The sequence below is a fragment of the Caballeronia telluris genome, assembly GCF_001544495.1.
In the GTDB taxonomy this organism is placed as follows: domain Bacteria; phylum Pseudomonadota; class Gammaproteobacteria; order Burkholderiales; family Burkholderiaceae; genus Caballeronia; species Caballeronia telluris.
The window spans coordinates 57,672-114,762 of sequence record NZ_FCNZ02000018.1 but is presented as its reverse complement, the minus strand read 5'-3'; the positions used below and the strand labels follow the sequence as shown (position 1 = coordinate 114,762).

The following is a 57,091-nucleotide window of genomic DNA, read 5'->3' as shown; positions in this document are numbered from 1 at the left end:
TGCTGTTCCCGCACATTCCCGGCGCGGGCGAACTGCTGATCTTCTGCTCGGCGATGGGCGGCGCGGGACTCGCGTTCCTCTGGTACAACACGCACCCCGCGCAGGTCTTCATGGGCGACGTCGGCGCGCTCGCGTTGGGCGGCGCGCTCGGCACGATCGCCGTGATCGTGCGGCAGGAAATCGTGCTCTTCATCATGGGCGGCATTTTCGTCGCGGAAACGCTCTCCGTGATGCTCCAGGTGTTCTGGTTCAAGTACACCAAGCGCCGATACGGCGAAGGGCGGCGCGTCTTCAAGATGGCGCCGCTGCATCACCACTATGAATTGTCCGGCTGGACCGAGACGCAGGTCGTCGTGCGTTTCTGGATCATCACGCTGATGTTGTGTCTCTTCGGGCTGTCGACGCTCAAGTTGCGTTAAATCGTTGTCAGAGAAAGGTTAAAGCGATGTTTGGCGAGAAGTTTCTCGATCGGCAAAGTCCGATGGTGCTCGTGCTGGGGCTCGGTGAATCCGGCCTCGCGATGGCGCGTTGGTGCGCCAGGCACGGTTGCCGCCTGCGGATCGCCGATACGCGCGAGGCGCCGGCCAATCTGTCGCAACTCGAAGCGCTCAAGATCGACGCGGAGTTCGCCGGCGGCGCGTTCACGCCCGCGCTGCTCGACGGCGGAATCGACATCGTCGCGATCAGTCCGGGCTTGTCGCCGCTCGCCGAAGACCTGAAGCCGCTGATCGAGGCCGCGAACGAACGCGGCATCCCGGTCTGGGGCGAACTCGAACTGTTCGCGCAGGCGCTGCGCGCGCTCTATGTGAACGGCTACGCGCCGAAGGTGCTCGCGATCACCGGCACGAACGGCAAGACCACGACGACCGCGCTCACCGGCCTATTGTGCGAACGCGCGGGCAAGTCGGTGGCGGTCGCGGGCAACATCAGCCCGGCCATGCTCGACAAACTGATCGACGCCATCGACCACACCGCGCTGCCCGACGTCTGGGTGCTCGAACTGTCGAGCTTCCAGCTGGAGACGGCGCACTCGTTCGCGCCGGACGCCGCCGCGGTGCTGAACATCACGCAGGATCATCTCGACTGGCACGGCGGGCTCGATGCCTACGCCGCCGCGAAGGGCCGCATCTTCGGTGCGAAGACCGTGCGCGTGCTGAACCGCGACGACGCCCGCACGATGGCGCTCGCTCAAGGGTCGTCGAGCGTGGTGACGTTCGGCCTCGACGAGCCGATCCGTCTGGGCGACTACGGCCTTCTGCGCGATAACGGCATCGCGTGGCTCGCGCAAGCCCACGACCGCGACGCAGCCGACGAACCCGCGCCGACGCGCCGTCGCAAGCAGGAAGCCGCCGCGCCCAATCTGTATTCGAAGCGCCTGATGCCCGCCGACGCGCTGCGCATCCGTGGTCTGCACAACGCGGCGAATGCGCTGGCGGCGCTCGCGCTCGCCCGCGCGATCGACCTGCCGCTCGCGGCGCTCCTGCACGGCTTGCGCGAATACCGCGGCGAGCCGCATCGCGTGGAAGTGATCGCGCAGATCGAAAGCATCGATTACGTCGACGACAGCAAGGGCACGAATGTCGGCGCGACGGTCGCCGCGCTCGACGGACTCGCGCAACGCGTCGTGCTGATCGCCGGCGGCGACGGCAAGGGCCAGGACTTTTCGCCGCTCGTGGCACCCGTCGCGCGCTGGTGCCGCGCGGTGATGCTGATCGGCCGCGATGCGCCGCGCATCCGCGAAGTGCTCGCCGAGACCGGCATCGAACTGCAGGATCACGCGACGCTCGAAGCCGCGACGCAGGCCGCGTCGCAACTGGCGCAGGCCGGCGACGCCGTGTTGCTCTCGCCCGCGTGCGCGAGCCTCGACATGTTCAGGAACTACGCACATCGCGCGGACGTGTTTCGCCGCGAGGTCGAAGAAATCGCCGCCGTGCGGGGAGTGATGCTATGAGCTGGTCCGAACGCTTTGGATCGAAACTCACGGGCCAACGCAGCGCGGTCGCGAACGACAGCGCCGCGCTCGGCGGTCGCACGAGTCGCACGGCCGAGCGGGCGGTGGAGCGCCTGGGCGGCATTTCGAGCGCGGTGAACGGCGTGCGTCCGATCCGCTCGCGCATGCTCGACTACGATCATTCGCTGCTGTGGGTGACGATCGCGCTGCTCGGACTCGGCATCGTGATGGTGTATTCGGCGTCCATCGCCATGCCGGATTCGCCGAAGTACGCGCAATACCGCGACTATCACTTCCTCGTGCGCCACCTGATTTCGGTGACGACGGCGCTCGTCGGCGCGATCATCGCGTTCAAGATTCCGGTGTCGGCGTGGGACAAGTACGCGCCGAAGCTCTTCCTGATCGCGCTCATGATGCTGATCGTCGTGCTGATCCCGCACCTCGGCAAGGGCGTGAACGGCGCGCGCCGCTGGATTCCGCTCGGCATCACGAACATGCAGCCGTCGGAAATCATGAAGCTCGCGGTGACCATCTACGCCGCCAACTACACGGTGCGAAAGCAGGAGTTCATGCAGAGCTTCGGCCGCGGCTTTTTGCCGATGGCGGTGGCGGTCGGCGCGGTCGGCGCGCTGTTGCTGCTCGAACCCGACATGGGCGCGTTCATGGTGATCGCCGCGATCGCGATGGGCGTGCTGTTTCTCGGCGGCGTGAACGGCAAGCTGTTCGGCGGCCTCGTGCTCACCGCCGTGGGCACGTTCACGATGCTCGTGTGGTTGTCGCCGTGGCGTCGCGAGCGGATCTTCGCGTATCTCGATCCGTGGGACGACCGCTACGCGCAGGGCAAGGCGTATCAGTTGACGCACTCGCTGATCGCGTTCGGTCGCGGCGAATGGTTCGGCGTCGGACTCGGCGGCAGTGTCGAGAAACTCAATTACCTGCCCGAAGCGCATACCGACTTCATCCTCGCGGTGATCGGCGAGGAGCTCGGGTTCGTCGGCGTGATCGTCGTGATTCTGCTGTTCTACTGGATCGTGCGTCGCGCGTTCGAGATCGGCCGTCAGGCGCTCGCGCTCGACCGCACGTTCGCGGGACTGATGGCGAAGGGCGTCGGCATCTGGTTCGGCGCGCAGACCTTCATCAACATGGGCGTGAACCTCGGCCTCCTGCCGACCAAAGGTCTCACGCTGCCGCTCGTGAGCTACGGCGGTTCGGGCATCTTGCTGAACTGCGTCGCACTCGCGGTGCTGATGCGCGTGGACTACGAGAATCGTGTGCTGATGCGCGGAGGGAAGGTATGACCGCATCGAGCGCACGCGGCTCGCGCACGCTGATGGTGATGGCGGGCGGCACCGGCGGACACGTGTTCCCGGGGCTCGCGGTCGCACACTGGATGCAGGCGCGCGGCTGGCGCGTGGTGTGGCTCGGCAACGCGGCGGGCATGGAAGCGACGCTCGTCCCGAAGCACGGCATTCCGATGGAATACGTGCGCTTCGGCGGCGTGCGCGGCAAGGGCATCAAGACGAAGCTGATGCTGCCGATGAACCTGCTGCGCGCGTGTTCGCAAAGCCTTGGCGCGCTGCGTCGCGTGAAGCCGGACGTCGTGCTCGGCATGGGCGGCTACATCACGTTTCCGGCGGGTCTCATGACGAAGCTCGGCGGCTATCCGCTCGTGCTGCATGAACAGAATTCGATCGCCGGGCTCGCGAACAAGGTCCTCGCGCATCTCGCGAAGCGCGTGCTGGTCGCGTTCCCGAACGCGTTGCCGAACGCCGAATGGACCGGCAATCCGATTCGTGCGGAACTTGCGCGCGCATTGCCACCCAAAGAACGCTACGCCGCTCGCACGGGGCGGCTGAACGTGCTCGTCGTCGGCGGCAGTCTCGGCGCGGCGGCGCTCAACGAAACGGTGCCGAAGGCGATGGCGCTCATCGACGCCGCATCGCGTCCGCGCATCGTGCATCAGGCGGGCGCGAAGCACATCGAGGCGCTGGAGGCGAACTACGCGGCAGCCGGCCTGCAACGCGGCGACGACCTGCAACTCGTGCCGTTCATCGAGGACATGGCGAGCGCCTACGCGGCCGCCGATCTCGTGATCTGCCGTTCGGGCGCGATGACCGTGTCGGAGATCGCGGCGGTCGGCGTGGCGGCGCTTTTCGTGCCGTTCCCGTTCGCCGTCGACGACCACCAGACGACCAACGCCGCGTTCCTCGAAAAGAACGGCGCGGCGCAATTGATACAGCAGCGCGACCTGTCGGCGGAAAAACTTGCCGGCTGGTTGCGCGGCCAGACACGCGAGTCGCTAGCGGAAATGGCGATGCACTCGTACGAATTCGCCAAGCCCCACGCCACCGAGCGCGTCGCCCGCGTGTGCGCCGACGTGGCCGGCCTGGGGCTCGGCGAGGACGAAGGCGAACGCGAGCCCGAACGCGAAAGCGCGCAAGCGCTGAAGGATTCGAAATGAAACACATCGTCAAACATATTCACTTCGTCGGGATCGGCGGCGCGGGCATGAGCGGCATCGCCGAAGTGCTGCTCAATCTCGGCTATCAGGTAAGCGGCTCGGACCTGTCGAAGAACGCCGTCACCGAACGGTTGATGAAGCTCGGCGCGCGCGTCGCGATCGGGCATCACGCCGAGAACATCGAAGGGGCGAATGCCGTGGTCGTGTCGACCGCCGTGCGCTCCGATAACCCCGAAGTGCTCGCCGCGCGCCATCGTCGCATTCCGATCGTGCCGCGCGCCGTGATGCTCGCCGAACTCATGCGTCTGAAGCAGGGCATCGCGATCGCGGGCACGCACGGCAAGACCACGACCACGTCGCTCGTCGCGAGCGTGCTCGCCGCGGGCGGGCTCGATCCGACTTTCGTGATCGGCGGCCGCCTCATCAGCGCGGGCGCGAACGCGCGGCTCGGCACGGGCGACTTCATCGTCGCGGAAGCGGACGAGTCGGACGCGTCGTTCCTGAATCTTTTCCCGGTGATCGAAGTCATCACGAACATCGACGCCGATCACATGGACACCTACGGCCACGACTTCGCGCGGCTCAAGCAGGCGTTCATCGAGTTCACGCACCGGCTGCCGTTCTACGGTATCGCGGTGCTGTGCGTCGACGATCCGAACGTGCGCGAGATCCTGCCGTTCGTGTCGAAGCCGATCATTCGCTACGGCCTCGGCGCCGAGGCGCAGGTGCGCGCGGTGAACGTCGAAGCGCGCGACGGCCGCATGCACTTCACGACGCTGCGCGAAGACGCGCCGCCGCTCGACATCGTGCTGAACCTGCCGGGCACGCACAACGTGCAGAACGCCTTGGCCGCCATCGCGATTGCGACTGAACTTGAAGTCGCCGATGCCGATATCCAGAGGGCGCTTGCCGAATTCAACGGCGTGGGCCGGCGCTTTCAGCGTTACGGCGAAGTGAAGGTGAACGACGGCGCGTACACGCTGATCGACGACTACGGTCATCACCCGGTCGAAATGGCCGCGACGATCGCGGCGGCGCGCGGCGCGTTTCCGGATCGCCGGCTCGTGCTGGCGTTCCAGCCGCATCGCTTCACGCGCACGCGCGACTGCTTCGAAGACTTCGTGAAGGTGCTTTCCACAGTCGATGCGCTCGTGTTGACCGAAGTCTATTCGGCGGGCGAAGCACCGATCGTCGCCGCCGACGGCCGTGCGCTCGCGCGGGCGATCCGCGTCGCGGGCAAGGTCGAGCCGGTGTTTGTCGAGACGGTCGATGAAATGCCGGACGCGCTCGCGACCGTCGCGAAGAACGGCGACGTGGTGATCACGATGGGCGCCGGTTCGATCGGCGGCGTGTGCGGGCGCATCACGCAAGACCAGCCATCGCAAGAACAGAAATGAACGACGTAACAGGCAAAACCGTGAACGAGATCGATCCGAAAGCATTCGGCAAAGTGGCAGTGCTCCTCGGCGGCAATTCGGCCGAGCGCGAGGTATCGCTCAATTCCGGGCGCCTCGTGCTGCAAGGACTGCGCGATGCGGGCATCGACGCCCATCCGTTCGATCCGGCCGAGCGTCCGCTGTCGGAACTGAAGGACGAAGGCTTCGTGCGCGCGTTCATCGCGCTGCATGGCGGCTACGGCGAGAACGGGCAGTTGCAGGGCGCGCTCGATTTCTACGGCATCCGCTACACGGGCAGCGGCGTGCTCGGCTCGGCGCTCGGCATGGACAAGCTGCGCACCAAGCTCGTGTGGCAGCAGACCGGCGTGCCGACGCCGCCGTTCGAAACCGTCCTGCGCGGCGACGACTTCGACGCGCGTGCGCACGAGATCGTCGCGAAGCTCGGCCTGCCGCTCTTCGTGAAGCCGGCGAGCGAAGGATCGAGCGTCGCGGTCATCAAGGTGAAGAGCGCAGAGACGCTGGTGCCGGCGCTCGTCGAAGCGGCGAAGTTCGACAAGATCGTGATCGTCGAGAAGAGCATCGAAGGCGGCGGCGAGTTCACGTGCTGCATCGCGGGCGATCTGGATTTGCCGGTCATCAAGATTGTGCCGGCCGGCGAGTTCTACGACTACCACGCGAAGTACATCGCCAACGACACGCAGTACCTGATCCCGTGCGGCCTCACGCCCGCCGAAGAAACGCGCATGAAGCAGCTGACGCAGCGTGCCTTCGACATGCTCGGCTGCACCGACTGGGGCCGCGCCGATTTCATGCTCGATTCGGACGGCAATCCGTATTTCCTGGAAGTGAACACGGCGCCCGGCATGACGGATCACTCGCTGCCGCCAAAGGCCGCGCGCGCGGTCGGCATCAGCTACCAGGATCTGGTCGTGAAAGTTTTATCGCTGACGCTCAAGGACTGATTCGACGCCATGTGGAACAACGCCCGCCAACTGAACCTCGCTGCCAACGCGCTGCACGTCGTGCTCGTGTTCGTGCTGCTCGGCGCGGCCGGTTACTGGGCGATCCAGCGTCCGGAGTTCCGGTTGCACGAGATCCAGATCGACGGCGACACGCAGCACATCAATTCGCCGACGGTGCGCGCAGGCGTCGTGGGGCGGCTGAAGGGCAACTTCTTCACCGTCGACCTCGACATCGCGCGCACCGCGTTCGAACAGATGCCGTGGGTGCGTCATGCAAGCGTGCGCCGCGTATGGCCGAACGCGCTCGCCGTGACGCTCGAGGAATACAAGCCGCTCGGGACGTGGGGCAGCGACCAGCTCGTGAGCGTGGACGGCGAACTCTTCACCGCGAACCAGGGCGAACTCGACGACGACCTGCCCGCGTTCGACGGTCCGGAAGGCACGGCGAAGGAAGTGGTCGCGCGGTATCGCGATTTCGCGAAGTGGTTCGCGCCGCTCGACGCGCATCCGGACGAAGTGATCCTGTCGCCGCGTTTCGCGTGGACGGTGAAGCTCTCGAACGGCACGCAGATCGAACTCGGACGCGAGCGCAATCAGGACACTTTGTTCGACCGCAGCCGCCGGTTCGTGGCGGCGTGGTCGTCGGTGACGGGGCGGTGGGGAAATGACATCGAGTACGCGGATTTGCGCTATCCGAACGGCTTTGCCATACGGGCCGCCGGCATGCGCTTCATCAACGACACCGACAAGGCCAAGAAGTAAGCAGACTTAACAGGCAATGAGCACGCTATGAGCAAAGACTACAAAGACCTGCTGGTCGCCCTCGACATCGGGACGTCGAAGGTGGTGGCGATCGTCGCCGAATTGAAGGGCGAGGGCCACTACGAGGTGATCGGACTCGGTCAGAACGACTCGAAGGGCTTGAAGAAGGGCGTCGTGGTCAACATCGAGGCCACGGTGCAGTCGATCCAGCGCGCGCTCGAAGAAGCGGAACTGATGGCCGACTGCAAGATCACCAACGTATTCACGGGGATCGCGGGCAGCCATATCCGCAGCTTCAATTCGAGCGGCATGGTCGCGATCAAGGACAAGGAAGTCACGCAGACGGACGTCGCGCGCGTGATCGAAACGGCCAAGGCCATCAACATCCCGACCGATCAGCAGGTGCTGCATATCCTGACGCAGGAATTCATCATCGACGGCCAGGAAGACGTGCGCGAGCCGATCGGCATGAGCGGCATCCGCCTCGAAGTGAAGGTGCATATCGTGACGGGCGCGGTGAGCGCGGCGCAGAACATCGTGAAGTGCGTGCGCCGCTGCGGGCTCGAAGTGAACGACCTGATCCTGCAGCCGCTCGCGTCGTCGCTCGCGGTGCTGACGGAAGACGAAAAGGAACTGGGCGTGGTGCTCGTCGACATCGGCGGCGGCACGACCGACATCGCGATCTTCAGCGAAGGCGCGATCCGCCACACGGCCGTGATCCCGATCGCGGGCGACCAGATCACGAGCGACGTCGCGATGGCGCTGCGCACGCCGACGCCCGACGCCGAGGACATCAAGGTGACCTACGGCATCGCGAAGCAGGCGCTCGCCGATCCGGACGAGATGATCGAAGTGCCGGGCTTGGGCGAGCGCGGTCCGCGCACGCTGTCGCGCCAGGCGCTAGCGGCGGTGGTCGAGCCGCGCGTCGAAGAACTGTTCTCGCTCGTGCAGCAGGTCGTGCGCGAGTCGGGCTACGAGGAACTGCTGTCGAGCGGCGTCGTGCTGACCGGCGGCGCGTCGATGATGCCCGGCATGGTCGAGCTGGGCGAAGACATTTTCCTGAAGCCGGTGCGCATCGGCGTGCCGGAATATGCGGGCGGACTCGCGGATGTCGTGCGCAATCCGCGCTATTCGACGGCGATGGGTCTGCTCGTCGAAGGACGCTCGCAACGCATGCGCGGCCGCAAGGTCGCGGTGCAGTCGGGATCGATGGGACAGGTATTCACGAGGATGAAGGACTGGTTCCTCGGCAATTTCTGACACAGGTTTGACGAGAGTTACAACAAGAGCTTTTCAAAAAGCTCGCTGCAAAAGAAAATTCGCGCCGGTGCCGGCGGCTGGCGCGCGACAAGCGGTTGCCCGATCGTTTGTCGAATAACGCCGCTTTTCATCTTGACGGAGGCAACATGGATTTCGAAATGCTGGAAACGGAAACCAACGGAACGATCATCAAGGTCGTCGGTGTGGGTGGCGCTGGCGGCAATGCCGTGCAGCACATGATCAACCGCGGCGTGCAGGGCGTCGACTTCATCGTGATGAACACGGACGCGCAGGCGCTCGCCCGTTCGCGCGCGAGCACGGTGATCCAGCTCGGCAACACGGGCCTCGGAGCCGGCGCGAAGCCCGACATGGGCAAGGCCGCGGCCGAAGACGCACGCGAGCGCATCGCCGACGCACTGCGCGGCGCGCACATGGTGTTCATCACCGCCGGCATGGGCGGCGGTACGGGCACGGGCGCGGCGCCGGTGGTCGCGCAGATCGCGAAGGAAATGGGCATTCTGACGGTCGGTGTCGTCAGCAAGCCGTTCGAGTTCGAAGGCGGCCGCCGCATGCGCGTGGCCGAAGCAGGTTCGCAGCAACTGGAAGATCACGTCGATTCGCTGATCGTCGTGCTGAACGACAAGCTGTTTGAAGTCATGGGCGACGACGCCGAAATGGACAAGTGCTTCCAGTGCGCCGACGACGTCCTGAACAACGCAGTGGCCGGTATCGCGGAAATCATCAACGTCGACGGTCTCGTGAACGTCGACTTCGAGGACGTGAAGACGGTCATGGGCGAGCAGGGCAAGGCGATGATGGGCACGGCGACGGTTGCCGGCGTCGATCGCGCGCGTCTCGCGGCCGAGCAGGCGGTGGCAAGTCCGCTCCTGGAAGGCGTCGATCTGTCGGGTGCGCGTGGCGTGCTGGTGAACATCACGTCGAGCCGTTCGCTGCGTCTGTCGGAAACGCGCGAAGTGATGAACACGATCAAGAGCTACGCTGCCGACGACGCAACCGTGATCTTCGGCGCGGTGTACGACGACGCGATGGGCGATGCGCTGCGCGTGACGGTGGTGGCAACGGGTCTCGGCCGTGCGGCGAAGAACAAGCAGGCCGCTCCGATGACGCTCCTGCGCACCGGCACCGACAACCAGCCGATCGCACACGCGGCGCAGCACACGTACGCACCGCAGCAGTCGCACGCGACCGATTACGGCGCGCTCGACACGCCGGCTGTGTGGCGTTCGTCGCGTGAAACGGCGGCTTCGCATGTGCAGGCGCTGCAGGAAAAGGGCGTCGATACCTACGACATCCCGGCGTTCCTGCGCAAGCAAGCCGACTAAGACCGGCGCACGCTTCTTGCGGAGCAGGTGCGGTGCATGGCACCCGCGAAGCGGAATGCAAAAGCGTGACCGGTCGGGCTGCTGGGGCGACTGTCCAAGGCCGCGTCTTTCGCTGGGACGCCAGGCCGTGGTCAGCCGACCTCCACGGATTCGTGCGAAGTTTGCGCGGTTTTCAATGACAAAATCCGAAGCCGATCGCGTCGCGCCGTGCGACATAAGCTGTATCGCCAGGACTGCAATCAGCACTGACGAGCAAAGGACCGAGCATGATCAAAGTGGGTGACACGTTGCCGGATGCACGCCTCTTCGAGTTCGTCGAAGTGGCGGGCGAGGGCTGTGCCGTGGGACCGAACGGGTTCCCGGTGCGCGAGCGGACGGCGGGAAAACGCGTGGTGGTCTTCGGATTGCCGGGCGCCTTCACGCCGACGTGTTCCGCGAAACACGTACCTGGTTATGTTGATGCGGCACAGCGCCTGAACGACGCTGGCATCGACGAGATCTGGTGCGTTTCCGTCAACGACGCGTTCGTCATGAACGCGTGGGGACGCGATCTTTAAACCTCGGGCAAGGTGAAGATGATCGCCGACGGAGCCGCGCGTTTTACCCAGGCACTCGGTCTGGAGCAGGATTTGTCCGAGCGCGGCATGGGGATTCGTTCCCAGCGCTACGCGATGGTGGTCGACAACGGCGTGGTCAAGACGCTCAATGTCGAAGCACCCGGCAAGTTCGAAGTCAGCGACGCCGAAAGCATCCTGGCGACGTTGCGCTGATTCTCGCGGCGTTTTCAGGCGTTGCGTTGCAGTGACGCAACGAGCGAAGACGCCGCGAAATCGGCAGCGACTTGGGGCCGATGACCGGAAATGCCTCCATTCCGGCCATCGGCCCGTTCCGCTTCCTCATCCGCGCAATTTCTCGCGTAACACAGGGAAACAGATTGATACTTCCCGTTTGGGACGGCGCGCAGCGGATGGAGTATAATTCGTGCTATTGAATCGATATTCACGATTAATTCTCTTTATAGGGAATTTAAATCGAAGCGGAAAAATCATGTTGAAGCAGCGAACAATCAAAACTGTCGTCAAGACCGTGGGTATCGGATTGCATTCCGGGCGCAAGGTCCAATTGACGCTCAAGCCCGCCCCGGCGGGTACGGGCATCGTGTTTTCGCGTGTCGACCTCGCGACGCCGGTTGATATTCCTGCGAACGCCATGGCTATCGGCGACACGCGGCTCGCATCCGTGCTGCAGAAGGATGGCGCGCGCGTCTCCACGATCGAGCATCTGATGTCGGCGTGCGCCGGTTTGGGCATCGACAATTTGTATGTGGACGTAACGGCTGAAGAAATCCCGATCATGGACGGCAGCGCCGCTTCGTTCGTGTTTCTGATTCAATCGGCGGGAATCGAAGAGCAAAATGCTCCGAAGAAATTCATCAAGGTAACGAAACCCGTCGAAATTCGTGAGGGCGACAAATTCGCGCGCCTCGAACCTTATTTTGGTTTCAAGCTGAGCTTTACCATCGATTTCCGCCATCCGGCCGTCGATAAAACCGGCCAGGCGCTGGAAGTCGATTTTGCGAATACATCGTATGTCCGCGAAATCGCGCGCGCGCGCACGTTCGGATTCGCGCATGAAGTCGAGATGATGCGCGAGCTGGGCTTGGCGCGCGGCGGCAGCATGGACAACGCCATCGTGCTCGACGAATACCGCATCCTGAACAACGACGGCCTGCGCTACGACGACGAATTCGTGAAGCACAAGATGCTCGACGCAATCGGCGACCTGTACGTGGTCGGTCATCCGCTGCTCGCGTCGTACACGGCGTACAAGGGCGGTCACGCGCTGAACAACATGCTGCTGCGCGAACTGCTGGCGCATGAAGACGCGTATGAAATCGTCACGTTCGACGACACGCAAAAGGCGCCACGCGGCTTCGGCTTCGATACGCAGACGGCGTTTGCCTGAATCCATCAAGCTCGAACGATGCAATGAGCGGCAGCGAAAGCGCCGCTCATTTTTTTTGCGCTTTATTTGCGCGCTTTCGCCTGATGGCGCGCCGCCATCTTGGCGAGCGCCTCGCGCAGCGGCGACGGTTCGAGCGTATCGGCGAGTTCCTTCAGCGCGTCGGCGCCGGCCGGCGACATGCGCGCCTGCTTGGGCGGCGCCGCTTCCTTCATCGCCTGCGGACGCACGCGAATCCGCAGCGAATTCACAGCCCAGCCGCGCTGCTGCAAATCGGCGAGCAGACGCGGCTCGATATGCCGCAGCCGTGCCGCGAGCGCATTGTGTCCCGCAAAAAGCGACAGTACGCCGTCCTTGATGAATCCCGGTTCGACGCTGGACGCCAGGTAATCGGGCAGGAGCGCCGACAGATCGCGCTGCATCGCCGCCATCTGGTCGACACCGGCACGCAGCGCGCGCAATGCATCGGCGCGGCCGAGCAGTTCGGAAATCGACTGAGGTTTGCGCGGATTGAATCGCTGCGGCGGCCTTGAATTCGTCGGAAAACGGCTCATTTTTAATCAATAGGCGCGAGGGCGATGCGCCGATTGTACCCGCGCGAGACCACGCCGATGCGCTCGGCCGTCCGAAGCTTTCAGGCGTCTGACTGTCGTGGCGCGGCGACGCGGGCGGCCCGACGCGGACACAGGCCGCGCCGGGCCCGCGTGCTAAAATCCCCCGATTAAATTTCACCCATGGACTTAAGCCGCCGAGGTTCTCCGAACGCGGGCGCATGCACCGTGCACCTGTCCGACACCGCGACGCAGACACTGATCCGATGACCACCGGTTTCCTTCAAAAGATTTTTGGCAGTCGCAACCAGCGGCTGGTCAAGCAATATCAAAAGACCGTTGCGGCGATCAATGCGCTCGAGCCGACGATCGAAAAGTACACGGACCAGCAACTGCGCGCGAAGACCGACGAATTCCGTCAGCGCGTCGCGAGCGGCGAGTCGCTCGACGTTCTGCTGCCCGAAGCGTTCGCCGTCTGCCGCGAGGCGAGCAAGCGCGTGCTGCACATGCGTCACTTCGACGTCCAGCTGGTCGGCGGCATGGTCCTGCATTACGGCAAGATCGCGGAAATGCGCACGGGCGAGGGCAAGACGCTCGTCGCCACGCTGGCTGCGTACCTGAACGCGCTGTCGGGCCGCGGCGTACACGTCGTGACGGTGAACGATTACCTCGCGCAGCGCGACGCCGAATGGATGGGGCGGCTCTACAACTTCCTCGGGTTGTCGTGGGGCATCAACCTGTCGCAGATGGAACACGATCTGAAGCAGGAAGCCTACGCCGCCGATATCACCTACGGCACGAACAACGAGTTCGGCTTCGACTATCTGCGCGACAACATGGTCTACGAGACCGACGCGCGCGTGCAGCGGCCGCTCAATTTCGCGATCGTCGACGAAGTGGACTCGATCCTGATCGACGAAGCGCGTACGCCGCTCATCATCTCCGGGCAGGCCGAAGATCACACCGATCTCTACGTGCGCATGAACGCGCTGCCGCCGCTGCTCGAACAGCAGATCGGCGAAGAGAAGGCGGACGGCACCGGCGTCGAGAAGCCGGGCGACTACACGCTCGACGAAAAAGCGCGTCAGGTTTTCCTCACCGAGGAAGGCCACGAAAAGGCGGAACGGCTGCTCGCCGAGTGGGGTCTGATCGGCGAGGGCGAGAGCCTGTATGCCGCGCAGAACATCACGCTGATGCACCACGTCTACGCCGCGTTGCGCGCGCATACGCTCTTCCATCGCGATCAGCATTACGTGGTGCAGGGCGGCGAAGTCGTGATCGTCGACGAATTCACGGGCCGCATGATGACCGGGCGCCGCTGGTCGGACGGCTTGCATCAGGCCGTCGAAGCGAAGGAACAGGTCAAGATTCAGAACGAGAACCAGACGCTCGCGTCGATCACGTTCCAGAACTACTTCCGCATGTATTCGAAGCTGTCCGGCATGACCGGCACGGCCGACACCGAAGCGTACGAATTCAACGAGATCTACGGCCTGGAAACGGTCGTGATCCCGACCAATCGGCCGCCGAAGCGGATCGACAAGCAGGACCAGATCTACAAGACCGCGCAGGAACGCTACGACGCGGTGATCCGCGACATCCACGATTGCGTCGAGCGCGGCCAGCCGACGCTCGTCGGCACGACGTCGATCGAGGCGTCGGAACTGCTCTCCACGCTGCTCACGCAGGCGGGCGTCAAGCATGAAGTGCTGAACGCGAAACAGCACGCGCGGGAAGCGGCGATCGTCGCCGAAGCGGGCCGTCCGGGCGTCGTCACCATCGCGACGAACATGGCCGGGCGAGGCACGGACATCGTGCTCGGCGGCAACGTCGAGAAACAGGCGTCGTTCATCGAAGCCGATCTCTCGATCCCCGAAGACGAAAAGCAGCCGCGCATCCAGAAGCTGCACGACGAATGGCAGGCGCTGCACGATCAGGTGAAGGCCGCTGGCGGCCTGCACATCATCGGCACGGAGCGTCACGAATCGCGCCGGATCGACAATCAATTGCGTGGCCGCGCGGGCCGTCAGGGCGATCCGGGATCGTCGCGCTTCTATCTGTCGCTCGACGATCCGCTTCTGCGCATCTTCGCCGGCGACCGCGTCCGCTCGATCATGGACCGCCTGAAGATGCCGGAAGGCGAGCCGATCGAGGCGGGCATCGTCACGCGTTCCATTGAAGGCGCGCAGCGCAAGGTCGAAGCGCGCAACTTCGATATCCGCAAGCAACTGCTCGAATACGACGATGTGTCGAACGATCAGCGCAAGGTGATCTACCAGCAGCGCAACGAGTTGCTCGAAGCCAATGACGTGCAGGAAACCATCGCCGCGATGCGCCAGAGCGTGATCGGCGACGTGGTGCGCACGTTCGTGCCGGCGGGCAGCATCGAAGAGCAATGGCAGGCGCCGGAGCTCGAAGAAGTGCTGCGCAACGACTGGTCGCTCGATCTCGCGATCCAGGAGATGATCAACGAGTCGAATTCGATCGACGCCGAAGAAATCCTGGAAGCCGTGCTCGCCGCCGCCGACGAAGCCTATGAAGCGAAGGTCGCGCTGGTGGGCCGCGAGTCGTTCAGCGCGTTCGAGCGCTCGATCATGCTGCAGACGCTCGACAGCCGCTGGCGCGAGCATCTCGCCGCGCTCGACCATTTGCGTCAGGGCATCCACCTGCGCGGTTACGCGCAGAAGAACCCGAAGCAGGAATACAAGCGCGAGGCGTTCGAACTCTTTGCCGCGATGCTCGATTCGGTGAAGGAGGAAGTGACGCGCGTCGTGATGAACGTGCAGATCCAGTCGCCGGAACAGCTCGAGGAAGCCGCCGAGCAGTACGAGGAAAAGGGCAGCCATCTCGAGAACGTCGCGTTCACGCACATGGATTTCGCGGAAGCCGCCGCGGCGCCCGCACCGGCCGATGCCACCGCGCAGATGGTCAATCAGGCGATGGCGTTCGGCGACGACACCACCGTCGCCACGCGCCCCGCCGACGACGTGCCGAAGGTCGGCCGCAACGATCCGTGCCCGTGCGGCAGCGGCAAGAAGTACAAGAACTGCCACGGCAAGCTGGTGTAATCGGCGAATCCGTTACGGTTGGAAACAAGCGACGCAGCGATGCGTCGTTTGTCTTTGCAGGTCCGGTTTTTCCTTGGCGCTGTTGCAGTCTGCGTGAGCGGCGCCCGTTCATTCATCCCGCGTTGGCGCATCGTGTGCAACGACACCCGCCGGCGCGCGCCACATTCAGCGAGTCGCGAACATGGCCGTCAATTTCCCCTCGATCGATCCCGCAGCGCTTCATCCCGTCGCCGGCGTCACGCTAGGCTGGGCCGAAGCCAATATTCGCAAGCCGAATCGCAAGGATCTGCTCGTCATCCAGCTCGAAGAGGGCGCGACCGTCGCGGGCGTGTTCACGCTGAACCGCTTCTGCGCGGCGCCGGTGACGGTGTGCCGCGAGCATCTCGACGCGGTTCGCCAAGGCGGCAAGGGTATTCGCGCGCTCGTCGTGAACACGGGCAACGCGAACGCGGGAACGGGCGAGCCGGGCATGGCCGCGACCCGCGCGACCTGCGACGAACTCGCGCGCCTGACGGGCTTCGATGCGCAGCAAATCCTGCCGTTTTCGACCGGCGTGATCCTGGAGCCGCTGCCGGTCGACCGGCTGAAGGCGGGCTTGCCCGCGGCGCTCGCGAACCAGCAGCTCGCGCACTGGTTCGACGCCGCGCAAACCATCATGACTACGGATACGCTGCCGAAGGCGTCGTCGCGCAAGGTGCAGATCGACGGCCACACGGTCACGCTGTCGGGCATCAGCAAGGGCGCGGGCATGATCAAGCCGAACATGGCGACGATGCTCGGCTTCCTCGCGTTCGATGCCGCCGTCGCGCAGCCGGTGCTCGATCAATTGGCGAAGCACGTCGCGGATCGCTCGTTCAACTGCATCACGATCGACGGCGATACCTCGACGAACGATTCGTTCATCCTGATCGCATCGGGCAAGTCGAGCCTGCCGGCGATCACGTCGACGGATTCGCCCGCTTACGCCGCTTTGCGTGACGCCGTGACGGCGGTCGCGCAGGAACTCGCGCAACTGATCGTGCGCGACGGCGAAGGCGCGACCAAATTCATGACGATCACGGTGGAAGGCGGCAAGAACGAAGCGGAGTGCCGTCAGATCGGCTATGCGATCGGCCATTCGCCGCTCGTGAAAACCGCGTTCTACGCATCCGATCCTAACCTCGGCCGCATTCTCGCGGCGATCGGTTATGCGGGCGTGACGGATCTCGACGTCGAACGCATCGACCTCTATCTGGACGACGTGCTTGTCGCGAAGGCGGGCGGGCGCAACCCGGAATATCGCGAGGAAGACGGCCAGCGCGTGATGAAGAAGAGCGAGATCGCGATCCGCGTGCTGCTCGGCCGCGGCGACGCGCGCGCGACCATCTGGACCTGCGATCTGTCTCACGACTACGTGAGCATCAACGCCGACTACCGCTCGTAAAGCTCGACAACACTCAGGCACGTCATGGACAAACTCGAACAATTTCTGACTCGCGCCGAAGCGGTTCTGGCGCGCATCGAAGGCATGCTGCCGCCGGCGGCGCCGCAGATCGACTGGGACGCGGCCGTCGCGTTTCGCTGGCGCAAGCGTCAGGGGCGCGGCTTTCTGCAACCCGTGCCGGCGATTTCCCTCATTTCGTTCGACGACCTGCAAAACATCGACCGGCAGAAGGCGCTGATCGAGCAGAACACGCGCCAGTTCGTCGCGAAGGCGCCCGCGAACAACGTGCTGCTGACGGGCGCGCGCGGCACCGGCAAGTCGTCGCTCATCAAGGCCTGCCTGAACGCGTATTCGAAGGACGGTCTGCGCCTGATCGAAGTCGACAAGGACGATCTGCACGACCTCGGCGACATCGTCGACCTGATCTCGGCGCGGCCCGAGCGCTTCATCGTGTTCTGCGACGATCTTTCGTTCGAGGAAGGCGAGTCGGGCTACAAGGCGCTGAAGGTGGCGCTCGACGGCTCGGTCGCTGCGCAGTCGGACAACGTGCTGATCTACGCGACGTCGAACCGGCGCCACTTGATGCCCGAGTACATGAGCGACAACGAGACGTACAAGCATACGTCCGATGGCGAGATCCACCCCGGCGAAGTGGTCGAGGAGAAGATTTCGCTCTCCGAGCGCTTCGGCCTATGGGTGAGCTTCTATCCGTTCAAGCAGGACGACTATCTTTCGATCGTCGGCCATTGGCTCAAGCATTTCGGCTGCGATCAGGGCGAAATCGAGAGCGCGCGCGGCGATGCGCTCGTGTGGGCGCTGGAGCGCGGTTCGCGGTCGGGACGCGTCGCATGGCAGTTCGCACGCGACTGGTCGGGGCGCAAGGCATGACGGAGTTCGCCGCGAACGGACGCAAGGTGACCGAGGTGGCGGTCGGCGTGATGGTGCAGGCGGACGGCCAGTATCTCCTCGCGCAACGCCCGGAGGGCAAGCCCTATGAGGGCTACTGGGAGTTTCCGGGCGGCAAGATCGAGGCGGGTGAGAGCGTCGAGAAGGCGCTCGGACGCGAACTGCACGAGGAACTGGGTATCGACGTCACCGCGTGCGAACGCTGGCGCACGCTTGAACACGACTATCCGCACGCGTACGTGCGGCTCCATTTCTGCAAGGTGACACAGTGGTCCGGCGCGCCTGTCGGCCGCGAAGGTCAGGCGCTCGCCTGGCAGCACTTGCCCGTGGAGGTCGCGCCGCTGCTTCCCGCCGCCATCCCGGTGCTGGAATGGCTCGCCGCGGAAGCGAACTAGACGCGCCTTAAGACGCGCCTTAGGACGCGCTTCAGTTCAGGCCGCCGTGCGAATCGTCATCGGGCGGCGTTTCCTGCGAGTTGCCGCCGATGCGATATTTCCCGGTGGCCCAGGCGCCGAGATCGATCTGCTTGCAGCGCTCGGAGCAAAACGGGCGAAAGCGGTTTTCCGGAACCCAGCGGACTTCCTTGGCGCAGGTCGGACATTTGACGACGGTGGTCATACGGATCGAACGTTATCGAAAATACCAAGCTTAAACCATGAGGCCGTCCGGCCGCATTTCAATGCCGGATCAAAGACTGCACAGCGTGAGGTGGAAAGGCACATCGACATCGACAGGGCGCGGCCGCAGATCGCCATCCTGCACCGTGAAGCGTACCCACAGCATGTACTTGTTGGCGCTCGCCTCGGGGATCACCCGCACTTCCTGCGACACACGCACCTGCATGAGTTGATAGGTCCGCCCCGAGAGCATCTGCTGATAGCTGCCCTGCATCGCCATCACCTTTGACGCCTGCCCCGATTCGCGCGCGAGACGCAGCACGATAGTGGCTGCATCGCGTAGCGCGAGCATCGGCATGACCCACTTCGCGATGTCCTGGCGACGCTGCTCGACCGGCAATTGCTGCCACGCAAAGTACGACGGCAAGTCGAATTTGCAGGTGCCGCCGGGAATGATCGTGCGGCTGCGGATGCTCGCGAGCCATTCGTTGTCGATCAGGTGCTGACCGGTCTTGCCCTGCATCTGCGCGAGCCCGGCGAGCGTCTGTTCGATCTCTCCGAGCACGGCTTCGAGCGCGTCTTGTTCTATGCCGGGATTGCCGCGGAACGGCGCGAGCGTTTGACGCTGGCGTTCCAGTTCCTTCATCAGATCGGCTTTCAGATCGGTGCGGCCCGCGACTTCGGCGATTTCGAAGAGCGTCGTCAGCGCGACGTGATGCTCGCGGGGGTCTTCCTGGGTCAAGAAGAAGGTGAAGCGCTCGAACAGGTCTTCGAGGCGCAGCAGCGTTCGAATTCGCTCGTTGAAGGGATACTCGTAAAGGATCAAGCGCGCTCGCCTCGGCGTAAGTCGGTGCTACGTGGGACGGAAAGTCAGGACATTCTAATGCCGCAACCCCACCCTAGCAAATCGACGCACAATGAGCTTGTCGGGACGCATTTTCGTCGCTGATCGCAACAGTTTCCAATCGTTAAGTGTGAACTTTGAGGTCGTGCGAATGCTCGAGTCGCGGCTCACTCATTCGCCAGCAACAGATAGCGCGCATGCAATGCATCGACATCGCGCTTGAGCGTGTCGAGCGTCGCATTCGCATCGTTGACGACGATGTCGTCGGCCACTGCGAGGCGTGCTTCGCGAGTGGCTTGGCGCGCGATGATGGCGAGCACCTGTTCGCGCGAAAAGCCATTGCGCCGCATCACGCGTTCGATCTGCGTCTCGACCGGGCAGTCGACCACCAGAATGCGATTGGCACGCGACGACCAGTTCCCCGATTCCACGAGGAGCGGCACGGCCACGATGTGATACGCGCCACGCGCCAGGCCTCGTTGACGTTCGGTTTCCGCACGGATCAGCGGATGCGTGATGGCTTCGAGCCGCGCTTTGGCCGCGTCGTCGGCGAACACGCGCTCGCGCATCTTCGCGCGATCGAGCGAGCCATCCTGCGCGACGAACTCGCGCCCGAACTCACTTTCGATCAGCGGCATCGCCACGCCGCCCGGTGCCGTGATGCCGTGCGCGATGAGATCGGTGTCGATCACGGTTACGCCGTGCGCCGCGAAAAGGTCGGCGACGGTCGTCTTGCCGCTGCCGATACCGCCCGTCAAGCCGATGCTGAACATCCCTGGCTCCTCGTATTCATCCGTAAATTCAACCGAACAGCGCGTAGAGCGGCGTGCCGAAGAAGAGTGTCAGTGCGCCGCCGATCGCGAGGAACGGCCCGAACGGCAGCGGTTCTTCAAAGCGCATGCGTTTGCGCCACGTCGCGATCAGTCCGACGAGCGCGCCTGCGATCGCCGAGACCATCAGGATCTGCGGCAGCGCCATCCAGCCGAGCCATGCGCCGAGCGCGGCGAGCAGCTTGAAGTCGCCGTAACCCATGCCTTCGACGCCGCGCACCAGCCGGAAGATCCAGTAGACGCACCACAGGAACAGATAACCCGCGATCGCGCCAATGACCGCATCGCGCAACGAGGCAAAGCCGCCGTCGCCGAGATTGACGATCAGGCCCGCCCACAGGAGCGGCAGCGTGAGCGAGTCGGGCAGGTATTTCGTGTCGAAGTCGATGAGACTCATTGCGAGCAGTGTTGCGCACAGACCGAAGGCGGCGAGCGCGAGCCAGTCCGGGCCGAACGCGTAGAGCGAAACGGCCGCGAGGAGCGCCGTGGCCAGTTCGGTCAGCGGATAGCGCGGGCTGACGGATGCGCCGCACTTCGCGCATCGTCCGCGCAACAGCACGTAGCTCACGACGGGAATGTTCTCCCATGCACGCAGCGTGTGTCCGCAGTGCGGGCACCCGCTGCGCGGCACGGCGAGGTTGTAGCGGACGGGCTTTAACGCGTCTTCGGCCTCGGCATGCTTCGCATCCGCCGCTTCGAGCTCGGCTCGCCATGCGCGTTCCAGCATGATCGGCAGGCGGTGCACGACGACCGTCAGAAAGCTGCCGATCACGAGGCCGAACACTACGGCGAAGCCGTACTGCGCCGCGACGGGCAGCGCCGCAAAGGCGTGCAGGTAGGCGCCGGAATGATCCGCGAGATGGGGTTCGAACGAAGGCAGCATGGAGGGTGACGGAATGAATTCGGCAGCGATGCTACACCACTACACCACGTTACCGAGTTGAATGATGGGAAGATACATCGCGATGACGAGTCCGCCCACGGGCGCGCCGAGCACGACGATCACGACCGGCTCGCACAAACTCGCGAAGGTGCCGATCCTGTCGTCGACCTGCCGGTCGCCCAGGGTGGCGAGATCCATCAGCATCGAGTCGAGCGAGCCGGATTCCTCGGCGACCGCGACGGGCTGCACGACTTCGGGCGGGAAGCAGCCCTGCGCGCGCATGGCCGCCGCGAGCCGTTCGCCGCGATGCAGGCGCGCCGCGATGTCGACGGTCGCGTGGTCGAAGATGCGGTTGCCGGTGGCGTTCGCGAGCGAACCGAACGCATCGGAGAGCGGTGTGCCCGCCGCGAGCAGCGTGCCGAGCGCGCGGCTCCAACGCGCCACGGCGAGCGAGCGCAGCAACGGGCCGACGAGCGGCAGCCTCAGCAACGCGCGATCGACGGCGTCGCGGGCCGGTGGCGAGCGCCTGAGCACGCGCGCGCACGCCGCGCCTGCAACGAAGCCCGCGATCGCGAACGGCACGCTCCAGCGCGCGACACCATCCGACAACGCCAGCACGAAGCGCGTCGGTGCGGGCAGCGCGGCGCCGAAGCCGTCGAAGATCGTCTTGAAGGTCGGCACGACGCCGACCAGCAAGCCCGCCGTGATCGAGAGCGACAGCAGCAGCACCATGACCGGATAGGTCAGCGCGCCCTTGAGCTTCGCGCGCTGCGCGGCGGCGCGCTCGCGGTCGTCGGCGAGGCGCGCGAGCACCGTCGGCAAGGCGCCGGCCAGTTCGCCGACCGATACGAGCTGGCAGTAGAGCGGCCCGAAACACGCCGGATGACGCGCGAGCGCATCGGAGAACGGCACGCCCTGCGTGATGTCGCGCGCGACGCTTCGCACGATGCGCGGCAAACCGCCGCGCATCGGCGTTTGCGCGATCAGTTCGAGCGAAGGCGCGAGCGGCAGCCCGGCGCGCAGCAGGCCCGCCAGCTGGCGCGTGAAGAGCGTCACGTCGGCGCCGCTCGCCTTCGGCGGCGGCGCGTCGCCGAGTGCGTCGAGTTCCAGCACCGTCCAGCCTTCGCGCCTCAACGCGGCGCGCGCCGATGCAGCGTCGGCCCCGATCGTCCTGCCGCGTTTCCTCGCGCCGTTTGCATCGACGCCGCGCCATGCAAAACGAAGATCGCCGCCCATTACGCGATCTCCGTGGCTTCGAGCGCCTCGGCGACGCTCGTCACGCCTTCGCGCACGCGCTGGAAGGCCGCGTCGCGCAACGCCGGCATGCCTTCGGACTGCGCCTGGCGCGTGACCGCGTGCGTGGCGGCGCGCGCGACGATCAGTTCGCGCAGCGCGTCGGTGACGGGCATCAACTGGTGCACGCCCACGCGTCCCCGATAGCCGATCCCGTGGCACTTCGCGCAGCCGCGCGGCTCGAAGGGGCGGATGCCGTCGTCGAGCGGGAGTTCGGAAGGCACGCGACACGCCTCGCAGAGCTTTCGCACGAGCCGCTGCGCCGTGACGAGCCGTAGCGCCGACGCGAGGTTGTACGGCGCCACGCCGATGTCGATCAGCCGCGCGATGGCGGCGGGCGCATCGTTCGTGTGAAGCGTCGAGAGCACGAGATGGCCGGTCTGGGCCGCCTTCACGGCGACATCGGCGGTTTCGGCGTCGCGGATCTCGCCGACCATGATCACATCGGGGTCCTGGCGCATGAACGCGCGCAACGCGACGGCGAACGTGAGCCCGGCCTTGTCGCGCACGCTCACCTGATTGATGCCGCTCAACTGGATTTCGGCCGGGTCTTCGACCGAACAGACGTTGCGCGCCTCGGCGTTGAGCATCTGCAGGAAGCAGTAGAGTGAAAGCGTCTTGCCGCTGCCGGTCGGGCCGGTGACGAGGACGAGCCCGTGCGGCGCGTGAATCGCGGATTCGACGGCTTTACTCTGTCGCGCATCGAGCCCGAGCGCGCCGAGCGAGAGGTCGGCGGGCAGCGCTTCGAGGCGTCGCAGCACGAGCTTTTCGCCGAAGAGCGTCGGCAGCGAGTTCACGCGATAGTCCTCGATCTGGCCGTTCGGGAGCGGAAGTCGCAGCCGGCCGTCCTGCGGCACGCGCCGCTCCGCGATGTCCATCCGCGCGAGCACCTTGATGCGCGTGACGACCGCATCGCGCAGATGCAGCGGCGGCTTGTGCAGGACGTGCAGCGCGCCGTCGATGCGCAGCCGGATGCGCCATTCGTGTTCCGCAGGCTCGACATGGATATCGGACGCGCCGCGCGCCGCCGCGATGCGCAGCGTCTCGGTCAGGAGCGCGACGGCCGGGGCGTCGTCGGCGGGAAGCGGGTCGGGCGGGCGCGGCGCGAGGCGCGTGAAAGTGTCGCGGGAAGGCGTTGGCATGCGTTGATCGGCGTGGGCCGTCCGGGTTCGGGATGGCCCATCATCGCGCCGCCACGCACGCCTTCATACTCGGCCGGATGGCTAACGCTGCAGCCGGTTCGTCGCTGCCGTCGCGGGACGGAAGATTTTCACGGTGCGGATCGCCTGATCGTCGCTGCGCATCACCTCGAAATGCACGCCCGCGATTTCCACCGACACGTCGCCGTCCGGAATGTCCTCCAGCGTTTCGAGGATCAGCCCGTTGAGCGTCTTCGGGCCGTCGGTCGGCAGCTTCAGGTGCAGCCAGCGGTTCAGTTCGCGCAGCGGCATGCTGCCCGCCACGATGCATTCGCCGTGTTCGTCCCAGCCGCCGCGCGAACCGGTGCCGCGCGGAATCGTCGTCGTGAACTCGCCGATCAGTTCCTCGATGATGTCTTCCGGCGTGACGAGCCCCTGCAACTCGCCGTATTCGTCGACGACGATCGCGATGCGGTGGCGACTCTCCTGGAAGTACTGCAACTGCTGGAACACCGGCGTGCCGGCCGGCACGAAATACGGCTCGGTAAGCAGTTCGCGCAGCGTCTCGCGCTCCAATTCCTGGTTGTGCAGCGCCGACAGCGTCTTTCTCACGTGCAGGATGCCGAGCACGCGGTCGATGTCGCCCTGATAGACGACGAGCTTGTTGTGATAGCAGGTTTCGAGCTGGTGCATGATCTGCTCGAACGGCGCCTCGAAGTCGAGCGCTTCGATCCGGCGGCGCGGGATCATCACGTCGTCGACGGTGATGTTCTCCAGATCGAACAAATTCAGCAGGATGCTGCGGTGCTTGGTCGGCATGAAACTGCCCGACTCCAGCACGACAGTGCGCAGTTCCTCGGGCGACATGCGCTGGTCGCGACCGCCCTTCGTATTGATGTGCAGCGCGGCGAGCAAAGCGTTCGCGAACAGGTTGACGAACCACACGACCGGCCGCAGAACGCGCATCAGCGGCGCGAGAATCAGGCTCGCGGGCAGCGCGACCTTCTCCGGATACGTCGCGCCGACGATCTTCGGCGCGATCTCCGCGAACACGATGATGAGGAACGCGACGATGCCCGTCGCGATCGACAGCACGAAGTTGTCGTGACCGAACGTGCGCAGCGCGATCGACGTGACGAGGACCGGAATGATCGTATTGATCAGGTTGTTGCCGATCAGGATTACGCTCAGCAACTGATCGGTTTTAGCGAGCAGGCCCTGCGTCGTGCGCGCGCGCAGCGACCCCTGGCTCGCGAGGTACTTCAGACGATGGCGATTGAGCGCCATCATCGACGTTTCAGAGATCGAGAAAAAGCCGGATAAAAAGAGAAGCAGAAAGATGGCGCAAATTTGCGCCCATAAGGGAAGGTTGTCCACGCGACCGTTGAGAGAAGGGGAGGGATGGAATGGACTATAACAGACCGTCTGCGAAAGCTTGCGCGACCGGCGGATTGACCGTTGGACGGGGCTCGCGGGGATTTTTCGCATCGCCGGCGCGCGGCATCGGGCGAGGTCTGGGGCGCACGGTCGTTCGATGAACCGGCGCGCCCTGTTCGATTCCTAGTGGAATCCAAATTTGTTCAGGATGTCTCTGTAAATGGCGCGTTCGAGTCTCGAACGCGCCTCGCTTCGGCATAGGACTCACCAGCGCAACAATATTTTGCGAAACCGATGACGATGCGCCGGGCGCGTGCGCCGACGAACGGCAAAGCCAGACGGGGCGGGCGTTTCACCGGGGCGACGAGGGGCGCATGGCGTCGATCGTCAGGTCGGCGTAATCCGCTTGGGCCGACGAATGCCGCTACCATCGTGCCTTCGTCATCCACAGGAAGCGCCGCAGTGACAGAAGATGAAATCCGCAAGAACGCCTATGCGATGCCCGTGCACCGTCCCGCCTATCCTCGCCCGCCGTTTCGCTTTCTCAATCGCGAATACTTCATCATCTCGTATGAAACGGACCTCGACTCCCTGCGCGCCGTCGTGCCGGAACCGCTGACGGTCGACAACGGGCTCGTGCATTACGAGTTCATCCGCATGCCGGATTCGTCGGGCTTCGGAGACTACACCGAAAGCGGGCAGGTCATTTCCGTCATCGACGAAGAAGGCCGCAAGGCGAGCTACACCCACGCGATGTATCTCGACGACGAAGGCCCGATCGCCGGCGGCCGCGAAATCTGGGGATTCCCGAAGAAGCTCGCATCGCCGCGCCTTTGCGTCGACGGCAAGGACACGCTGCTCGGCACGCTCGACTACGGCACGCAACGCGTCGCGACCGGCACGATGGGCTACAAATATTCCCCGCTCGACCTCGAAGCCGAGCGCCGCAAGCTCGCCGATACGCCGAACTATCTGCTGAAGGTGATTCCGCACGTCGACGGCTCGGCGCGCGTCTGCGAACTCGTGCGCTTCTTCTTGCGCGATGTCACCGTGCTTGGCGCGTGGGAAGGCCCGGCCGCGCTCGAACTCCACGCGCACGCGCTCGCGCCGGTCGCCGATCTGCCGGTGAAGCGGATCGTCGGCGCGCGGCATGTCATTGCGAATCTCACGCTGGATATCGGCGAAGTCGCTTACGACTATCTCGCTCCCGCCGATGCGCTGAAGCTCGCCGTCAATCAATAACTCAAAAGGAACATGCAAATGTCGTTGCAAGGAAAAGTCGCGCACGTAACGGGCGCAGCAAGCGGTATCGGTGAACAATGCGCGCGCAAGCTCGCCGCGGACGGCGCGGCCGTCGTGATCGCCGACCTGAATCTCGCCAGCGCACAGAAGGTCGCCGACGACATCGTCGCGGGCGGCGGCCGCGCGATCGCCGTATCGATGGACGTGACGAGCGAAGACGAAGTCAACGCGGGCATCGAGGAAACCGTCGCGAAGCTCGGCTCAATCGACGTGCTGGTATCGAACGCGGGCATCCAAATCGTCAACCCGATTGAAGAGTACGCGTTCGCCGACTGGAAGAAGATGCTCGCGATCCACCTCGACGGCGCGTTCCTCACGACGAAGGCCGCCATCAAGCACATGTACGCGGCGGGCAAGGGCGGCTCGATCATCTATATGGGATCGGTGCATTCGCACGAGGCGTCGAAGCTGAAGTCGGCGTATGTCGCGGCGAAGCACGGGCTGCTCGGACTCGCGCGCGTGGTCGCGAAGGAAGGCGGCTCGCGCGGCGTGCGGGCGAACGTCGTGTGTCCGGGTTTCGTGCGCACGCCGCTCGTCGACAAGCAGATTCCCGAGCAGGCGAAGGCGCTCGGCATCACCGAAGCGCAGGTCATCAAGGACGTGATGCTGAAGGAAACCGTCGACGGCGAATTCACGACCGTCGAGGACGTCGCGAACACGGTGGCGTTCCTGGCGGGCTTCGGATCGGCGGCGCTGACGGGGCAGTCGGTGGTCGTGAGTCACGGCTGGTTCATGCAGTAAGGAGCCGACGACCATGCGCCGCAGTCCACGCAACAAACTAAAGCAGCCGGGCCGCATTACGCTGCCCGCCTACGATGAAATCGGCCTCGTGCTGCAAGGCGGCGGCGCGTTGGGCTCCTACCAGGCCGGCGTCTACGAAGGGCTCGCGGAGGCGGGCATCGAACCGAGCTGGATCTCCGGCATCTCGATCGGCGCGCTGAACACCGCGATTATCGCGGGCAATGCGCCGGAACATCGCGTCGAGGCGTTGCGCGGCTTCTGGAACACGATCTGCCAGCCGGCGGATTTGCTCGGGCATTTCGGCGCGCTGATTCCGACGGTCTTCGGCTTTCCGAACATCGGCCGCAAGTGGTCGAGCATGTGGTCGGCCACGCGCACGCTGACCGAAGGGCAGAAGGGCTTCTTCGCCCCGCGCGTGGCCGTGCCGATGCCGCTCGCGAACGCCGCGCGGAAGCTGCCGAACGAAGTCAGCTTCTACGACACGGCGGCGCTGCGCGCGACGCTCCTGAAGTACGCGAACTTCGAGCGCATCAACGACGGCAACGTGCGCGTGTCGGTGGGCGCGGTGAACGTGCGCACCGGCAATCTCGTCTACTTCGACAACACGAAGATGCGTCTCGAACCGGAGCACTTCATGGCGTCGGGCGCGTTGCCGCCGGGCTTTCCGGCGGTCGAGATCGACGGCGAGTATTACTGGGACGGCGGGCTGGTTTCGAATACGCCGCTGACCGAGATCATCGGTGAAATGCAGCACAAGGACGCGCTGGTTTTTCAGGTCGATCTGTGGAGTTCGAAGGGCACGCTACCGGGCGATTTCCTCGATATCTCGGAGCGCACCAAGGACATTCAGTATTCGAGCCGCACGCGCGCGATCACGGACTTCGTTGCGCAGAACCAGAAGCACGCGCGGATGATCAAGGAACTGCTGGAGCATGTGCCGGAAAAGGTGCGACGCACGCATCCGCTGATGAAGCAGGCGCAGGAAGTGGCCGACGGCGGCGCGGTCAATGTCGTGCATCTGATCTACAAGAACAAGTTCTTCGAAGGCCATTACAAGGACTACGAGTTCAGCAACGACACGATGGGCGAGCACTGGGCGAGCGGGCTCGAAGATATCCGGCGTTCGTTCGGTCATCCGGAGTGGTTCGAGATTCCGAGCCACGATCTGGGGTTCGTCACGCATGACGTGCATCGGTATGAAGCGGCGCCGGTGGCGGTAGCCGGAAGGGGGCTGCGCGAGGCGCAAGCGGCTGATGAGGTCGGCGCGGAGTGAGTGATTGACGCGAAACGCGCCTTCGCCGGTTTGTCCGGTGAAGGCGCGTTTCCATGTGCGACTGGCGTCGCGCTTTATTCGATTATGGTCGCCAAAACAAAAAACCGCCCAGCAAGCTGGGCGGTTTCGGTCTTAACGGTGCGTAGCAACTCATCAAGAAAATTCTGGTCGGGGTGAGAGGATTCGAACCTCCGGCCTCTACGTCCCGAACGTAGCGCTCTACCAGGCTAAGCTACACCCCGAATTGGTACGACTTGAATACTGCTGGACTCTTACGGCATTTCAGTCTCGTTCAAGACTGTCTCGCCGTCGAGTAAGAACATAATTCTAGCAGGCTTTCTTTGTAAATGGAATCCGGAAACGAAGAAATCGCGTTCGCCGCTGCCTGCGCTTCGCTTCGCGCGCATTCCAGCGTGTGATCGAGTGCGCCGGAACGGGTGATCGCCTCGAAAATGGTCTCGAATCGATCCGTGCCGCCCTGTTCGATCGCTTCGCGCGCGAGCGCCGCCTGCTCTTGCGTGCCGTGTTCCATCAGGTAGATGAGCGGCATCGTCGGCTTGCCTTCGCGCAGGTCGTCGCCGGCGTTCTTGCCCATCGATTCCGCCGTGCCGGTGTAGTCGAGCCAGTCGTCCATGATCTGGAACGCGGTGCCGATGCGTCGCCCGAACTCCGCCGCGGCGGCTTCCGTCTTGGCATCCGAGCCCGACAGCACGGCGCCCAGTTGCGCGGCGGCCTCGAAAAGCTTCGCTGTCTTGTAGCGGATGACCTGCATGTAGCGCGCCTGATCGACGTCCGGGTCGTGCATGTTCAGAAGCTGCAGGACCTCGCCTTCGGAAATCACGTTGGTCGCGACCGACAGAATTTCCATCACGCGCATCTTGCCGACGCCGACCATCATCTCGAACGAGCGCGAGTACAGAAAATCGCCGACCAGCACGCTCGCCGCGTTGCCGAACAGCGCGTTCGCCGTCTTGCGGCCGCGCCGGAGATCGGATTCATCGACGACGTCGTCATGCAGGAGCGTCGCCGTGTGAATGAATTCGACCACGGCCGCGAGTTCGTGCCGGTGTCCGGTCGTGTCGCCGAGCGCGCCCGCGACGAGCAAGAGCAGCGCGGGCCGCAGACGCTTGCCACCGGCGCCGATGATGTATTCGGAGATCTGGTTGATCAGCATCACTTCGGATGCCAGGCGCTGCCGAATGACGCGATTGACCTGCTGCATGTCCTCGGCGATCGGGGCGAGCAGGGTGGCGGCGTTGGGGGATGAAGTGGCGGTGGACGACATGATCGGCAATTAGGGTAGTGCCGCGAATTATAAGGCGAATCTGCTTGACGACGGCGGTGCGGCGCCCGGTGCGCCGTCGTCCGCGCCTTGATGGAGCCGAATTAGGCCGAATTTTTCGCGTTTCACCGCCAATTACGGCGCAAACGGAAATTCGCGGCAGGCCGACGGGCTCGCCGGGAAAGTCGACTGGCCTTTGACGGCGATCCTAACTCTATGTATAATCACGCGTTTTCGCGCACGGTGTGCGGAAAAACGAATTTAGAGTGAGGTTCTCAATGTACGCGGTCATAAAAACCGGTGGCAAGCAGTATAAGGTTGCCGTCGGCGAAAAATTGAAAGTAGAACAGATACCGGCAGACATTGACGCTGAAATCACGCTCGACCAGGTTCTCGCAGTAGGCGAAGGTGAATCGATTCAGTTCGGTACGCCGCTGGTCAGTGGGGCTTCCGTCAAGGCTACCGTCGTGTCTCAGGGTCGTCACAAGAAGGTCACGATCTTCAAGATGCGTCGCCGGAAGCACTACCAAAAGCACGCTGGCCATCGCCAGAACTATACCGAACTGCGTATCGACGCGATCAACGCTTAAAGCGCGTCGTCGATCCAGCTAACGGTCAAGGAGTAATCACATGGCACACAAAAAAGCAGGCGGGTCTTCCCGCAACGGCCGCGATTCCGAATCGAAGCGCCTCGGCGTGAAGGTTTACGGCGGCCAGGCAATCAACGCGGGCGGCATCATCGTTCGCCAGCGCGGCACGCGCATGCACCCGGGCGAGAACGTCGGCATCGGCAAGGACCACACCTTGTTCGCGCTGACCGACGGCCACGTCACGTTCACGACGAAGGGCGCAGCGAAGAAGCATCTGGTCAACGTCGTCCCGGCAGCCTAAGGTTTACAGGCACGGGCTTCAGGACCGAAAAAGGCCCCGCGAAGTTCGCGGGGCCTTTTTCATTGGGCGTCCGGTTTGACGGACCCTATTCGAAAGACACTTTGGCTTATATCTTTTGCACGATGGCCGGCACCCGCCGGTCGCGGCAAAATGGTGGAAACACGGGACGGAGCAACGCATGAAGTTCATTGACGAAGCGAGAATTGAAGTCATCGCCGGCGACGGAGGGGATGGCAGCGCGTCGATGCGCCGCGAGAAGTTCGTCCCGTTCGGCGGGCCGGACGGCGGCGACGGCGGCCGGGGCGGCAGCGTCTACGCGGTCGCGGACCGCAATATCAACACGCTGATCGACTACCGGTACGCGAAGAAACACCAGGCGCGCAACGGCGAAAACGGCCGCGGCGCGGACTGTTACGGCAAGGGCGGCGACGACATCACGCTGCGCATGCCAGTCGGCACCGTCATTGCCGACATGGAAACGGGCGAACTGATCGCCGACCTGACCGAGCACAATCAGGAAGTCCTGATCGCGAACGGCGGTGCGGGCGGCCTCGGCAACCTGCACTTCAAGTCGAGCACGAATCGCGCGCCCCGCCAGAAGACGGAAGGCAAGCCGGGCGAACGGCGCATGCTCAGGCTCGAATTGAAGGTGCTCGCCGATGTCGGCCTGCTCGGCATGCCGAACGCGGGAAAATCCACGTTCATATCGTCGGTGTCGAACGCGCGGCCGAAGATCGCCGACTATCCGTTCACGACGCTCGCGCCGAATCTCGGCGTGGTGCGCGTCGGGCCGAGCAAGAGTTTCGTGATCGCCGACATCCCCGGTTTAATCGAAGGCGCGGCGGAAGGCGCGGGCCTCGGGCATCGCTTCCTGCGCCATTTGCAGCGTACCGGCGTGCTGCTGCACCTGGTCGATCTGGCGCCGTTCGACGAGAACGTCGACCCGGTCGTCGAGGCGAAGGCAATCGTCAACGAATTGCGCAAATACGACGAGGCGCTGTATCAGAAGCCGCGCTGGCTGGTGCTGAACAAGCTCGACATGGTGCCGGACGACGAGCGCGAAGCACGCGTGGCGGACTTCCTCGACCGCTACGAGTGGAGCGGTCCGGTCTTCGAAATCTCCGCCCTGACCGGGCAGGGTTGCGAAGCGCTGACCTACGCAATCTTCGATTACATCTCGCAGAACTCGGACGCGTCGCGTGCGGCGGAAGCGGAAGATCTCGCCGCCGACGTGCGGTTCCGCGACGAGGCCGCAGCAGCCCCCAAGCCCGCGCAGCAGGAATAAACCGGGGCCCGCGCTCCGGGCGCGGGCTTACCCAATCCCAGGAGAATGCGCACGATGCGTTCCGTCATCGCTGCTTCGAAGCGTCTGGTAGTGAAAGTCGGGTCGAGCCTCGTCACCAACGACGGCCGTGGACTCGACCACGCGGCGATCGCCCGTTGGGCATCGCAGATCGCGGCTCTGCGCGAGCAGGGAAAGGAAGTCGTGCTGGTCAGTTCGGGCGCGATCGCGGAAGGCATTCACCGGCTCGGCTGGACGAAGCGCCCGCGTGAAATCGACGAATTGCAGGCCGCCGCAGCGGTTGGTCAGATGGGGCTCGCGCAGGTCTACGAGAGCAGTTTCGGCGCGCACGGCATCCGCACCGCGCAGATTCTGCTCACGCACGCCGACCTCGCCGACCGCGAGCGTTACCTGAACGCGCGCTCGACGCTCCTCACGCTGCTGCGTCTCGGCGCGGTGCCGATCATCAACGAAAACGACACGGTCATCACCGACGAAATCAAGTTCGGCGACAACGACACGCTCGGCGCGCTGGTGGCGAACCTGATCGAAGGCGACGCGCTCATCATCCTCACCGACCAGCGCGGCCTCTTCACCGCCGATCCGCGCAAGGACCCGGGCGCCACGCTCGTCGAACAGGCCGACGCCGGTACGCCCGAACTCGAGGCGATGGCAGGCGGCGCGGGCTCGAGTCTCGGCCGCGGCGGCATGCTGACCAAGATCCTTGCCGCGAAACGCGCCGCGCATAGCGGCGCGAATACGGTGATCGCGAGCGGCCGGGAGTCCGATGTCCTCACGCGGCTCGCGTCGGGGGAAATGATCGGCACGCAGCTCGTCGCGCGTACGGCGCGCATCGCGGCCCGCAAGCAGTGGATGGCCGATCACCTGCAGGTGCGCGGTCACGTCGTGATCGACAACGGCGCTGTCGAAAAGCTGACTGCCGGCGGCAAGAGCCTTTTGCCGATCGGCGTGATCGACGTGAAAGGCGCGTTCGCGCGCGGCGAAGTGATCGCTTGCGTGAATCCGGACGGTCAGGAAGTCGCGCGCGGCATCACGAATTACAGCAGTTCGGAGGCGCGGCTGATTCATCGGCGGCCGAGCGCGGAGATCGAAACCGTGCTCGGCTATATGCTGGAGCCCGAGCTGATCCATCGCGACAATCTGGTGCTCGTTTAGCAAAAAAGCCCGCTGAATCTCAGGATTCAGCGGGCTTTTTTCAATCGAATCCGGCACTTCACCGATACTGCGACGCCGCCGTCCGCTTGTACTGGATGGCGTTGACGATCTGCTTGGCATCGCCCATCGGCAGCTTGTTCGCGCAGAAGTAATCCTGATACAGCGCCGCGTGATACGCGTTCAGTTCTCCGTTCTCGATGCGCCGGAAGTCGTTCGCCACCGTGCGGTCCCAGGCACTCTGGCTGTCGTCGATGCTGGCGTAGAGGCGCCACTCGTAGTTGTCGCAGCGAATTCCTTCGTAGTTCACGTTGCGCGCGCCCGCCGGACTCGTCACGACCACCGTGTAGCGCACGACACCATCGGTGCCGACGGAAACCGAATTCTTGTCGACGGAGAACGTGAGCGGCGTGTTCTGAGAAACCGTGAACGGCAGCAAGCTCGACGACTGCGGCAGCGGCGGCAGGTTGTCGACCTTGTTCTCGGTCCACTCGGTCTTGCGGTCGAGCAGGTAGGTGAACACGCCGTCGTCCTGATTGGACGGGCCCTTGTTACTGGAACAACCGGCGAGCACGGCAAGCGCTGCCGCGCATGCCGCAAATGAGGCGATGGCTTTCAATTGGATATTCCCGAAAACATCCGCGCAGCGCGCCCGACGGAACCAAGCGAGCGAAGCGTGCCGAGCGGAAAAAAAGCGGGACACGTTGCCGTGTCGCCGCTTTTGAGTCATGCGGAGTGGAAAAGTTTGCAAGGAAGGGCGGCGTTACTCGTGCAACGGACGTCGCGCGAAAACATGCACTTCCTCGACCGAGCATTCTGCCTCAATCGCGGCACCCGCCGCGGAAACCGAGGGTGCTTCGATTGTCATCGTCTGGATGACGCGCGGGTAGCGCGGTCCATGATGTGCGGCGCGCTCGCCGCGCTCGCTTCTCGCGGCCGTCCGCCGTAAAAAGCGCGACAGCTCGGTGAGCGCCAGTTGATAAACGTCACGCTTGAACTCGATCACCGCGTCGAGCGGGACCCAATACTCGTTCCAGCGCCAGGCATCGAATTCCGGATGATCCGTCGCACGCAGGCAGATGTCGCAATCGCGGCCTACCATTCGCAGCAGAAACCAGATCTGTTTCTGGCCACGATAATGGCCGCGCACCTCGCGCTTGATGAATTTGTCCGGCACCTCATAACGCAGCCAGTCGCGGGTACGCCCCACGACTTTGACGTGTTCCGGTAGCAAGCCGGTTTCTTCGTGTAACTCCCGATACATCGCTTGCACGGGGGTCTCGCCGTACTTGATGCCCCCTTGCGGAAACTGCCAGGAATGTTCACGCAGTCGCTTACCCCAAAACACTTCGTTGCGCGCGTTCAAGAGGATGATGCCGACGTTCGGGCGAAAGCCTTCACGATCCAGCATACAACCACCTTCGAATCCTTTAAAATTGCTTTGATTATAAACAGATAACGGGCCTGGCGCACCGGCACGAACCCGAATCCGGGTACGCCATTCGCCGGATATTCCGGCCGGCGGCAGATTCTTCCTTCCGCCAGCCATCCCGTCGTTCACTCGTTCTGCACGCCATTACGCCGCCAGCGGCACTCCGGCGCGCTTCGCTTTTGGATATTTTTCAATGAAAGCATCACGTTTCTTCATCGGCACCCTGAAAGAAGCCCCCGCCGACGCCGAAATCGTCAGCCACAAGCTGATGATGCGCGCCGGCATGATTCGCCGCGTCGCGGGCGGTATCTACGACTACATGCCGATCGGGCTGCGTTCGATCCGCAAGGTCGAAGCCATCGTGCGTGAGGAGATGAACCGGGCGGGCGCGCTCGAAATTCTGATGCCGGCCGTGCAGCCCGCGGAGTTGTGGCAGGAATCCGGCCGCTGGGTGCAATACGGCCCGGAACTGCTGCGCTTCAAGGACCGTCACGATCGCGATTTCGTGGTGGGACCGACGCACGAGGAAGTCGTGACCGACATCGCGCGCCGCGACATCAAGAGCTATCGCCAGTTGCCGGTCAATTTCTACCAGATCCAGGCGAAGTTCCGCGACGAGATCCGTCCGCGTTTCGGCGTGATGCGCGGTCGCGAATTCATCATGAAGGACGCGTATTCGTTCGATAAGGATCAGGCGGGCCTCGCCGAGTCGTATCGCAAGATGTTCGACGCCTACGTGCGCATCTTCTCGCGTATCGGGCTGGAATTCCGCGCAGTCGCGGCCGACAACGGCTCCATCGGCGGCAGCGGCTCGCACGAGTTCCACGTGATCGCCGACACGGGCGAGGACGCCATCGCGTATTGCCCGGATTCGGACTACGCGGCGAACGTCGAAGCGGCCGACGCGCTGCCGCTTATCGCCGAGCGCGCCGCGCCCGCCGAGGAGATGAAGAAGACGCCGACGCCGGGCAAGGCGAAGTGCGAGGCGGTCGCGGAATATCTGAACATTCCGCTCGAGCGCACGATCAAGTCCATCGTGCTCGCCACCGAGAACGAAGGCGCCGAGCCGACCATCTGGCTCCTGATGCTGCGCGGCGATCACTCGCTCAACGACATCAAGGCGAACAAGCTGCCGGGCCTCGCGGGCTATCGCTTCGCGACCGAGCAGGAAATCGTCGAGTGGTTCGGCACGCCGCCGGGCTATCTCGGCCCGCTCGGCACGAAAAAACCGGTGAAAGTGGTCGCGGACCGCACGGTCGCGAACATGAGCGACTTCGTCGTCGGCTCGAACGAGGTCGACTATCACACGACCGGCGTGAACTGGGGCCGCGATCTGCCGGAGCCGGTCGTCGCCGATATCCGCAATGTCGTCGAGGGCGATCCGTCGCCGGACGGGCGGGGCGCGCTCTCGATGTGCCGCGGCATCGAAGTCGGCCACGTGTTCCAGCTCGGCACGAAGTACTCGGATGCGATGGGCGCGACCTATCTCGACGAGACCGGCAAGCCCGCTTCGATGCTGATGGGCTGCTACGGCATCGGCGTGACGCGCGTGCTCGGCGCCGCGATCGAACAGAATTTCGACGACAAGGGCATCATCTGGCCGGAATCGATCGCGCCGTTCGAAGTCGTGTTGTGCCCGATGGGCTACGACCGCAGCGACGCCGTGCGCGAGCAGGCCGACAAGCTCTACGCGCAGTTGCAGGAAGCGGGCATCGACGTGATCCTCGACGACCGCGGCGAGCGCCCGGGCGTGATGTTCGCCGACTGGGAACTGATCGGCGTGCCGCACCGGCTCGTGATCGGCGACCGCGGGCTGAAGGAAGGCAAGCTCGAATACCAGGCGCGCCGCGACACCGAAGCCACGCTCCTGCCGGTTGAAGAGGCGGGGCGCGTCGTAATCGAGAAGGTCAAAGCGGCGCTGTCGAAGTAACGTGCAGTACAACTTCCTCTCGGCGACCGTCCTGCTCATTCTGATCACCGATCCGCTCGGCAACATACCGATCTTCATCAATGCGCTGCGCGGGGTGGCGGCCGAGCGGCGGCGTATCGTGATCCTGCGGGAAATCGCGATCGCGTTCGGCATTCTGCTCGTGTTCATGCTGGTCGGCGACCGCTTCCTGCGCGCGATGAGTCTCACCGACTTGTCGCTTCGGATCGGCGGCGGGATCGTGCTGTTCCTGATCGCGCTCCGGATGATCTTCCCGCATCCCGACGGCCCGATGGGCGGCGATTCGCGCGGCGGCGAGCCGCTGATCGTGCCGCTCGCGATTCCCGCGATCGCGGGCCCGTCGGCGCTGGCGACCGTGATGCTGCTGACGTCGCAGGCGCCGGGAAAGATGCTGGAATGGGTCGGCGCGCTGACGGTCACGATGATCGTCTGCGCGATCGTGCTGATTCTTGCCGAGAAGATCCAGCACTGGCTCGGCGAGCGGGCCGTCACCGCGTTCGAGCGGTTGATGGGACTCGTGCTGGTCGCGATTTCGGTCGAGATGATCCTGACCGGGATACGCACTTTCGTGCATCAGCTGTAAAAAAAGCGGCCGAGGCCGCTTTTTTTACGCTGATCCGAACTTCACGCGCCTTCAGTGAGCGCGCGGATGGCCGGCAGGTTACGCCAGTAGCCTTTCGCGTCCATGCCGCAGCCGAACACATAGCGGTCCGGCACCTCGAATCCGCAGAAATCGGGACGCAGCGGCTTCGCCTTCGGAATGGTTTTTTCGCACAGCACCGCCGACAGAAACTGCTTCGCGCCCATCATCATGATGCGGTCGCGGATGGCGGCCATCGTCTCGCCCTCGTCGAGGATGTCGTCGAGCACGAGCACCACGCGATCCTTTACCGATTCTGCCGGCGCGACGCGCCATTGCATTTCGCTGCCGCCCTTGATCGCGTTGCGGTAGCGCGTGAGGTGGATGTAGTCGAACTCGAGCGGGAAGTCGAGATGCGGCAGCAGCATGCCCGTGAACACCGCCGCGCCGCCCATCACGGAGAGGACGAGCGGGAAATCCTCGCTGGTCGCCGCGCGGATGGCCTGCGCCATGCGTTCGATCGACGCATTGACATCGGCCGCCGACACGATTTCTTCGGAGTGGCTGAAAATGTGGAGAGCTTCTTCGCGATTCATAAGGAAAGCGGCGCGGTGGCGTGAATACCTAGTGTGGGAAAAAACAGCGACGAGCGCCATATGATAAACCCGCGCACGCCGCGGCTTCGCGGGCGGGCGCGGGTTCGACGGCGCGTCAGTTAGCGCATGCCGGGCATCATGCCCTTCATGCCGCGCATCATCTTCTGCAGGTTGCCGCCCTTGAGCTTCTTCATCATGCCGCGCATCTGCTCGTACTGATTCAGCATCCGGTTGACTTCCTGGACGTGCACGCCCGCGCCCGCGGCGATCCGGCGCTTTCTCGCGGCCTTGATCAGTTCGGGCTTTGCGCGCTCCTTGATGGTCATCGAATTGATGATGCCTTCCATGCGGCGCATCTGCTTTTCCGCGACGCCCATGTCCGCGCCCTGCGCGGCCTGCTGGAACTGCGCGGGCAGTTTGTCCATCAGCGACGACAGACCGCCCATGTTCTTCATCTGCGCGAGCTGCGCCTTGAAGTCGTTCAGGTCGAAGTCGCCGCCTTTCTTGACCTTGTCGGCGAGCTTTTGCGCTTCCTTCTGGTCGACGCCGCGCTGCGCTTCCTCGACGAGCGCCATGATGTCGCCCATGCCGAGGATCCGGTTCGCCATGCGGTCCGGATGGAAGACTTCGAGCCCGTCGAGCTTTTCCGCGACGCCGACGAACTTCACCGGCTTGCCGGTCACGTGACGTACGGACAGCGCCGCGCCGCCGCGCGAGTCGCCGTCGAGCTTGGTGAGCACGACGCCGGTGAGCGGCAGCGCGTCGTTGAACGCCTTGGCGGTGTTCACGGCGTCCTGACCGAGCATCGCATCGACGACGAAGAGCGTTTCGGCGGGTTTCAGCAGGCCGTGAAGCTCGCTGATTTCGTTCATCATCGCTTCGTCGATGCCGAGACGGCCCGCCGTATCGACGATCAGCACATCGTGGTAGTGACGCTTCGCCCAGTCGACGGCGGCGCGCGCGATGTCGGCGGGCTTCTGGTTCGGCTCGGACGGGAAGAAGTCCGCGCCGACCTGCTCGGTCACCGTCTTCAACTGCGCGATGGCGGCGGGGCGGTAAACGTCGACGGAGACCGTGAGCACTTTCTTCTTGTGCTTCTCGCGCAGCAGCTTCGCGAGCTTGCCGGTGGTCGTGGTCTTGCCCGCGCCCTGAAGGCCGGCCATCAGGATCACGGCGGGCGGCGTGACCGCGAGATTCAGCTCGGCGGCCTTGCCTTCGTAGTCGCCGCCGATCACGGCCGTCAGCTCGCGCTGCACCACGCCGACGAGCGCCTGTCCCGGCGACAGGCTCGAAATGACTTCCTCGCCGAGCGCCTTCTCCTTCACCTTGGCGATGAATTCGCGCACGACCGGCAGCGCGACGTCCGCCTCCAGCAAGGCGAGACGCACTTCGCGCAGCATTTCCTGCGTGTTAGCCTCGGTGAGCCGGGCCTCGCCGCGCAGCGTCTTGACGACGCGCGCCATCCGTTGAGTGAGATTGTCGAGCATGGGGAGCGGTAGAGAGTGCGGCCTCGACGTGGCGCCCGGTCACGCCGTGTCGGCGGGAGGGAAGACGTCGTGAGTTCGGGGCCTAGTGTAAACTTCGAACATGGATATTGTACTGTATGCCCTCACTGCGCTTCTGTACGGCGGTCTTGCCGTAGCGGGCTGGCGCGCGCATCGCCACACGGCCGTCGAGCCCGCGCTGGCGGGCATTCCCGCGGGCGCGCCGCTGCCGCCCGCGCGGGCATCGAAGGCGTCGGGCATGAGCGGCATCGGGCGCGCGCTGTTATTTGTCGCGCTCGTCGTGCACGGGGTGTTGCTGCACACCACCATCTTCCCGCAGAACGCGATGATCTTCGGCTTCGCGTTCGCGCTGTCGGCGATGTTCTGGCTCGGCGCGGGCATCTACTGGATCGAGAGCTTTTTCTTTCCGCTCGACGGTTTGCGGCTGCTCGTGTTGCCGCTCGCCTGCGTGGCGTCGCTGTTGCCGCTTCTCTTTGGCGGCGTGCGCGTGCTGCCGTATTCTGCCGCGCCGATGTTCAAGCTGCATTTCCTGATCGCGAACATCGCGTATGGCCTCTTCGCGATTGCGGCGCTGCACGCGATCCTGATGCTGATGGTCGAAAAGCGCCTGCAGAACATGCGCGGCTCGGCGGCGCGTCACACGTCGAACGGCTGGCTGACAAGCTGGCTCGATACGCTGCCGCCGCTTCTCACGCTCGAAAAGCTGCTGTTCCGATTGATCGCGGCAGGCTTTGTGCTGCTGACGCTCACGCTGGTCTCGGGCATCGCCTTCAACGAACAACTCGTCGACCGCGCGTTCAAGCTCGATCACAAGACGGTGTTCGCGTTCCTTTCATGGCTCATGTTCGGCGCGCTCCTGACCGCGCGCCGCGTCTCCGGCTGGCGCGGTCGTGCCGCGTTGCGCTGGGTGCTCGCTTCGTTCGTCGCGCTCCTGCTCGCTTATGTCGGCAGCCGCTTCGTGTTCGAAGTGCTGCTGCACCGCGCGGTCGTCTGAGCCGGGCAGCCTTCTTCTATTAGTCACGCCATGCGACAAATTCTCCTCCTGATCCTCGTGTTCTTCGCGAGCCAGTGGCTGTTCCGCAAGCTGCGACGCGCGAACGCGCGCGCGCAGACCGCCTCGCAGGGCACGCGCGCCGACACCGACAGCGCGAGCGGCACCGGTGCGCGCAGCGGCAACGGTGCGAGCGGCGCGCCGCAACTGCCCGATTCGCTCGTGCGCTGCGCCGAGTGTGGCGTGCATACGCCGCGCAGTGAAACGCTCGTCGTCGCGGGGCAGCGCTTTTGCTGCTCCGATCACGCGCATCGCCACGCCGCGCGCCCCACGGGCCGCGACGCGCGATGACGCAGTCTCCGCGCGCCGAAGCCATCGCTACGGTCGACGCCGACGGCTGGCTCTCCACCGCGACGCGGCTGCCCTCGCCGAATTACGAGGCGCGGCCGGGCGCGATCGAGCCGACGCTCATCGTCGTGCATAACATCAGCCTGCCGCCCGACGACTTCGGCGGCGACGCGATCCGCGACTTCTTCCAGAATCGCCTCGACCACGACGCGCATCCGTACTTTGAGCAGTTGCGCGGCATGCGCGTGTCGGCGCATTTCGTGATTCGTCGCGATGGCGCGATCGAGCAGTACGTTTCCTGCAACGATCGCGCGTGGCACGCGGGCGTGTCGGAGTTCTTCGGACGTGAGCGCTGCAACGATTTTTCGATCGGCATCGAGCTGGAAGGCAGCGACCGCTTCGCCTTCGAACACGCGCAATACGAAGCGCTGCAAACGCTCGTCGGCGTACTCGCGAAGCGTTATCCGATCGATGCGCTCGCCGGCCATTCGGACATCGCGCCGGGCCGCAAGACCGATCCCGGCCCTCACTTCGACTGGCCGCGATTCGTGCGCGCCACCGGTCTCTCCTCGCGGTTCTTCCCGTACCTGAATCAGGCGTAAGGGCATTCTCGTTGCGTCGCAGCACGGGGAACGCCCGCGGCCTTGCCGTGCTTCGGCCAAGCAAAAGTCAATCCCTCGCAGGCATTCGACAGGCAAATAAATCTTTTTGAGACTGTGCGGAAGTTCACTATACTTGGTGCCCATAGACGCAAATTGCACTACATCTTGTGTTGTCGAGGCGGCGCCCGCTCTGAGAGCCGGCGCCGTCGGCTTTACGGGGTAGGTGAAGCAGAAGGCGGCCGCGCGGTCATGAAACAAAGACCAGAACCGCGTCGAGCCGCCGCGATGTGAGCAGCAAACGCGTCTGCAATCCGTCGGCAGCACGCCGGCAACCGCATGCACGTAGCACCGAGAAGGCCACACAGTCGATGAAAGCCACCCATCGCAGAAAAGCGTCGGGGAAGAACGGCACAGCCCGAACGAAACACGTCTCTCCGGCTGACCGTTTTCAGTTTCCAGATGTCCGCACCGGCGACGCACCCGGCGCGAACTTGAACCAACCAACCGCGGACGTTCCGCACCATCGAACACCAGGAGATTTGCACATGCAAACCACCGACAACACCACGACCTCCTTTGACGGCGCCTCCGCACGTCCCGCCGCCGCCGCGCAGCAGCCGGGCGCGCAGACGCTCGCGCCGAACACGACGCTTGCCGACTACAAGGTCATCCGTCGCAACGGGACCGTGGTGTCGTTCGAGCCGTCGAAGATCGCCATCGCGGTGACGAAGGCGTTCCTCGCCGTGAACGGCGGGCAGGGCGCGGCGTCCGCGCGCGTGCGCGAGCTGGTCGAGCAACTCACGCAGAGCGTCGTGCGCGCGCTCGTGCGCAGCCGTCCGAACGGCGGCACGTTTCATATCGAAGACATTCAGGATCAGGTCGAACTCGCGCTGATGCGCGGCGGCGAGCACAACGTCGCGCGCGCCTACGTGCTGTATCGCGAGAAGCGCACGCAGGAACGCGCGCACGCGCCGGAAGTGCAGGCGAACGCGCTCGGCATCAACGTGATCGACGGCGGCATCTCGCGTCCGCTCGACCTGAACGCGCTGAAGGCGCTGATCGTCTCGGCATGCGAGAACCTCGGCGACGCCGTCAGCGCCGATCCGATCGTCGCGGAAACGGTGAAGAACCTGTACGACGGCGTGCCGATGAGCCAGGTCTACGACTCGGCCATCCTCGCTGCGCGCACGATGATCGAAAAGGACCCGGCGTACAGCCAGGTCACGGCGCGCATCCTGCTGCACACGATCCGCCGCGAAATCCTGGAAGACGAAGTCACGCAAGCCGACATGAGCGAGCGCTACGCCGACTATTTCCCGCTCTTCATCAAGCAGGGCGTGGAAGCGGAACTGCTCGACGACAAGCTCCAGCAATTCGACCTGAAGCGTCTCGGCGCCGCGCTCGACGCGAACCGCGACCTGCAATTCGGCTATCTCGGCCTCCAGACGCTGTATGACCGCTACTTCCTGCACACGGAAGGCAAGCGCATCGAACTGCCGCAGGCGTTCTTCATGCGCGTCGCGATGGGGCTGTCGCTGAACGAAATCGACCGCGAAGCACGCGCCATCGAGTTCTACAACGTGCTGTCAAGCTTCGACTTCATGTCGTCGACGCCGACGCTGTTCAATTCCGGCACGCGCCGCTCGCAACTGTCGTCGTGCTACCTGACGACGGTCGCCGACGACCTCGACGGCATCTACGAAGCGCTGAAGGAAAACGCGCTGCTCTCGAAGTTCGCGGGCGGTCTCGGCAACGACTGGACGCGCGTGCGGGCGCTCGGCTCGCATATCAAGGGCACGAACGGCAAGTCGCAAGGCGTGGTGCCGTTCCTGAAGGTCGTGAACGACACGGCCGTCGCGGTGAACCAGGGCGGCAAGCGCAAGGGCGCGGTGTGCGCGTACCTGGAGACGTGGCACCTGGACATCGAAGAGTTCCTGGAACTGCGCAAGAACACCGGCGACGACCGCCGCCGCACGCACGACATGAACACGGCGAACTGGATTCCCGACCTGTTCATGAAGCGCGTCCACGAAGGCGGCGACTGGACGCTCTTCTCGCCGGCGACCTGCCCGGACCTGCACGACCTGTTCGGCGCGGCGTTCGAGAAGGCGTACACGGCTTACGAAGACAAGGCGGCGCGCGGCGAAATCAAGCTGTTCAAGAAGATTCCGGCGGCGCAACTCTGGCGCAAGATGCTCGGCATGCTGTTCGAAACCGGCCATCCGTGGATCACGTTCAAGGACCCGTGCAACATCCGTTCGCCGCAGCAACACGTCGGCGTCGTGCATTCGTCGAATCTGTGCACGGAAATCACGCTGAACACCAGCGACACGGAAATCGCCGTCTGCAACCTGGGTTCGGTGAACCTCGTCGCGCACCTGGCGAAACAGGCCGACGGCACGCTGGCGCTCGACCACGACAAGCTCAAGCGCACGATCAGCGTCGCGATGCGCATGCTCGACAACGTGATCGACATCAATTACTACGCGGTGGCGAAGGCGCGTAACTCGAACCTGAAGCATCGCCCGGTCGGCATGGGCATCATGGGCTTCCAGGACTGCCTGCACCTGCTGCGCACGCCGTACGCGTCGGATGAGGCCGTCAAATTCGCCGATACGTCGATGGAAGCGGTTTGCTACTACGCGTACTACGCCTCGACGGAACTGGCCGAAGAGCGCGGCCGTTATTCGAGCTACCGCGGGTCGCTGTGGGATCGCGGCATTCTTCCGCAGGATTCGCTGAAGCTCCTGGCCGAAGAGCGCGGCGGTTACGTCGAAGTGGACGAAAGCGAATCGATGGATTGGACCTCGCTGCGTTCGCGCATCGCCACGCACGGCATGCGCAACTCGAACTGCGTCGCGATCGCGCCGACGGCGACGATTTCGAACATCATCGGCGTCTCGGCGTGTATCGAGCCGACGTTCCAGAACCTGTACGTGAAGTCGAATCTGTCGGGCGAATTCACGGTGGTGAACGACTACCTCGTTCGCGACCTGAAGGCGCGCGGCCTGTGGGACGAAGTGATGGTCTCCGACCTGAAGTACTTCGACGGCACGCTCTCGCGCATCGACCGCATTCCGGCCGATCTGCGCGCGATCTACGCGACGGCGTTCGAACTGGACGCGAAGTGGGTCGTGGAAGCGGCGGCGCGCCGGCAGAAGTGGATCGATCAGGCGCAGTCGCTGAATATCTACATGGGCGGCGCGTCGGGCAAGAAGCTCGACGAGGTCTACAAGCTCGCGTGGCTGCGCGGTCTCAAGACGACGTACTACCTGCGCACGATGTCGGCGACGAGCGTCGAGAAGTCGACGGTCGCGCACGGCGCGCTGAACTCGGTGCCGTCGGGCGAGTCGGGCAATGGCGCGGGTGGCGCGTCGGGTGCGGGCTTTGGCGGCGGCATGAGCATGGGCGGTTCGTCGGCTGGCGGCTTCAACGCGGCAGCCGCAGCAGCAGCGGCGCCGGCAGTCGCGGCAGCGCCGGAAGCGGATGGTCCGGTCTGCATGATGCGTCCGGGCGATCCGGGCTTCGACGAGTGCGAGGCTTGCCAGTAAGCGTCGGCGTGGTGCAAGCGCCGGGCGGGTGATTCCCGGCCGGCGTTCCTGAGTGAAGAGTCGGGCCGGTAGCGGAACCATGCTCGGATGTCGAAACAATCGACGTCGCGAGGAACGGTTCCGCTACCGGCCCGATTCGTTTGGTGCGGCGCGAAGGGCCGCGAGCAACGCTGGAAGGCGATCTCAGGCGAACGAGACGAAGCGGCTCAGCCGCGCGTTCCGCGCGAAATCTCCGACCCCGCCTCGCGCGAGAGCCGCGCCGTCACCGGAATCGACAGGAACGAAAACGCGCCGACCACGAAGAACGCCGGCCAGAAATCCGGCCAGACGATCGTCGCGTGACCCTGCACGCTCTGCGAGATGTCGAGCGTGATGCCGGCGATCGTCACGCCGAGTCCGAGCGAAACTTGCTGGATGAAACTCGCGAGACTCGTCGCGCGGCCGACGTCGCGCGTTTCGATCTCTGCATACGCGAGCGAGTTCAGGCTCGTGAATTGCAACGCCGGGAAGAAGCCGCCAAGCAGTACGACGGCCCAGATGACCCACGTCGGCGTGCCCGGGAAGAAGAGGCCGCACGCCGCGATCGCGATGCCCGAGAGCGCCGCGTTCACCATCAGCGTGTGGCGGAAACCGAAGCGATGCAGCACGCGCGCCGCGAGCGAGCGCATGAACATGCCGCCGAACGCCGACGCGCACGTAATCGACCCCGACTTGAACGCGGTCATGTGCAGCCCTTCCTGCAACGCGAGCGGCAACAGGAACGGCACCGCGCCGAGCCCGATCCGGAAGAGCGAACCGCCGAGCACGCTCGCCTGGAAGGTCGGCACGCGGAAGAAGCGCAGGTCGAGGAGCGGTCGCTCGGCGCGTCGCGCGTGCAGCAGGTAGAGCGCGACCATCAGCGCGCCCACTGCGCACATCGCGCCCGCGACGCTATTCGGCACCAGCTCGCCGCCGACGAGCGACAGTCCGAGCAGGAGCAGCGTGCCGCCGCTTGCCGAGAGGAAGAAGCCGAACCAGTCGAGCCGTCCGGGATGCTCCTCGCGCGAGTTGGCGATATAGCGGTTCGTCAGATAGATGCCCGCGATGCCGATCGGGATGTTGATGAAGAAGATCAGGCGCCAGTGCAGGTAGGTGGTGATAAAGCCGCCGAGCAGGGGCCCGACGGCGGGCCCGAGCATCGCCGGGACGCTCAGGTAGTTCATCGCGCGGATGAACTCCGAGCGGCGCACCGAGCGGAAGATGATGATGCGCCCGACCGGCACCATCATCGCGCCGCCGACGCCCTGCACGAAGCGCGCGACGGTGAAGGTGGCGAGGGAGTCGGAGGCTGCGCACAAGAGCGAGCCGACCACGAAGATGCCGATGGCGGTACGAAAGACGGTGCGCGCGCCGAAGCGGTCGGCGACCCAGCCGCAGATCGGGATGAAGACGCCGAGGCCGAGCACGTAACTGGTAACGGCGATCTTCAGCGTGACGGGATCGCGGCCGAACGCGCGTGCCATCTCGGGAATGGCCGTCACGATGACGTTCGCATCCACGCTTTCCATGAACATCGCGCACGCGACGATGAGAGGGGCAACGAAGGCTTTGATGGCGAGCGGCATGGAGAATCGATCGAACGTCTCTTCGCGGGGCAGCGGCGATTATGGCATCGAAGAGAGGCCGCTGCCGAGGCATCGGGCCGTCGATGGCGCGCGATGATATGGTGCGCTTCTCGATCGGCATCGACTGACAGGATGGAAGGACATGGACCCGGAAGATTTGCAGCGGCTCGTCACGCAGACGATGCCCTATGGAAAGTTCAAGGGAAGGTTGCTCGCGGACCTGCCCGCTCACTACCTCGCGTGGTTCGCGCGTGAGGGTTTTCCGCAAGGTCAGCTCGGCCGGCTGCTCGCGCTCATGCACGAGATCGATCACAACAATCTGCGCTCGCTGCTCGACCCGTTGAGGCAACGCTGACGTATGCAAGGCCTTGACAAGCGCACCCGAGGCGAGATCCGGCGGCGTCTTGCGTTCCACAATAGCTTGTGGTTTGAAGTGTTCGAAGCCCAACATTTAGTGGAATTTTGAGACCTCGGATGCTACACTTCGGCAACGCGTTGTCGGTTCATCGAAGCGTTCTGGCCGCATAGGGCGGCCGCTCGAAGCAGCATCGAGCCGTGCGATTTCGATGAAGCGTCGCTCCTCGAGAAGGGCAGAGCAGGCGATGCGAAAGCGCGGGTCACTGGCATCGTCGAGGCTCACTTCGCATTCGCTTCGACGCTCACTTCAAACGCAGTCACGCAAGCGCGCAAGTCGAAGCATCAAGCACGAAGCAACGCTCGATGATGAGCATGTCGATCGAACAGCAACGCACGTCGCGAGAGGCTTCACACACGATGCGTTGAGCAAAGTGTTGTATGCAGGTAGCAACGCGAACACAAAACAGGAATTTTCATGAGCAAGCTCTTTTATCGCTCATGAAAAGATGGTACAAACCGATCTAAATTGATGGTGAGAATCTATGCTCAACTGGGATGACGAGACCACTGCCGTAGCTCCGTCGAGCGCTTCGCAACAGAACACGTTGCGCAACGCCGCGGGTACGGCTGCCGGCATGCAGCAAGCATCGAGCGCCGGTCATCAAGTTGCTCCTCAAGCAGCACATCAGGCAGCACGCCACGCCGACTCGGCGACCAACATCTTCTCCGACGACTTCGTCGCTCCCGCAGCGGCAACCGCAGGCGCCATCGCCGCAGTCAGCGAAGCGCGCGTCAACGTCGCGGACAAGCGCATCATCAACGGCAAGACCGATGTCAATCAGCTCGTGCCGTTCAAGTACAAGTGGGCGTGGGAAAAATATCTGGCGGGTTGTGCCAACCACTGGATGCCGCAGGAAGTGAACATGTCGCGCGACATCGCCCTGTGGAAGGACCCCGACGGCCTGTCCGACGACGAGCGTCGCATCATCAAGCGCAACCTCGGCTTCTTCGTGACGGCCGATTCGCTTGCCGCGAACAACATCGTGCTCGGCACGTACCGCCACATCACCGCGCCGGAGTGCCGCCAGTTCCTGCTGCGCCAGGCGTTCGAAGAGGCGATCCACACGCACGCTTACCAGTACATCGTCGAGTCGCTCGGTCTCGACGAGAGCGAAATCTTCAACGCGTATCACGAAGTCGACTCGATCCGCGCGAAGGACGAGTTCCTGATTCCGTTCATCCAGACGCTCACCGATCCCGCCTTCACCACTGGCACGCTCGAAGCGGACCAGAAATTGCTGAAGTCGCTCATCGTGTTCGCCTGCGTGATGGAAGGGCTCTTCTTCTACGTCGGCTTCACGCAAATTCTGGCGCTGGGTCGTCAGAACAAGATGACGGGCGCGGCGGAGCAGTACCAGTACATCCTGCGCGACGAGTCGATGCACTGCAACTTCGGTATCGACCTCATCAACCAGATCAAGCTGGAAGAGCCGCAACTGTGGACGCCGGCGTTCCGCGCGGAGATTCGCGAAATTTTCAAGCAGGCGGTCGAACTCGAATATCGCTACGCTGAAGACACCATGCCGCGCGGGGTGCTCGGCCTGAATGCGTCGATGTTCAAGAGCTACCTGCGCTTCATCTGCAATCGACGTTGTCAGCAGATTGGTCTCGACCCGCTCTATCCGAACGAGGAAAACCCGTTCCCGTGGATGAGCGAGATGATCGACTTGAAGAAGGAACGCAACTTCTTCGAGACACGCGTGATTGACTATCAAACGGGCGGCGCGCTGACCTGGGAATAACAACAAGCCCAGGACGTGTTGCAGACGGAAATCGATGGGATGCAGGTGCCGCCGCGACCAACGCGAAGCATCTGCAGTCAAGGTTTTAGGAGAACGGTCGCCTGATGCAAAGTGCGCCTCGAGGGCCAATGGCCCGACTAGAAGACAGGCGTTTTGCGGTCCCTTCAATGGGACGGGCAAACTTCCCCCCGGAGAATGCCGGCGGCCTCGCCGCCGGTTCGATCAAGCGATTGCCGGCACCGGAGTTCGGTGTCGACTCAATTTGGCGCGCGGTGCCGCGGGGCACGGCGCGCCTTGCCGTATTCATTAGCGTAAGCAGGTGGGATCAGCGTACGCCGATGAATAATCCGCTTCGCAGCGTGCGCCGTGAGACGCGCTCGCGGGAAGCGGGTTTTGACGAAGGGTGTTGTTTGAACTGACTCTCATCTGAAACCTGAAGGAGAAAATGATGGCACTTGCCAAGAAAAAACCCGCCGCCAAGAAGGCTGCAGCAAAGCCGGCCGTGAAGAAGACGGCCGCCAAGAAGGCGACCGCCGCGAAGAAGGTCGCCGTGAAGAAGGTCGCCGCCAAGAAGGCAGCGCCGGCCAAGAAGGTCGCGGCGAAGAAAGTCGCGGTGAAGAAGGTTGCCGCCAAGAAGGTCGCGGCCAAGAAGGTCGCAGCGAAGAAAGTAGCCGCCAAGAAAGCGCCGGCGAAGAAGGTAGCAGCCAAGAAAGTCGCGGCGAAGAAGGTAGCGGCGAAGAAGGTAGCGGCGAAGAAGGCGCCGGCGAAGAAGGCAGCAGCCAAGAAAGCGCCGGCGAAGAAGGCCGCGGCGAAGAAGGCGCCTGCGAAAAAGGCTGCCGCGAAAAAGGCCCCCGCGAAAAAGGCTGCGGCGAAGAAGGCGCCCGCTGCCAAGAAGGCGCCTGCCGCGAAGAAGGCGCCTGCTGCCAAGAAGGCTCCTGCCGCGAAGAAGGCGCCTGCTGCCAAGAAGGCTCCTGCTGCAAAGAAGGCTCCTGCTGCAAAGAAGGCTCCTGCTGCAAAGAAGGCGGCAGCCCCTGCCGCCACCAAAAGTGCTCCCGAGGCAGCAGCGAAAACGGCCGCACCGGTTGCGAAGAAGGCTCCGGTCAAGAAGGCCGCCGCCGCAAAGAAGAGCGCCCCTGCAGCTCCGGCAACCACCGCCACGACTCCGGCAGCTCCGGCTCCGGCTTCGGCGGTCAAGACGGCGTTGAACCCGGCTGCGGCATGGCCGTTCCCGACGGGCAGCCGTCCGTAAGTACCGGGCAGCACGCAGCATCGCGACACACTCGATGTGTCTCTCGGCCGGGTAGGGCTACCCGGTCAAAACCCGTCGCCGGAGCAATCCGACGGCGGGTTTTTTATCGGCTTGAACGATTCCCGCAGGCTCGTTCGCATCGGACGGACGCAAAAAAGCGCACGTGCCCTTCGGCACATGCGCTCGTAAGCGTGTTCCAGGCCGTCGGCGATCAAGCCTGACGGCCGATGCCTTCGTTCCTGGCCTGCTCAGTGCGTGACGCGCGTCACGCCGCCGCTCGACAACAGGCGAACCCGTTCGCCCGCCTGGAAGACTTCGCCGGACGAGGTCTGCGTGATGGCACGCATGTCGCCGTTATCCAGACGCACGGTGATCTCGAGGCCGTTCTTCACCGCGACGTTGTTCTCCACCGCGTTACCCGCGACTGCGCCCGCCAGACCGCCGATGATGCCCGTCAGGATCGACCCGGTGCCGCCGCCGATCGTGCTGCCGGCCACCGCGCCGAGCGCGCCGCCACCGATCGCGCCGAGGCCGCTCGGCTGTCCGTTGTTCGAACTGATCTTCACCCCGCGCACGCTCTCGACGGTCGCCATGCGGACCGTCTCTTCGCGCTGCGCCTGCGATGCCGTGTAAACATCGGGCGAACTGCTGTTATAGGCGCAGCCGGACATTGCCACGGAGCTGACCAGCGCCACGGCCAGCGCAACACGACTCATGCTTTTCATTCCCTTGCTCCACAAATTACGACAGGCTGGTTCCGAATGCCTGCTTGAAACGTTCTTCGATTTCGGCGCGCGTCGGCGCGTAAGTCTGCGGCCCCTGATGTTCGATTTTAAGCGCGCCCATCAGGCTGGCAAGACGCCCGGTCTTCTCCCAGCCAAGCTTGTTTTCGATGCCGTACAGGAGACCGCCGCGGAACGCGTCGCCGCAGCCTGTCGGGTCGACCACCTGCCGTGCCTTCACGACCGGAATCTCCTCGACGCCCTCTTTGTGGTGGATCTGCGCGCCGAATTCGCCGCGCGTGACCACCAGCGCCTCGACGCGGCTTGCGATGTCTTCGATCGACCAGCCGGTCTTGTTGCTCAACAGCTTGGCTTCGTAATCGTTGACCGCCACGTAAGTGGCAAGTTCAATCATGTGACGAAGCTCTACACCTTCGAGGATAGGCAGGCCCTGCCCCGGATCGAAGACGAACGGCACGCCCGCCTTCGCGAACTGGTCGGCGTGCTGACGCATGCCGTCGGCGCCGTCGGGCGCGACGATGCCGAGCGTGATCCCGCGTGCCTCGTCGGCGCGATTCTGGTGCGATTCCATCATCGCGCCCGGGTGGAACGCGGTGATCTGATTATTCGCGAGATCGGTCGTGATGAAGCATTGCGCCGAGTGCTGATCGGGCAGCACGCGCACGTAGTCCTTCGAGAGGCCGAGCGCGTCGAGCCGGTCGAGGTAGAGCTGCGCGTCGGCTTCGCCGAGCGTCGCCATGATCTTCGCGTCGCCGCCGAGCAGCTTCAGCGCGTACGCGATGTTGCCCGCGCAGCCGCCGAAGTTGCGGCGCATCGTCGGCACCAGGAAGCTGATGTTCAGCATGTGCACCTGGTCCGGCAGGATGTGGTCGCCGAAGCGGCCCTGGAAGGTCATGATGTTGTCGTAGGCGAGCGAGCCGCAGATAAGCGTAGCCAAGGCGAACGTCCTTTGAAACGAATCGGTGAAGGGAAAGACGCATTCGTCAGACTGCACGCGCAGCCTCACGAATGCGCGGACCGCGAACGGTCCGCGCGAACATTGTTTTTACTTCAGCGCTGCGAGCGCCGCGTCGTAATTCGGCTCGTTCTTGATTTCGGACACGAGTTCGGAATACACGACCTTGTCGTTCGCATCGATCACGACGACCGCGCGCGCCGTCAGGCCCTTGAGCGGTCCGCTCGTGACGTCGACGCCATAAGCCTGTGCGAATTCCGTGCCCCGGAACGTCGATGCGGTGACGACGTTCTGCAGCCCTTCGGTCACGCAAAAGCGCTTGGCCGCGAAGGGCAGGTCGCCCGAGACGACGACGACGGCCGTGTTGTCGAGCTTGCCGGCCGCTTCGTTGAACTTGCGCGTGGAGGTGGCGCAGGTGGGCGTATCGAGACTCGGGACGATGTTCAAGACTTTGCGCTTGCCCGCGAAGTTCGCGAGTTTGACGTCGCCGAGGTCCGCGCCGACGAGCGTGAAATCGGGGGCCTGCTGTCCTGCCGACGGGAAGCTGCCGGCCACGTCGATCGGGTTGCCGCCGAGGGTAACTTGACTCATGTTGCGCTCCTGGATTGCATCAGATGTTCAGAGGAAAGCGCGCGTCCGGCGCGGGCGCGCGTCAGGGAAAAGCGGGGCGTCCTGCTGCTGGGCATCACGGATAAAAAACCTGCACGCGATAGTTCGCGGCGACCGCGTCGCCGGTATCGAGCCGCACGATCACCGGCTGCGAACTGCGGGCGGCCAGGCCCGTGGCGAATATCGTACCCGGGCGCGCGTAATCCTGCGGCCAGAGCACGCGGCGAATCGCGATGTTGTTCTTCTCGTCGAGCAAGGTGAGTTCGAGCGCCGGATAGGCGAGCGCGACGTCGTACCGGTTGCGCAGCGACAGCTTCAGTTCGAGCTTGTGCGGTCCGTCGACTTGCCTCAAGCCGGAGTTCTCGATCTGCAATCCGTCGATGTCGCGGGGCGGCGTCACGATGCAGCCGATCTGCTCGCAAGCCGTGGCATAGATCGACTGCGCGTGCGGAAAGTAGACGATCACAGTTTCGCGTTGCCACCATGCCAGTTGCAGCACCAGCGTGATGGCGAGCACGACGGCGGCCACGCGTCCGCTCACCCTCCAGAACTTCGGTGAGCGCCACGGCGGGACCGTCTCGCGCATGCCGGGATAGGGCGCGGCCTCGCCGTTGTTGCGCGCGGAGAATCCGTCGGCGCCCGCAGGCGGCGCGTTGAAGCGCGGTTCGGGATCGGACGGCCATGCGTGACCTGGCGCAGGGCGTTCGGTTTCGTGCGCGCCGCGCCGCGATGGGTCGACGAAGGGTTCTTCGCGGCGCTCGGCGAAGCGTTCCGCGCCGGCGTCGAGAGGCGCGCCGGCCGGCGTTTGCGTCCGCGCTTCGTCGGGAGGCTCGACCAACGGTCCCGTGCGCGCGCGGACAAAGCGCTTTCCGCTTGTCTCGTCGGGCGGCGCGACGAATGGTTCGGGCCGCTCATCGAGCGACGGTTCCACGCGATCGCGCGTCGAAGGCGCCGGTTTCGCTTCGCGTTCATGCCGAGCCGCGGGTTCCGCGCCCGTTTCGCGGCGAGCGAGATCGTCGGCGAACGGCGCGAAGACCGTCTCTTCGCCCGAAGCGGCATCGTCTGCGACGAACGACTTCGTATGCGGTTTGCTGAAGGTTTCGAGCGCGGCTTCGCGCGGAGTATCGGCGGCGGGAGCTTCCGCAGGCGTATCGGCCGTGATGGCTTCACCGGCGTGCGAGCCGCTCGTCAAGGGTGTTTCGGCTACGGGCGAACGCGTGTCGTCTTCGCGATGCACGTCCGCGAACAAGCCGGCGGACGCGGCAGCAGGAACAGGAGCAGAAGCCGAAGCGACTTCGTCGCCTGCGCTCGCGTGTCCGACTTCGGCCGGCGTCGCCGGCTCGTCAGGCGCGAGTTCGAACTGATGATGCGCGGCGTCGAAGACTTCCTGGCAATAGCCGCAGCGCACGCGGCCGTCGTGAGGCGCGAGCAGATGCGGATCGAGTCGGAAAACGGTGTCGCAGTGTGGACAGCGGGTTGCCAGCGCCATGTTTGAGCCGAAGGCCCGAGGGCCGGTTCGTGGACGATGGCGCTATTCTAAATGCTTTAGCGTCGAGTTCCGGCGAGGCATACCCAGCCTTCGTGTTCGCGCCAGACGCCGATGTCGATCCATTGCGCATAGACGGCCGCCACTTCGTCGGCCTGCCGCGCGAGAATGCCCGACAGCGCGATGCGCCCGCCCGGTTTCACCTTCGACGCTAGCATCGACGCCATCAGCTTCAGCGGATTCGAAAGAATATTCGCGACGACGATATCGAACTCGCCTTCGGGGCAATCGTCCGGCAGGGCGTAGGCGACTTCCGCGCGGTTGCGCTCGCTGTTCTGGCGCGCGGACTCGACCGCTTGCGGATCAATGTCGATGCCGAACACCGGATTCGCGCCGCATTTCTTCGCGAGTATCGCGAGGATGCCGGAACCGCACCCGTAGTCGAGCACGGACTGATCTTTTTTAACCGACTGCTCCAGCCATTCCATGCAAAGACGCGTGGTCGGATGGCTGCCCGTGCCGAACGCGAGACCCGGATCGAGTTCGAGAATGAGCGCGTTCGGATCGGGCGCGTCGTGCCAGGACGGCACGACCCAGATGCGCTCGCCGATCGAGATCGGATCGAATTGCGACTGCGTGAGCCGCACCCAGTCCTGTTCCTCGACGTCGCGCACGGTGAAAGCGGGCGTCTGCCCAAGACCGATTTCGTTCGACGCCGCCGCGAGCAGCACGGCCGGATCGGCGTCTTCGGCAAGCAGCGCGACGACGCGCGAGCGGTTCCAGGCGCGGCGATCGGGCGTGAGACCGGGCTCGCCGAAGAGCGGCTGCTCGTCGGGCGTGTCGGCGTCGGCGTCTTCCACCGAAACCGACAGCGCGCCGATGTCGAGCAGCGCGTCCGACAGCGCTTCCGCGTGCTCGCGATCCAGTTCGGCGATCAATTCCCGGTAACTCATCGTCTTTACGCCTCTTCCGCGGCCACGGCCGCCTGGCGCGCGGCCAGCTTGTTCTCGAGATAGTGGATGCTCGTGCCGCCCTCGACGAACTTCGCGTCGATCATCATCTCGCGATGCAGCGGGATGTTGGTCGAAATGCCCTCGACGACCATCTCCGACAGCGCGATGCGCATGCGGTTGATCGCCTGCTCGCGGGTCGCGCCGTAGGAAATCAGCTTGCCGATCATCGAATCGTAGTTCGGCGGGACGAAATAGCCGTTGTACGCGTGCGAATCGACGCGGATGCCGGGGCCGCCCGGCGAATGCCACGACGTCAAACGTCCCGGCGACGGCGTGAACTTGAACGGATCTTCCGCGTTGATGCGACATTCGATCGCGTGGCCGCGGAACTGGATGTCCTTCTGCCGGAACATCAGCTTCTCGCCGGCGGCGATGCGAATCTGCTCCTGCACGATGTCGACGCCCGTGATGAGTTCCGTCACCGGATGCTCGACCTGTACGCGCGTGTTCATTTCGATGAAATAGAACTCGTTGTTTTCGTACAGGAATTCGAACGTGCCCGCGCCGAGATAGCCCATCTTCTTGCACGCCTCGGCGCAACGGTCGCCGATGCGGTCGATCAGCCGACGCGGAACGCCCGGCGCCGGCGCTTCCTCGATCACCTTCTGGTGACGGCGCTGCATCGAGCAGTCGCGCTCGCCGAGCCAGATCGCGTTGCGAAACGAATCCGACAGAATCTGGATTTCGATGTGGCGCGGATTTTCGAGGAACTTCTCCATGTAGACCTGCGGATTGCCGAACGCGCGGCCCGCTTCTTCGCGCGTCATGTTGACCGCGTTCACGAGCGCCGCTTCGGTGTGCACCACGCGCATGCCGCGCCCGCCGCCGCCGCCCGCCGCCTTGATGATCACCGGATAGCCGACGGCGCGCGCAATCTTCACGATCTCCTTCGGATCGTCGGGCAACGCGCCTTCCGAACCCGGCACGCACGGCACGCCGGTCTTGATCATCGTCTGCTTGGCGGTGACCTTGTCGCCCATCATGCGGATCGTTTCCGGGCGCGGGCCGATGAACGTGAAGCCGGACTGCTCGACGCGCTCCGCGAAGTCCGCGTTCTCCGAGAGGAAGCCGTAGCCGGGATGGATCGCTTCGGCGTCGGTGACTTCGGCCGCGCTGATGAGCGCCGGCATGTTCAGGTACGACAGGTTCGACGGCGCCGGTCCGATGCAGACGGCTTCGTCGGCGAGCTTCACGTACTTCGCTTCCTTGTCGGCTTCCGAATAGACGATGACCGTCTTGACGCCCAGTTCGCGGCACGCGCGCTGGATGCGAAGCGCGATTTCGCCACGGTTCGCAATGAGGATTTTTTCAAACATAGCAATTATTCGACTCGTCAACGGGCGGCGTGTGCAGCCCTGGAGGATCGGCGGCGCGTTCTGCCGGACTCGATGCGGCGACGCCAACGCGACACGGAGTGCTGGCCTGACGCCGGAGGCACGCTGTCGAAAAAGCGCGGCGCGTCCGGCGCGGCATGGTGTCGTTTGCTCAGTCGCCGATCAGGAACAGCGGCTGGCCGTACTCGACTGCCTGACCGTTATCGACGAGGATTTCCTTGACGACGCCCGACTTGTCCGCTTCGATTTCGTTCAAGAGCTTCATCGCTTCGATGATGCAGATGGTCTGGCCTTCCTTCACCGTGTCGCCGACCTGCACGAACGGATCGGCGCCCGGCGACGGCGCGCGGTAGAACGAGCCGACCATCGGCGAGGTCACGATATGGCCTTGCGGCGCGACGGCGGCCGGCGTGGCGGCGGGCGCGCCTGCACCGGCGGCGTTCGCTTCGCCCGGCGCGCCGAATTGCGGCGCGGCCTGGACCTGGCCTTGCGGCATGTACTGCGGCGGCGCCTGCATGTAGACGGGCGCGGCGTTCTTGACGATGCGAACCTTTCCTTCGCCTTCCGTCACTTCGAGTTCCGAGATACCCGATTCCGAGACGAGGTCGATCAGCGTTTTGAGTTTACGAAGGTCCATCGAAAAATCCCCTTTCAATACTTGGAGACCGGAAACGCATCCGGTGCTTAACTTGATATTTGGGTGATACGTTGCCGGCCGGTCAGCCGCTTCACGATGCCGGGCAAATCGTTTCGAAGCCGTGCAGCGCCAGCGGTGGTGTCATAGTCGCTTCGGTTGGTACGCATCGCCGCGCGCCTGGGTTGATGCGAATTGGGCGCACTTTAGCGCCGTTTAGAGAATTTTGTCTAGTTTTACAGGAATCGGATGAATTCCGGTCCGGAACAAATTACCTGACGCATGCTCCGTGCGGCACTATGTTCTTTTAAAATCCCCCGAACAAGCGGCAAATTGGCGCTTTTTGAGATCAAGTCGCGTCGAACTATTACAGTGCGTCGAGCGTCTTTTTCAACTCCGAAAGATCGACTTCGCCGAGTTTTGTCGAACGAACGACACCTTTTGCATCGATTACGACGGTAAATGGCAACCCGCCGGCGTCGTCGCCGAAGCGGCGCGCGAGGTCGGCGCCGCCGAATCCCGCGATATACACCGGATAGTCCACCTTCACCTTTTGCAGGAAGTCGTTCACGTTCTTTTCGGTGTCGACGCCCAGTCCGATGAACGTGATCCCTTTCTTCTCGTAGTCGCGGTGCATCGCGGAAAGCGCGGGCATTTCCTTCACGCACGGGCCGCACCACGACGCCCAGAAGTTCACGACGACCGGCTTGCCCTTGAACGCCGCGAGCGATGGCTGGGTGCCCGCCGCGTTTTGCAGCGACGCGGCCCACAACTGGCCA

53 protein-coding genes, 1 tRNA gene and 1 pseudogene (2 of these 55 only partly in view) are annotated in these 57,091 nt (G+C 64.1%); 32 read left to right on the top strand and 23 right to left on the bottom strand.

The window, feature by feature from the left end; translation table 11 throughout:
• From mraY to lpxC, 11 genes and pseudogenes are all read left to right on the top strand, one after another.
• Positions 1–419, top strand: the end of a protein-coding gene (gene mraY, locus AWB66_RS22265) for a phospho-N-acetylmuramoyl-pentapeptide-transferase (RefSeq protein WP_062632495.1). The gene continues 751 nt to the left of window position 1, outside the view; the window shows 419 of its 1,170 coding nt (coding positions 752–1,170); the start codon falls outside the window, past its left edge; it ends in the stop codon at positions 417–419.
• Between the two features lie 26 nt (positions 420–445).
• The gene (gene murD, locus AWB66_RS22260; RefSeq protein ID WP_087632339.1) at positions 446–1,951 is read left to right on the top strand and encodes a UDP-N-acetylmuramoyl-L-alanine--D-glutamate ligase; all 1,506 of its coding nucleotides are present in this window, start codon (positions 446–448) and stop codon (positions 1,949–1,951) included.
• Complete coding sequence (gene ftsW / locus AWB66_RS22255) at positions 1,948–3,249, top strand: putative lipid II flippase FtsW (RefSeq protein WP_087632338.1); 1,302 nt, start codon at positions 1,948–1,950, stop codon at positions 3,247–3,249. The genes murD and ftsW overlap by 4 nt, the downstream gene beginning before the upstream one ends.
• Positions 3,246–4,412 carry an undecaprenyldiphospho-muramoylpentapeptide beta-N-acetylglucosaminyltransferase gene (gene murG / locus AWB66_RS22250; protein WP_087632337.1) on the top strand — a complete coding sequence of 389 codons (1,167 nt, stop codon included), beginning with the start codon at positions 3,246–3,248 and terminating at the stop codon, positions 4,410–4,412. Before ftsW ends, murG begins: the two co-directional genes overlap by 4 nt.
• A complete protein-coding gene (murC, locus tag AWB66_RS22245; RefSeq protein ID WP_087632336.1) occupies positions 4,409–5,809 on the top strand; it encodes a UDP-N-acetylmuramate--L-alanine ligase in 1,401 nt (466 codons plus the stop codon). Before murG ends, murC begins: the two co-directional genes overlap by 4 nt.
• 20 nt (positions 5,810–5,829) lie before the next feature.
• Complete coding sequence (locus AWB66_RS22240; RefSeq protein ID WP_087632354.1) at positions 5,830–6,771, top strand: D-alanine--D-alanine ligase; 942 nt, start codon at positions 5,830–5,832, stop codon at positions 6,769–6,771.
• Between the two features lie 9 nt (positions 6,772–6,780).
• The gene (locus tag AWB66_RS22235) at positions 6,781–7,533 is read left to right on the top strand and encodes a cell division protein FtsQ/DivIB (protein ID WP_087632335.1); all 753 of its coding nucleotides are present in this window, start codon (positions 6,781–6,783) and stop codon (positions 7,531–7,533) included.
• 27 nt (positions 7,534–7,560) lie between these two features.
• Positions 7,561–8,793, top strand: a complete 1,233-nt coding sequence (gene ftsA, locus AWB66_RS22230; RefSeq protein WP_062632502.1) for a cell division protein FtsA — start codon at positions 7,561–7,563, stop codon at positions 8,791–8,793.
• A gap of 146 nt (positions 8,794–8,939) precedes the next feature.
• On the top strand, positions 8,940–10,136 hold the full coding sequence (gene ftsZ / locus AWB66_RS22225; RefSeq protein WP_087632334.1) for a cell division protein FtsZ: 1,197 nt from the start codon (positions 8,940–8,942) through the stop codon (positions 10,134–10,136).
• A gap of 266 nt (positions 10,137–10,402) precedes the next feature.
• Positions 10,403–10,906 (top strand): annotated as a pseudogene (locus AWB66_RS22220) (redoxin family protein).
• Positions 10,907–11,183: 277 nt separating this feature from the next.
• Positions 11,184–12,101: a UDP-3-O-acyl-N-acetylglucosamine deacetylase gene (lpxC, locus tag AWB66_RS22215; RefSeq protein WP_087632333.1), complete on the top strand. Its 918-nt coding sequence runs from the start codon at positions 11,184–11,186 to the stop codon at positions 12,099–12,101.
• 62 nt (positions 12,102–12,163) lie between these two features.
• On the opposite strand, the gene AWB66_RS22210 is transcribed toward lpxC, so the two are convergent.
• Positions 12,164–12,652, bottom strand: a complete 489-nt coding sequence (locus AWB66_RS22210; RefSeq protein ID WP_087632332.1) for a DciA family protein — start codon at positions 12,650–12,652, stop codon at positions 12,164–12,166.
• 263 nt (positions 12,653–12,915) lie between these two features.
• Between AWB66_RS22210 and secA the strand changes: the two genes are divergently transcribed.
• The 4 genes from secA (at position 12,916) to AWB66_RS22190 (ending at position 18,441) form a co-directional block, all read left to right on the top strand.
• Positions 12,916–15,717, top strand: a complete 2,802-nt coding sequence (secA, locus tag AWB66_RS22205) for a preprotein translocase subunit SecA (protein WP_087632331.1) — start codon at positions 12,916–12,918, stop codon at positions 15,715–15,717.
• Between the two features lie 181 nt (positions 15,718–15,898).
• Positions 15,899–17,140, top strand: a complete 1,242-nt coding sequence (gene argJ / locus AWB66_RS22200) for a bifunctional glutamate N-acetyltransferase/amino-acid acetyltransferase ArgJ (protein ID WP_087632330.1) — start codon at positions 15,899–15,901, stop codon at positions 17,138–17,140.
• A gap of 24 nt (positions 17,141–17,164) precedes the next feature.
• Positions 17,165–18,028 (top strand): ATP-binding protein, encoded by an 864-nt coding sequence (locus AWB66_RS22195; RefSeq protein ID WP_087632329.1) that lies wholly within the window; start codon positions 17,165–17,167, stop codon positions 18,026–18,028.
• On the top strand, positions 17,989–18,441 hold the full coding sequence (locus tag AWB66_RS22190; RefSeq protein WP_268811158.1) for an NUDIX domain-containing protein: 453 nt from the start codon (positions 17,989–17,991) through the stop codon (positions 18,439–18,441). Before AWB66_RS22195 ends, AWB66_RS22190 begins: the two co-directional genes overlap by 40 nt.
• Before the next feature lie 31 nt (positions 18,442–18,472).
• Here the strand turns inward: AWB66_RS22190 and AWB66_RS22185 are convergent, their stop codons facing one another.
• The 7 genes from AWB66_RS22185 to AWB66_RS22155 form a co-directional block, all read right to left on the bottom strand.
• Positions 18,473–18,664, bottom strand: a complete 192-nt coding sequence (locus AWB66_RS22185) for a DNA gyrase inhibitor YacG (RefSeq protein ID WP_062632511.1) — start codon at positions 18,662–18,664, stop codon at positions 18,473–18,475.
• 69 nt (positions 18,665–18,733) lie between these two features.
• Complete coding sequence (zapD, locus tag AWB66_RS22180; RefSeq protein ID WP_087632327.1) at positions 18,734–19,489, bottom strand: cell division protein ZapD; 756 nt, start codon at positions 19,487–19,489, stop codon at positions 18,734–18,736.
• A 185-nt stretch (positions 19,490–19,674) separates the two neighbouring features.
• Positions 19,675–20,280 (bottom strand): dephospho-CoA kinase, encoded by a 606-nt coding sequence (gene coaE, locus AWB66_RS22175; protein WP_087632326.1) that lies wholly within the window; start codon positions 20,278–20,280, stop codon positions 19,675–19,677.
• Positions 20,281–20,308: 28 nt separating this feature from the next.
• Entirely contained in the window at positions 20,309–21,220 is a 912-nt protein-coding gene (locus AWB66_RS22170) for a prepilin peptidase (RefSeq protein ID WP_087632325.1), read from the bottom strand.
• A gap of 39 nt (positions 21,221–21,259) precedes the next feature.
• Positions 21,260–22,456 (bottom strand): type II secretion system F family protein, encoded by a 1,197-nt coding sequence (locus AWB66_RS22165; protein WP_087632324.1) that lies wholly within the window; start codon positions 22,454–22,456, stop codon positions 21,260–21,262.
• A complete protein-coding gene (locus AWB66_RS22160; RefSeq protein ID WP_087632323.1) occupies positions 22,456–23,655 on the bottom strand; it encodes a GspE/PulE family protein in 1,200 nt (399 codons plus the stop codon). The genes AWB66_RS22165 and AWB66_RS22160 overlap by 1 nt, the downstream gene beginning before the upstream one ends.
• Before the next feature lie 81 nt (positions 23,656–23,736).
• Positions 23,737–25,029 carry an HlyC/CorC family transporter gene (locus tag AWB66_RS22155; RefSeq protein ID WP_087632322.1) on the bottom strand — a complete coding sequence of 431 codons (1,293 nt, stop codon included), beginning with the start codon at positions 25,027–25,029 and terminating at the stop codon, positions 23,737–23,739.
• A gap of 462 nt (positions 25,030–25,491) precedes the next feature.
• Between AWB66_RS22155 and AWB66_RS22150 the strand changes: the two genes are divergently transcribed.
• From AWB66_RS22150 to AWB66_RS22140, 3 genes are read left to right on the top strand one after another with little or no spacing between them, the layout of a single operon-like run.
• The gene (locus tag AWB66_RS22150; protein WP_087632321.1) at positions 25,492–26,271 is read left to right on the top strand and encodes an acetoacetate decarboxylase; all 780 of its coding nucleotides are present in this window, start codon (positions 25,492–25,494) and stop codon (positions 26,269–26,271) included.
• Positions 26,272–26,283: 12 nt separating this feature from the next.
• On the top strand, positions 26,284–27,072 hold the full coding sequence (locus AWB66_RS22145) for a 3-hydroxybutyrate dehydrogenase (RefSeq protein WP_200819038.1): 789 nt from the start codon (positions 26,284–26,286) through the stop codon (positions 27,070–27,072).
• Positions 27,073–27,085: 13 nt separating this feature from the next.
• A complete protein-coding gene (locus AWB66_RS22140; RefSeq protein ID WP_087632319.1) occupies positions 27,086–28,345 on the top strand; it encodes a patatin-like phospholipase family protein in 1,260 nt (419 codons plus the stop codon).
• A 165-nt stretch (positions 28,346–28,510) separates the two neighbouring features.
• On the opposite strand, the gene AWB66_RS22135 is transcribed toward AWB66_RS22140, so the two are convergent.
• Both AWB66_RS22135 and AWB66_RS22130 read right to left on the bottom strand, forming a co-directional pair.
• Positions 28,511–28,587: transfer RNA gene (locus AWB66_RS22135), tRNA-Pro, on the bottom strand.
• A gap of 50 nt (positions 28,588–28,637) precedes the next feature.
• Entirely contained in the window at positions 28,638–29,630 is a 993-nt protein-coding gene (locus AWB66_RS22130; RefSeq protein WP_087632318.1) for a polyprenyl synthetase family protein, read from the bottom strand.
• 275 nt (positions 29,631–29,905) lie between these two features.
• Between AWB66_RS22130 and rplU the strand changes: the two genes are divergently transcribed.
• The 4 genes from rplU (at position 29,906) to proB (ending at position 32,976) form a co-directional block, all read left to right on the top strand.
• The gene (gene rplU, locus AWB66_RS22125; RefSeq protein ID WP_008342953.1) at positions 29,906–30,217 is read left to right on the top strand and encodes a 50S ribosomal protein L21; all 312 of its coding nucleotides are present in this window, start codon (positions 29,906–29,908) and stop codon (positions 30,215–30,217) included.
• Positions 30,218–30,257: 40 nt separating this feature from the next.
• The gene (gene rpmA, locus AWB66_RS22120; protein WP_087632317.1) at positions 30,258–30,518 is read left to right on the top strand and encodes a 50S ribosomal protein L27; all 261 of its coding nucleotides are present in this window, start codon (positions 30,258–30,260) and stop codon (positions 30,516–30,518) included.
• Between the two features lie 178 nt (positions 30,519–30,696).
• Entirely contained in the window at positions 30,697–31,803 is a 1,107-nt protein-coding gene (cgtA, locus tag AWB66_RS22115; protein ID WP_087632316.1) for an Obg family GTPase CgtA, read from the top strand.
• 54 nt (positions 31,804–31,857) lie between these two features.
• Complete coding sequence (gene proB, locus AWB66_RS22110) at positions 31,858–32,976, top strand: glutamate 5-kinase (protein WP_087632353.1); 1,119 nt, start codon at positions 31,858–31,860, stop codon at positions 32,974–32,976.
• Positions 32,977–33,034: 58 nt separating this feature from the next.
• Here the strand turns inward: proB and AWB66_RS22105 are convergent, their stop codons facing one another.
• Positions 33,035–33,592: a CNP1-like family protein gene (locus tag AWB66_RS22105; protein ID WP_235021191.1), complete on the bottom strand. Its 558-nt coding sequence runs from the start codon at positions 33,590–33,592 to the stop codon at positions 33,035–33,037.
• A 144-nt stretch (positions 33,593–33,736) separates the two neighbouring features.
• Complete coding sequence (locus tag AWB66_RS22100; RefSeq protein WP_087632314.1) at positions 33,737–34,384, bottom strand: RNA pyrophosphohydrolase; 648 nt, start codon at positions 34,382–34,384, stop codon at positions 33,737–33,739.
• A 214-nt stretch (positions 34,385–34,598) separates the two neighbouring features.
• Here AWB66_RS22100 and AWB66_RS22095 point away from each other — a divergent pair, with 214 nt between their 5' ends.
• Complete coding sequence (locus tag AWB66_RS22095) at positions 34,599–36,335, top strand: proline--tRNA ligase (protein WP_087632313.1); 1,737 nt, start codon at positions 34,599–34,601, stop codon at positions 36,333–36,335.
• Between the two features lies 1 nt (position 36,336).
• Complete coding sequence (locus AWB66_RS22090) at positions 36,337–36,936, top strand: MarC family protein (protein WP_087632312.1); 600 nt, start codon at positions 36,337–36,339, stop codon at positions 36,934–36,936.
• Between the two features lie 41 nt (positions 36,937–36,977).
• Here the strand turns inward: AWB66_RS22090 and AWB66_RS22085 are convergent, their stop codons facing one another.
• On the bottom strand, positions 36,978–37,529 hold the full coding sequence (locus tag AWB66_RS22085; RefSeq protein WP_087632311.1) for a hypoxanthine-guanine phosphoribosyltransferase: 552 nt from the start codon (positions 37,527–37,529) through the stop codon (positions 36,978–36,980).
• Between the two features lie 119 nt (positions 37,530–37,648).
• On the bottom strand, positions 37,649–39,016 hold the full coding sequence (ffh, locus tag AWB66_RS22080; protein ID WP_087632310.1) for a signal recognition particle protein: 1,368 nt from the start codon (positions 39,014–39,016) through the stop codon (positions 37,649–37,651).
• Positions 39,017–39,116: 100 nt separating this feature from the next.
• On the opposite strand from ffh, the gene AWB66_RS22075 reads away from it, so the two are divergent.
• From AWB66_RS22075 to AWB66_RS22060, 4 genes are all read left to right on the top strand, one after another.
• Positions 39,117–40,028 carry a cytochrome C assembly family protein gene (locus AWB66_RS22075; RefSeq protein WP_087632309.1) on the top strand — a complete coding sequence of 304 codons (912 nt, stop codon included), beginning with the start codon at positions 39,117–39,119 and terminating at the stop codon, positions 40,026–40,028.
• A 30-nt stretch (positions 40,029–40,058) separates the two neighbouring features.
• Positions 40,059–40,376 (top strand): PP0621 family protein, encoded by a 318-nt coding sequence (locus tag AWB66_RS22070; RefSeq protein ID WP_087632308.1) that lies wholly within the window; start codon positions 40,059–40,061, stop codon positions 40,374–40,376.
• A complete protein-coding gene (gene ampD / locus AWB66_RS22065) occupies positions 40,373–40,975 on the top strand; it encodes a 1,6-anhydro-N-acetylmuramyl-L-alanine amidase AmpD (protein WP_087632307.1) in 603 nt (200 codons plus the stop codon). Before AWB66_RS22070 ends, ampD begins: the two co-directional genes overlap by 4 nt.
• A 545-nt stretch (positions 40,976–41,520) precedes the next feature.
• Positions 41,521–44,526, top strand: coding sequence for a ribonucleoside-diphosphate reductase subunit alpha (locus AWB66_RS22060; RefSeq protein ID WP_087632306.1), 3,006 nt, complete (start codon positions 41,521–41,523; stop codon positions 44,524–44,526).
• Between the two features lie 206 nt (positions 44,527–44,732).
• On the opposite strand, the gene AWB66_RS22055 is transcribed toward AWB66_RS22060, so the two are convergent.
• On the bottom strand, positions 44,733–46,130 hold the full coding sequence (locus AWB66_RS22055) for an MFS transporter (protein WP_087632305.1): 1,398 nt from the start codon (positions 46,128–46,130) through the stop codon (positions 44,733–44,735).
• A gap of 142 nt (positions 46,131–46,272) precedes the next feature.
• On the opposite strand from AWB66_RS22055, the gene AWB66_RS22050 reads away from it, so the two are divergent.
• The 4 genes from AWB66_RS22050 (at position 46,273) to AWB66_RS22035 (ending at position 49,538) form a co-directional block, all read left to right on the top strand.
• The gene (locus tag AWB66_RS22050; RefSeq protein ID WP_087632304.1) at positions 46,273–46,485 is read left to right on the top strand and encodes a DUF3820 family protein; all 213 of its coding nucleotides are present in this window, start codon (positions 46,273–46,275) and stop codon (positions 46,483–46,485) included.
• Positions 46,486–47,029: 544 nt separating this feature from the next.
• Positions 47,030–48,289: a ribonucleotide-diphosphate reductase subunit beta gene (locus tag AWB66_RS22045; protein WP_087632303.1), complete on the top strand. Its 1,260-nt coding sequence runs from the start codon at positions 47,030–47,032 to the stop codon at positions 48,287–48,289.
• Positions 48,290–48,393: 104 nt separating this feature from the next.
• Positions 48,394–48,708, top strand: a complete 315-nt coding sequence (locus tag AWB66_RS34425) for a hypothetical protein (RefSeq protein WP_087632302.1) — start codon at positions 48,394–48,396, stop codon at positions 48,706–48,708.
• 29 nt (positions 48,709–48,737) lie between these two features.
• Positions 48,738–49,538 carry a histone H1-like DNA-binding protein gene (locus AWB66_RS22035; RefSeq protein WP_087632301.1) on the top strand — a complete coding sequence of 267 codons (801 nt, stop codon included), beginning with the start codon at positions 48,738–48,740 and terminating at the stop codon, positions 49,536–49,538.
• Between the two features lie 248 nt (positions 49,539–49,786).
• Here the strand turns inward: AWB66_RS22035 and AWB66_RS22030 are convergent, their stop codons facing one another.
• From AWB66_RS22030 to AWB66_RS21995, 8 genes are all read right to left on the bottom strand, one after another.
• Positions 49,787–50,263, bottom strand: coding sequence for an outer membrane lipoprotein (locus AWB66_RS22030; RefSeq protein WP_087632300.1), 477 nt, complete (start codon positions 50,261–50,263; stop codon positions 49,787–49,789).
• Positions 50,264–50,279: 16 nt separating this feature from the next.
• Positions 50,280–51,218 (bottom strand): carbohydrate kinase family protein, encoded by a 939-nt coding sequence (locus tag AWB66_RS22025; RefSeq protein WP_087632299.1) that lies wholly within the window; start codon positions 51,216–51,218, stop codon positions 50,280–50,282.
• Between the two features lie 108 nt (positions 51,219–51,326).
• Positions 51,327–51,827, bottom strand: a complete 501-nt coding sequence (tpx, locus tag AWB66_RS22020) for a thiol peroxidase (protein WP_087632298.1) — start codon at positions 51,825–51,827, stop codon at positions 51,327–51,329.
• A 94-nt stretch (positions 51,828–51,921) separates the two neighbouring features.
• Positions 51,922–53,334: a DUF3426 domain-containing protein gene (locus tag AWB66_RS22015; protein WP_087632297.1), complete on the bottom strand. Its 1,413-nt coding sequence runs from the start codon at positions 53,332–53,334 to the stop codon at positions 51,922–51,924.
• 56 nt (positions 53,335–53,390) lie between these two features.
• Positions 53,391–54,284, bottom strand: a complete 894-nt coding sequence (gene prmA, locus AWB66_RS22010; RefSeq protein WP_087632296.1) for a 50S ribosomal protein L11 methyltransferase — start codon at positions 54,282–54,284, stop codon at positions 53,391–53,393.
• Positions 54,285–54,289: 5 nt separating this feature from the next.
• On the bottom strand, positions 54,290–55,660 hold the full coding sequence (gene accC, locus AWB66_RS22005; RefSeq protein WP_087632295.1) for an acetyl-CoA carboxylase biotin carboxylase subunit: 1,371 nt from the start codon (positions 55,658–55,660) through the stop codon (positions 54,290–54,292).
• Between the two features lie 169 nt (positions 55,661–55,829).
• Positions 55,830–56,315 carry an acetyl-CoA carboxylase biotin carboxyl carrier protein gene (gene accB, locus AWB66_RS22000; RefSeq protein WP_087632294.1) on the bottom strand — a complete coding sequence of 162 codons (486 nt, stop codon included), beginning with the start codon at positions 56,313–56,315 and terminating at the stop codon, positions 55,830–55,832.
• A 364-nt stretch (positions 56,316–56,679) separates the two neighbouring features.
• On the bottom strand, positions 56,680–57,091 hold the 3' portion of the coding sequence (locus tag AWB66_RS21995) for a TlpA family protein disulfide reductase (RefSeq protein WP_087632293.1). 122 nt of this gene lie beyond the right edge of the window; 412 of the gene's 534 nt are visible here — the last part of the coding sequence; its start codon lies beyond the right edge, outside the window; it ends in the stop codon at positions 56,680–56,682.

Bases quoted from the DNA above. Each gene is read 5' to 3' on its own strand.
- accC (WP_087632295.1), bottom strand. From the start codon at position 55,660: ATGTTTGAAAAAATCCTCATTGCGAACCGTGGCGAAATCGCGCTTCGC.
- cgtA (WP_087632316.1), top strand. From the start codon at position 30,697: ATGAAGTTCATTGACGAAGCGAGAATTGAAGTCATCGCCGGCGACGGA.
- secA (WP_087632331.1), top strand. From the start codon at position 12,916: ATGACCACCGGTTTCCTTCAAAAGATTTTTGGCAGTCGCAACCAGCGG.
- AWB66_RS22045 (WP_087632303.1), top strand. From the start codon at position 47,030: ATGCTCAACTGGGATGACGAGACCACTGCCGTAGCTCCGTCGAGCGCT.
- AWB66_RS22085 (WP_087632311.1), bottom strand. From the start codon at position 37,529: ATGAATCGCGAAGAAGCTCTCCACATTTTCAGCCACTCCGAAGAAATC.
- AWB66_RS22070 (WP_087632308.1), top strand. From the start codon at position 40,059: ATGCGACAAATTCTCCTCCTGATCCTCGTGTTCTTCGCGAGCCAGTGG.
- murG (WP_087632337.1), top strand. From the start codon at position 3,246: ATGACCGCATCGAGCGCACGCGGCTCGCGCACGCTGATGGTGATGGCG.
- AWB66_RS22030 (WP_087632300.1), bottom strand. From the start codon at position 50,263: ATGAAAAGCATGAGTCGTGTTGCGCTGGCCGTGGCGCTGGTCAGCTCC.
- AWB66_RS22095 (WP_087632313.1), top strand. From the start codon at position 34,599: ATGAAAGCATCACGTTTCTTCATCGGCACCCTGAAAGAAGCCCCCGCC.
- AWB66_RS22190 (WP_268811158.1), top strand. From the start codon at position 17,989: ATGGCAGTTCGCACGCGACTGGTCGGGGCGCAAGGCATGACGGAGTTC.
- AWB66_RS22015 (WP_087632297.1), bottom strand. From the start codon at position 53,334: ATGGCGCTGGCAACCCGCTGTCCACACTGCGACACCGTTTTCCGACTC.
- ftsA (WP_062632502.1), top strand. From the start codon at position 7,561: ATGAGCAAAGACTACAAAGACCTGCTGGTCGCCCTCGACATCGGGACG.
- AWB66_RS22140 (WP_087632319.1), top strand. From the start codon at position 27,086: ATGCGCCGCAGTCCACGCAACAAACTAAAGCAGCCGGGCCGCATTACG.
- lpxC (WP_087632333.1), top strand. From the start codon at position 11,184: ATGTTGAAGCAGCGAACAATCAAAACTGTCGTCAAGACCGTGGGTATC.
- AWB66_RS22185 (WP_062632511.1), bottom strand. From the start codon at position 18,664: ATGACCACCGTCGTCAAATGTCCGACCTGCGCCAAGGAAGTCCGCTGG.
- AWB66_RS22145 (WP_200819038.1), top strand. From the start codon at position 26,284: ATGCAAATGTCGTTGCAAGGAAAAGTCGCGCACGTAACGGGCGCAGCA.
- rplU (WP_008342953.1), top strand. From the start codon at position 29,906: ATGTACGCGGTCATAAAAACCGGTGGCAAGCAGTATAAGGTTGCCGTC.
- AWB66_RS34425 (WP_087632302.1), top strand. From the start codon at position 48,394: ATGCAAAGTGCGCCTCGAGGGCCAATGGCCCGACTAGAAGACAGGCGT.
- tpx (WP_087632298.1), bottom strand. From the start codon at position 51,827: ATGAGTCAAGTTACCCTCGGCGGCAACCCGATCGACGTGGCCGGCAGC.
- AWB66_RS22075 (WP_087632309.1), top strand. From the start codon at position 39,117: ATGGATATTGTACTGTATGCCCTCACTGCGCTTCTGTACGGCGGTCTT.
- AWB66_RS22170 (WP_087632325.1), bottom strand. From the start codon at position 21,220: ATGCTGCCTTCGTTCGAACCCCATCTCGCGGATCATTCCGGCGCCTAC.
- ftsW (WP_087632338.1), top strand. From the start codon at position 1,948: ATGAGCTGGTCCGAACGCTTTGGATCGAAACTCACGGGCCAACGCAGC.
- AWB66_RS22210 (WP_087632332.1), bottom strand. From the start codon at position 12,652: ATGAGCCGTTTTCCGACGAATTCAAGGCCGCCGCAGCGATTCAATCCG.
- murC (WP_087632336.1), top strand. From the start codon at position 4,409: ATGAAACACATCGTCAAACATATTCACTTCGTCGGGATCGGCGGCGCG.
- AWB66_RS22055 (WP_087632305.1), bottom strand. From the start codon at position 46,130: ATGCCGCTCGCCATCAAAGCCTTCGTTGCCCCTCTCATCGTCGCGTGC.
- accB (WP_087632294.1), bottom strand. From the start codon at position 56,315: ATGGACCTTCGTAAACTCAAAACGCTGATCGACCTCGTCTCGGAATCG.
- AWB66_RS22060 (WP_087632306.1), top strand. From the start codon at position 41,521: ATGCAAACCACCGACAACACCACGACCTCCTTTGACGGCGCCTCCGCA.
- prmA (WP_087632296.1), bottom strand. From the start codon at position 54,284: ATGAGTTACCGGGAATTGATCGCCGAACTGGATCGCGAGCACGCGGAA.
- AWB66_RS22195 (WP_087632329.1), top strand. From the start codon at position 17,165: ATGGACAAACTCGAACAATTTCTGACTCGCGCCGAAGCGGTTCTGGCG.
- rpmA (WP_087632317.1), top strand. From the start codon at position 30,258: ATGGCACACAAAAAAGCAGGCGGGTCTTCCCGCAACGGCCGCGATTCC.
- AWB66_RS22130 (WP_087632318.1), bottom strand. From the start codon at position 29,630: ATGTCGTCCACCGCCACTTCATCCCCCAACGCCGCCACCCTGCTCGCC.
- coaE (WP_087632326.1), bottom strand. From the start codon at position 20,280: ATGTTCAGCATCGGCTTGACGGGCGGTATCGGCAGCGGCAAGACGACC.
- AWB66_RS22160 (WP_087632323.1), bottom strand. From the start codon at position 23,655: ATGCCAACGCCTTCCCGCGACACTTTCACGCGCCTCGCGCCGCGCCCG.
- ftsZ (WP_087632334.1), top strand. From the start codon at position 8,940: ATGGATTTCGAAATGCTGGAAACGGAAACCAACGGAACGATCATCAAG.
- AWB66_RS22035 (WP_087632301.1), top strand. From the start codon at position 48,738: ATGGCACTTGCCAAGAAAAAACCCGCCGCCAAGAAGGCTGCAGCAAAG.
- argJ (WP_087632330.1), top strand. From the start codon at position 15,899: ATGGCCGTCAATTTCCCCTCGATCGATCCCGCAGCGCTTCATCCCGTC.
- AWB66_RS22235 (WP_087632335.1), top strand. From the start codon at position 6,781: ATGTGGAACAACGCCCGCCAACTGAACCTCGCTGCCAACGCGCTGCAC.
- AWB66_RS22165 (WP_087632324.1), bottom strand. From the start codon at position 22,456: ATGGGCGGCGATCTTCGTTTTGCATGGCGCGGCGTCGATGCAAACGGC.
- AWB66_RS22100 (WP_087632314.1), bottom strand. From the start codon at position 34,384: ATGCTGGATCGTGAAGGCTTTCGCCCGAACGTCGGCATCATCCTCTTG.
- AWB66_RS22050 (WP_087632304.1), top strand. From the start codon at position 46,273: ATGGACCCGGAAGATTTGCAGCGGCTCGTCACGCAGACGATGCCCTAT.
- ampD (WP_087632307.1), top strand. From the start codon at position 40,373: ATGACGCAGTCTCCGCGCGCCGAAGCCATCGCTACGGTCGACGCCGAC.
- proB (WP_087632353.1), top strand. From the start codon at position 31,858: ATGCGTTCCGTCATCGCTGCTTCGAAGCGTCTGGTAGTGAAAGTCGGG.
- ffh (WP_087632310.1), bottom strand. From the start codon at position 39,016: ATGCTCGACAATCTCACTCAACGGATGGCGCGCGTCGTCAAGACGCTG.
- murD (WP_087632339.1), top strand. From the start codon at position 446: ATGTTTGGCGAGAAGTTTCTCGATCGGCAAAGTCCGATGGTGCTCGTG.